General features: G+C 72.9%; 33 protein-coding genes and 1 tRNA gene. 6 read left to right on the top strand and 28 right to left on the bottom strand.

All coding sequences use genetic code 11. The annotated features are described in order from the left end of the window. Both AB0J08_RS32835 and AB0J08_RS32830 read right to left on the bottom strand, forming a co-directional pair. A partial coding sequence (locus tag AB0J08_RS32835) for an endo-1,4-beta-xylanase (protein WP_360641510.1) occupies window positions 1–437 on the bottom strand: 437 nt, incomplete at its 3' end. Between the two features lie 409 nt (window positions 438–846). Beyond that, on the bottom strand, window positions 847–2,394 hold the full coding sequence (locus tag AB0J08_RS32830) for a sigma-70 family RNA polymerase sigma factor (RefSeq protein WP_360641513.1): 1,548 nt from the start codon (window positions 2,392–2,394) through the stop codon (window positions 847–849). Window positions 2,395–2,710: 316 nt separating this feature from the next. Between AB0J08_RS32830 and AB0J08_RS32825 the strand changes: the two genes are divergently transcribed. Next, window positions 2,711–2,914, top strand: a complete 204-nt coding sequence (locus tag AB0J08_RS32825; protein WP_030918248.1) for a cold-shock protein — start codon at window positions 2,711–2,713, stop codon at window positions 2,912–2,914. Between the two features lie 142 nt (window positions 2,915–3,056). Here the strand turns inward: AB0J08_RS32825 and AB0J08_RS32820 are convergent, their stop codons facing one another. The 20 genes from AB0J08_RS32820 to AB0J08_RS32725 form a co-directional block, all read right to left on the bottom strand. Further along, window positions 3,057–3,338 (bottom strand): MerR family transcriptional regulator, encoded by a 282-nt coding sequence (locus AB0J08_RS32820; RefSeq protein ID WP_360641512.1) that lies wholly within the window; start codon window positions 3,336–3,338, stop codon window positions 3,057–3,059. Window positions 3,339–4,301: 963 nt separating this feature from the next. Next, window positions 4,302–6,212: an amidohydrolase gene (locus AB0J08_RS32815; protein WP_360641509.1), complete on the bottom strand. Its 1,911-nt coding sequence runs from the start codon at window positions 6,210–6,212 to the stop codon at window positions 4,302–4,304. A gap of 61 nt (window positions 6,213–6,273) precedes the next feature. Further along, window positions 6,274–7,107 carry an alpha/beta hydrolase gene (locus AB0J08_RS32810; protein WP_360641508.1) on the bottom strand — a complete coding sequence of 278 codons (834 nt, stop codon included), beginning with the start codon at window positions 7,105–7,107 and terminating at the stop codon, window positions 6,274–6,276. Between the two features lie 155 nt (window positions 7,108–7,262). Then, on the bottom strand, window positions 7,263–7,691 hold the full coding sequence (locus AB0J08_RS32805) for an SsgA family sporulation/cell division regulator (RefSeq protein ID WP_360641507.1): 429 nt from the start codon (window positions 7,689–7,691) through the stop codon (window positions 7,263–7,265). A 153-nt stretch (window positions 7,692–7,844) separates the two neighbouring features. Further along, entirely contained in the window at window positions 7,845–8,558 is a 714-nt protein-coding gene (locus AB0J08_RS32800) for an alpha/beta hydrolase (protein ID WP_360641506.1), read from the bottom strand. Window positions 8,559–8,577: 19 nt separating this feature from the next. Then, window positions 8,578–9,462 (bottom strand): AraC family transcriptional regulator, encoded by an 885-nt coding sequence (locus AB0J08_RS32795; RefSeq protein WP_360641505.1) that lies wholly within the window; start codon window positions 9,460–9,462, stop codon window positions 8,578–8,580. A gap of 71 nt (window positions 9,463–9,533) precedes the next feature. After that, window positions 9,534–10,385, bottom strand: coding sequence for an alpha/beta hydrolase (locus tag AB0J08_RS32790; protein ID WP_360641504.1), 852 nt, complete (start codon window positions 10,383–10,385; stop codon window positions 9,534–9,536). 151 nt (window positions 10,386–10,536) lie between these two features. Beyond that, the gene (locus AB0J08_RS32785) at window positions 10,537–11,793 is read right to left on the bottom strand and encodes a helix-turn-helix domain-containing protein (RefSeq protein ID WP_360641503.1); all 1,257 of its coding nucleotides are present in this window, start codon (window positions 11,791–11,793) and stop codon (window positions 10,537–10,539) included. A gap of 138 nt (window positions 11,794–11,931) precedes the next feature. After that, complete coding sequence (locus AB0J08_RS32780) at window positions 11,932–14,775, bottom strand: AAA family ATPase (protein WP_360641502.1); 2,844 nt, start codon at window positions 14,773–14,775, stop codon at window positions 11,932–11,934. 115 nt (window positions 14,776–14,890) lie between these two features. Next, window positions 14,891–15,505, bottom strand: a complete 615-nt coding sequence (locus AB0J08_RS32775) for an FMN reductase (RefSeq protein WP_360641501.1) — start codon at window positions 15,503–15,505, stop codon at window positions 14,891–14,893. After that, the gene (locus tag AB0J08_RS32770) at window positions 15,502–16,599 is read right to left on the bottom strand and encodes an LLM class flavin-dependent oxidoreductase (protein WP_360641500.1); all 1,098 of its coding nucleotides are present in this window, start codon (window positions 16,597–16,599) and stop codon (window positions 15,502–15,504) included. The genes AB0J08_RS32775 and AB0J08_RS32770 overlap by 4 nt, the downstream gene beginning before the upstream one ends. 168 nt (window positions 16,600–16,767) lie before the next feature. Beyond that, complete coding sequence (locus AB0J08_RS32765; RefSeq protein WP_360641499.1) at window positions 16,768–17,604, bottom strand: alpha/beta hydrolase; 837 nt, start codon at window positions 17,602–17,604, stop codon at window positions 16,768–16,770. A 90-nt stretch (window positions 17,605–17,694) separates the two neighbouring features. Continuing rightward, window positions 17,695–20,490 carry an AAA family ATPase gene (locus AB0J08_RS32760; protein ID WP_360641498.1) on the bottom strand — a complete coding sequence of 932 codons (2,796 nt, stop codon included), beginning with the start codon at window positions 20,488–20,490 and terminating at the stop codon, window positions 17,695–17,697. After that, window positions 20,487–21,374, bottom strand: coding sequence for a carbohydrate ABC transporter permease (locus AB0J08_RS32755; protein WP_360641497.1), 888 nt, complete (start codon window positions 21,372–21,374; stop codon window positions 20,487–20,489). Before AB0J08_RS32755 ends, AB0J08_RS32760 begins: the two co-directional genes overlap by 4 nt. Next, on the bottom strand, window positions 21,371–22,336 hold the full coding sequence (locus AB0J08_RS32750) for a sugar ABC transporter permease (protein WP_360641496.1): 966 nt from the start codon (window positions 22,334–22,336) through the stop codon (window positions 21,371–21,373). Before AB0J08_RS32750 ends, AB0J08_RS32755 begins: the two co-directional genes overlap by 4 nt. Then, window positions 22,336–23,664: an extracellular solute-binding protein gene (locus AB0J08_RS32745; protein ID WP_360641495.1), complete on the bottom strand. Its 1,329-nt coding sequence runs from the start codon at window positions 23,662–23,664 to the stop codon at window positions 22,336–22,338. The genes AB0J08_RS32750 and AB0J08_RS32745 overlap by 1 nt, the downstream gene beginning before the upstream one ends. 155 nt (window positions 23,665–23,819) lie before the next feature. Beyond that, a complete protein-coding gene (locus tag AB0J08_RS32740) occupies window positions 23,820–24,566 on the bottom strand; it encodes a GPR1/FUN34/YaaH family transporter (RefSeq protein WP_360641494.1) in 747 nt (248 codons plus the stop codon). A 38-nt stretch (window positions 24,567–24,604) separates the two neighbouring features. Beyond that, on the bottom strand, window positions 24,605–25,201 hold the full coding sequence (locus AB0J08_RS32735; RefSeq protein WP_360641493.1) for a DNA starvation/stationary phase protection protein: 597 nt from the start codon (window positions 25,199–25,201) through the stop codon (window positions 24,605–24,607). 88 nt (window positions 25,202–25,289) lie between these two features. Next, a complete protein-coding gene (locus AB0J08_RS32730; RefSeq protein ID WP_360641492.1) occupies window positions 25,290–25,811 on the bottom strand; it encodes a DoxX family protein in 522 nt (173 codons plus the stop codon). Window positions 25,812–25,816: 5 nt separating this feature from the next. After that, window positions 25,817–26,479 (bottom strand): hydrolase, encoded by a 663-nt coding sequence (locus AB0J08_RS32725; RefSeq protein WP_360641491.1) that lies wholly within the window; start codon window positions 26,477–26,479, stop codon window positions 25,817–25,819. A 309-nt stretch (window positions 26,480–26,788) separates the two neighbouring features. Between AB0J08_RS32725 and AB0J08_RS32720 the strand changes: the two genes are divergently transcribed. Next, complete coding sequence (locus tag AB0J08_RS32720; RefSeq protein ID WP_360641490.1) at window positions 26,789–27,166, top strand: hypothetical protein; 378 nt, start codon at window positions 26,789–26,791, stop codon at window positions 27,164–27,166. A 350-nt stretch (window positions 27,167–27,516) separates the two neighbouring features. Continuing rightward, on the top strand, window positions 27,517–32,052 hold the full coding sequence (locus AB0J08_RS32715; RefSeq protein ID WP_360641489.1) for a cation-translocating P-type ATPase: 4,536 nt from the start codon (window positions 27,517–27,519) through the stop codon (window positions 32,050–32,052). Between the two features lie 55 nt (window positions 32,053–32,107). Here the strand turns inward: AB0J08_RS32715 and AB0J08_RS32710 are convergent, their stop codons facing one another. The 3 genes from AB0J08_RS32710 to AB0J08_RS32700 all read right to left on the bottom strand — a co-directional run bounded on the left by AB0J08_RS32710 (window position 32,108) and on the right by AB0J08_RS32700 (window position 36,511). Beyond that, window positions 32,108–32,758, bottom strand: coding sequence for an endonuclease (locus AB0J08_RS32710; protein WP_360641488.1), 651 nt, complete (start codon window positions 32,756–32,758; stop codon window positions 32,108–32,110). An 81-nt stretch (window positions 32,759–32,839) separates the two neighbouring features. Further along, window positions 32,840–35,491 (bottom strand): SpoIIE family protein phosphatase, encoded by a 2,652-nt coding sequence (locus tag AB0J08_RS32705; protein WP_360641511.1) that lies wholly within the window; start codon window positions 35,489–35,491, stop codon window positions 32,840–32,842. 396 nt (window positions 35,492–35,887) lie between these two features. Further along, window positions 35,888–36,511 carry a TetR/AcrR family transcriptional regulator C-terminal domain-containing protein gene (locus AB0J08_RS32700; RefSeq protein ID WP_360641487.1) on the bottom strand — a complete coding sequence of 208 codons (624 nt, stop codon included), beginning with the start codon at window positions 36,509–36,511 and terminating at the stop codon, window positions 35,888–35,890. Between the two features lie 406 nt (window positions 36,512–36,917). On the opposite strand from AB0J08_RS32700, the gene AB0J08_RS32695 reads away from it, so the two are divergent. After that, the gene (locus AB0J08_RS32695) at window positions 36,918–37,553 is read left to right on the top strand and encodes an HAD family acid phosphatase (RefSeq protein ID WP_360641486.1); all 636 of its coding nucleotides are present in this window, start codon (window positions 36,918–36,920) and stop codon (window positions 37,551–37,553) included. 124 nt (window positions 37,554–37,677) lie between these two features. Here the strand turns inward: AB0J08_RS32695 and AB0J08_RS32690 are convergent. From AB0J08_RS32690 to AB0J08_RS32680, 3 genes are all read right to left on the bottom strand, one after another. After that, window positions 37,678–37,751: transfer RNA gene (locus AB0J08_RS32690), tRNA-Ile, on the bottom strand. A 125-nt stretch (window positions 37,752–37,876) separates the two neighbouring features. Beyond that, window positions 37,877–39,235, bottom strand: a complete 1,359-nt coding sequence (locus AB0J08_RS32685) for a carotenoid oxygenase family protein (protein WP_360641485.1) — start codon at window positions 39,233–39,235, stop codon at window positions 37,877–37,879. A gap of 16 nt (window positions 39,236–39,251) precedes the next feature. Further along, on the bottom strand, window positions 39,252–40,070 hold the full coding sequence (locus AB0J08_RS32680) for an SAM-dependent methyltransferase (protein ID WP_360641484.1): 819 nt from the start codon (window positions 40,068–40,070) through the stop codon (window positions 39,252–39,254). A gap of 203 nt (window positions 40,071–40,273) precedes the next feature. Here AB0J08_RS32680 and AB0J08_RS32675 point away from each other — a divergent pair, with 203 nt between their 5' ends. Continuing rightward, window positions 40,274–41,452: a histidine kinase gene (locus tag AB0J08_RS32675; protein ID WP_360641483.1), complete on the top strand. Its 1,179-nt coding sequence runs from the start codon at window positions 40,274–40,276 to the stop codon at window positions 41,450–41,452. 114 nt (window positions 41,453–41,566) lie between these two features. After that, a complete protein-coding gene (locus AB0J08_RS32670; protein WP_360641482.1) occupies window positions 41,567–42,973 on the top strand; it encodes an aldehyde dehydrogenase family protein in 1,407 nt (468 codons plus the stop codon). Window positions 42,974–43,014 lie beyond the last annotated feature (41 nt).

Genomic DNA, 43,014 nt, shown 5'->3' with positions numbered 1-43,014 from the left:
GTGATGTGGTTGTTCATCACCGAGCGCAGGGTGTTGGCGTCGCGGGTGTTCTTGACCCAGTCGGGCAGTTGGGAGTGCCAGACCAGGGTGTGGCCGCGCATCCGCTGGCCGTGCGCGGAGGCGTGGTTGACGATCTGGTCGGCGGGGCCGAAGTTGAAGTTGCCGCGGGACGGTTCGACGGCGTCCCACTTCATCTCGTTCTCCGGGGTGACCATGGTGAACTCCCGGTCCGCGATCGCGGCGTACGTGGAGTCACCGAGCCGGCCGGCGGCCACGGCGGTGCCGAAGTACCGGCCCGAGGGGGCCGCCTGCGTCCCCAGGGCGGCGGCTCCGGCGAAGTTGGGGAGGAGCGTCACGACACCGGCGACCACCGCCGTGGCCGACACTCCCACCACGACTGCTCGGCGACGCCGGCTGAGCCGGTGCAGGCCCTTCATGATTCTCCTCGGGGGCCGCGGGTCACTCCGGGTGCCGTGATCGTGCGCGCATCGGCCGGTACGGCCTGATCCGTCGCGGGTCGGGTGCGGCGCAGGACGTGGGCCCGTTCCTGCGTACCGGTCGCCCGGGAGGAGTGGGTGTGTCGCGTCATTGGAGAGCTTTCTTCAGGGGATACGTCAACGGGGAAGTCGGGGAGCCTGCCACGCCGGCCCGGCATGGTGAGCGGCGGGAAGAGCACCCCACTGAGTGGAGGCCGCCGAACTCGCGGTCCCGTAACGGAAAAGTGGCGCCGTCCGGGTGATTGCCCCGTGATGCATCTCGCAGGCGGAAAACGTTACGCCGGGCCCCGCGGCCCGGTCGTTCCGGGAAAACGGGCGTGACTCGGTCACGACGCTCGGGGAGCGGTGCTCAGGCCCAGGCCCCGCGGACGAGGAAGGAGGCCTGGCCGGCGAAGGCCGCCGTGCCGTCGGAACCGTCGAGCCGGATGCCGCCGTCGCGGTGGCGCAGGACCGATCCGGGATAGTTGTGCGCGTGCAGGGTCACCGACCCGGGGACCGCCCCGGGGCTCGGACAGAAGGTGGCGTCCGCACGGAACAGCTGGCTGCCGTCGTCGGCGCTCAGCCGTAGCCGCAGCTCACGATGGCGCAGGTAACGGCCGTCAGCGGCGCGGAAGGTGACGCACCGGGGGTCGGCCAGTCCGCCGATGACGGTGAAGGTGGCCCGCTGGCGTGCCTGCGCACTACTGGACGCGGAGACCGGGTCGAGCGTCGCGAAGTCGCCGGCATACGTCAGGGACAGGGCGGGGTCGTCCACGGACGTCAGCGACTGCGGGCCCAGCGGCACGGTGCCCGCGACGACGGACGGACTCGCCGGGGACGGTTCGGCCGACGCGCCGGTGCGCGACGGGACCGGCGTGGGATCGCCGACCGTGGGAGCGGCGACGACGCCGGGCCCCCGGTGCGCCGGTTCGGGCCAGGCCGCGTAGGTGGCGGTTCCCGTGATGAGCACCGCGCCGGTGGCGAGGCCCACCAGTGGCTGAGCGGTCACCGCGTAGAGCTTGCCGATCAGCGAGCTGTGCAGACCGCCTCCGGCCGTCGCCGTGCCGACGGCGGCGGCGACGGGGGCGGTGGCCAGCCCGGCGGCGGACGAGGCCGCGCCCGACAGCAGGCCCTTGGCGGCCAGCGCGGCGATGAGCCCCGCCGGGACCGCCAGTGGCGCGAGGTTGAGGAGCAGCAGTTCCGCCGGAACCCGTTCTGTCGTCGTCGCCCCGCAGACCGGGCACCCGCGGGTGTGCCGCGCGATCCGCTTGCGCCACACCGAGGTACGGAGACCGTCCCAGCCGGCGACGGTCTCGTCCAGTTGCGGACAGCGCGGGTCGGCCTCCAGCGCGACGACGATCGTCCGGCTCAGGTCCAACTGCTCGCGCATGCGCTGCAGGCGCACGCCGACGTGGGCGACGGTGAGCCCCGTCGCGGCGGCGATGTCGTCACGGCTCAGCGTGCCGGCGCCCTCCTGCCACCACAGGGACAGCAGCATCCGATGGTCCGGGTCGAGCCACCGGCCGGCTTCGACGACCTGACGGCGCTCGTCCGACACGTGCAGACGCAGGATCGTCATGTCCTCGGGTTCGGCGCCGGCGGCCGGTATCTGGGCTGCCTCCTCGATCACCGCCGTCCGGCCGGCGAAGACGCGTTGCCGCTGCCGGTGGGTACTGATCTGGCGGAGCGTGATCGACACCAGCCAGGACCGGAAGCTCTCCGGGGCACGCAGGGCGGGCAGGTCGCGCACCACGCGCAGCAGGGTTTCCTGGACGACGTCGTCGACGTCGGCATGTCCGCTCAGCGCTCGCCCGACGATGTTGTAGAGCAGCGGCAGGTAGGCGGCGATCAGCTCCTCGCGCGCCCGGTCGTCACCGGCCTGCGCCGCGACGACCAGCTCCGCGTGGTCCGCGTCCATGAGCACCGTTCCCACCTCCTCGGGCGATGGATCTGCCCAGTACGGCGCCACACCTTAGCGTCGGCGAAGGTGGGCGGCCAAAGCCTGGGCCCCGGGCCCCCGGGAACCGGAGACGACGTGGCCACCCGTAACGGGCCCGAGCCTGCTACAGTCGTTTTAGTTGCAGTAGTGGTTCCCATGAACTTTGTGTGCGCCTGCTGATGTATCGCAGGCGCATTTTTCGTTTCCCGGCTCTTCCCCGGGTGGGCGCTCATCGCGGCGACTCGAAGCGCGCAATTGCGGGCTTCGATACAGCCCCCTTGAAGGAGATTTCTTAATGGCTAATGGCACTGTGAAGTGGTTCAACGCGGAAAAGGGCTTCGGCTTCATCGAGCAGGAGGGTGGCGGCCCGGACGTCTTCGCCCACTACTCGAACATCAACGCCAACGGCTTCCGTGAGCTGCTCGAGGGCCAGAAGGTCGAGTTCGACGTCACGCAGGGCCAGAAGGGCCCGCAGGCGGAGAACATTCGCCCGCTGTAGTTCTTTTTCTGCCACGGCACCGCCTGGCAGCGAGGGGCCCGTACCGCGCACATGCGGTGCGGGCCCCTCGGCATGTGCGCCACGCGCATCCCCGGCCGTTCGGTCCCCGGCTCCGCCGTCGGCGGCCGTTCTCAGGGACGGGTCAGGTGTCGGCGCCGGGTTCCTGGCCGGGTCGGGAGCGGCGGAGCTGCTCGTTGATGCGCAGGGCTTCTTCGAGTTGGTCTTCGAGGATGATGATGCGGCAGGCGGCGTCGATGGCGGTGCCCTGGTCGACTAGGTCGCGGGCCCGCATGGCGATGCGCAGCTGGTAGCGCGAGTAGCGGCGGTGGCCGCCCTCGGAGCGCAGGGGGGTGATCAGACCCTGGTCGCCCAGGGAGCGCAGGAAGCCCGGGGTGGTGCCGGTCATCTCGGCGGCGCGGCCCATGGTGTAGGCGGGGTAGTCGTCGTCGTCGAGGCGGTCGGGGCTGTCGGGGGTATGCGGTCGGATGGTTGCCGTGGTCACTGCACCTCTTCTTGTTGTTGGGTCCGAGGACGCGCTGAGGGGCCCCGGGGCCATTGCGGCTCCCGGGGCCCCGAAGGGTTTTACACCATCTGCCGGCCTGTGGCCGGCTTCCTCATGTCCGCCTCGCCCCGGGGGAAGGGGCGTGCGGGGATCGCGTATGCGTGACCGGAAACCACCGTCCTTGCCTTGGGGTCTTCGGAGTCCGCCCGGGTGATTGCCTCACGGGCCGGGCGATCCTGATGGCGCTCTGTCCCCTCCGTTCATCCTCTGTACTGACCGATTGCCTGAACTGCGGGTACTTCCACTACCGGGTACTGCGACCTGCTCGGTACTGCGGTACTGCTGGTACTGCGAACTGCGTGGTAGTGCCAACTACCCGGTGTTGCCGTGGCGGTCCTGATGGTCCGCCGCTTCCGGCAGCCAGCCCCGTTGCCCGTCCTGCTCAACCGCTCGGCTTGGAACCCCACTGCCGGACTCCCAGCACGCGCGCCCGCAGTCTTGGGCGCCTTCACTGGGATACCGCGTACTGCGACTGCCGGTACTACTCCTACTGAACTGCGGTACCGCTGGGCGGCGGCCCCTGATACCTGCGGGCCACCCGGCCCGGCCACCGGCCCTGTCGCCTTACTGCACATCCCTGGCTTCAGGACCCTGCAACCGTGCCGACCTGCGAACTTCTCTCCTGCTGCCCGCCAGTTCGTGTCTGGCGGGTACCGCTTGACCTCGTCTACGAGAGAAACACTAGCCACGGTGTGCGGCAATGTCTACTCCGGCGAGCATAGATTTTTCCGTGTCGGCCGGAGAGGTAGTCTGCGCCCCGCACGGGACGGGACGGGCGTCTCGCGCCTCGTGGGGGTTGGGCCGGTCAGGCCGGCAGCGGGCGGCTCAGAGGAAGCAGGGGTCGTCGAGTGCGGGGCCGCCGCCCTGGCCGGGGACCCATCGGCCGCGGGCCGCGCGCCAGGCGCGCTGGTCGTCGGAGTCGGCCGCCGCCTCGGCCAGCCGCTCGGCCTGCCGGACACCGGACAGGCTCGGCGCCGGGGTGGCCTGGTAGCCGCCGAAACGTGCCACCGGGCTCCACGGCGGGACCACGGCCGGCAGTTCGGGGGCGAGGCCCTCGTGCTCCTGGGCGCCGTACACGATCCGGCCGCCGACCACGGTGAGCACCGACTCGATGTGCGGGATGTCCGCCTCGGGGACGGTGAGGTAGTCCGCGCTGAGCACCGTGAGGTCGGCGTAACAGCCCACCCGCAGGCGGCCCTTGACCTCCTCCTCGCCGGTGAGCCGGGCGCCGCCGAGGGTGTACAGCTCCAGCGCCTCCTCGCGGCTCAGCCGGTTGGCGGCCGGGCGCAGCGTGCGTCCGCTGACGGACCGTCCGGAAACCAGCCAGTGCAGGGCCACCCACGGGTTGTAGGAGGAGACCCGGGTGGCGTCGGTGCCGGCGGCCACCGTCAGGCCGCGCTCCAGCATCGCCCGCACCGGCGGGGCGTCGGCGGCCGCGGCCGCGCCGTAGCGCCGAACGAACGCCTCGCCCTGGAAGGACATCCGGTTCTGCACCGAGACGGCGCCGCCGAGCGCCGCGATCCGGTCCAGGCTCGCGGTGGAGACCGTCTCGGCGTGGTCGAAGAGCCAGCGGTTACCGCCGGGGAACAGGCCCTCGGCGGCCAGCCGCTCGAAGACCGCCAGATCGCGGCGGATCGTCTCGTCGTAGCTCGCGTGCAGCCGGAAGCCCCAGTCGTGCTCCATCAGCAGGCGCACCGCCTGCTCGAACCCGGCCTCGTAGGGGCCGAGTTCGGGGCGCGGCTCGGAGAAGTTCTCGAAGTCGGCGGCCGCCCAGGTGAGGTTCTCCCCGGCCCCGTTGAGCCGCAGCCATTCGTCCCCGTCGCCGGGTCGGACGGTCTCCACCCAGCGCCGCAGGTCGTCCAGCTCCTGCCCGGCGGTCTGCGGGAACAGGTGGTAGGCGATCCGGAGCGTCAGCTGGCCGTTCTTCGCCAGCTCCGTGACGGTGCCGTAGTTCTCCGGGAAGCTCTGGAAGCCGCCCGCCGCGTCGATGGCGGAGGTGAGCCCGAAGCGGTTGAGCTCGCGCAGGAAGTGCCGGGTGGAGGCGGCCTTGTCGGCCTCGTCCAGGGTCGGCGCCTTGGCCAGCGTGGAGTACAGCAGCAGGGCGCCCGGGGCGGCCAGCAGCATGCCGGTCGGCTCGCCGTCGTGACCGCGCACGATCTGCCCGCCGACGGGGTCGGGGGTGTCTCGGGTGAAGCCCGCGGCCCGCAGCGCCGCGCGGTTGAGCAGCGCCGACTGGTACAGGTGCAGCACGAACACCGGGGTGTCGGGGGCGGCGGCGTTGAGTTCGGCGAGGGTGGGCAGTCGGCGCTCGGCGAACTGGTCGGCGGACCAGCCGCCCACCACCCGGACCCACTGGCCCGGCGGGGTGCGCTCGGCCTGGGCGCGCAGCATGGCCAGCGCCTGGCGCAGCGTCGGAACGCCGTCCCAGCGCAGCTCCAGCACGTAGTTGAGGCCGCCCCGGATGACGTGCAGGTGTGAGTCGTTGAGGCCGGGGACGGCGCGCCGTCCGAGCGCGTCGACCACGCGGGTGTGCGGGCCGACCTGCGGCAGGACGTCGGCGTCGTCGCCGATGGCGGTGATCAGGCCGGCGCGGATCGCGACCGCGCCGGCCCGGGGGCGCAGCGGGTCGCCGGTGTAGACCTTGGCGTTGCGCACGACCAGGTCGGCGGGGTGCTCGGGGGAGTGGCCGGGGGTCGACGGGCCGGGACGGATCCCGGCGACGGGCATGCTCGACATGCGGTCTCGCTTTCGGGGAGCAGAGGGCAGGGGGCAGGGGGTGGAGCGGGGGAGCGGTCGATCACTCGCCGATGAAGGCGAGAAGTTCCTTGTTGACCTCGGCGGCGTGCGTCCAGATCAGACCGTGCGGGGCGCCTTCGAGCACCACCAGGCGGGCGTCCGCGATGGCCTGCGACAGCGGGACGGCGGTCGAGCGCAGCGGCAGGGTGCGGTCGGCGTCGCCGTGGATGATCAGGACGGGGACGTCGATCTTCGGCAGGTCCGCGCGGAAGTCGGTGAGCCAGGTCGGGACGCGGTCCGCAGTCGCCTCGGCGGAGGCCGAAACGCCGACGTTCCAGCTGTACTGGACGACCTGGTCGCTCACCCGGTCGCCGCCGAGCACGTCCACGTTGTAGAAGTCGGCGAGGAAGCCGGCGACGAAGGCGGGGCGGTCGGCGCGGATGGCGCCCCGGATCTCCTCGAAGACGATGCCGTCGACACCGTCCGGGTCGTCGTCGGTCTTCAGCAGGAACGGCGGGACCACGCCGAGCATCACGGCCTTGGAGACGCGCTCCGAGCCGTAGGTGCCGAGGTGGCGGGTGACCTCGCCGCTGCCCAGGGAGAAGCCGACGAGCACCACGTCGCGCAGGTCGAGCCGGGTGAGCACGGCGTCGAGGTCGGCGGCGAAAGTGTCGTAGTCGTAGCCGAAGGACGGCTTGTCGGAGGCGCCGAAGCCGCGGCGGTCATAGGTGATCACGCGGTGGCCGGCGGCCAGCAGTGCGGCCTCCTGCTTCTCCCAGGACGCGCCGTTGAGCGGCCAGCCGTGGATGAGCACGATGGGCCGGCCGGTGCCGTGGTCCTCGTAGTACAGGTTGATGACGCTTGAGTTCTCCTCGTCGACGGGGAGGAAAGGCATGGGTGCACTCCGGCAGGTGTGGTCCTGCCGACGTCGGAGGCCGGCACGATGGGACTCGGTACGGACGAATCTAGGGAATCCGGGGGCGGCGGCTTTCCTCTGCACGCACCGGGTCTGGCCCGTCCGGGCAGTTCTCCCGGGGCGGTCCGTGAAGCCTACGAATCCGCATTCCTGATACCGCTTGAAAGGATCTCCGCCAGTACCCTGTCGAGCTCGGACCGCGCCGTGTCGTTCCAGAGCTCCTCGGCCGACCGCGTCCTGGCCACCACGTCGCGCACATGGGCCGACGCCATCCTGACGACGCACCAGGACGGTCCCGAGATGAGTTCGACGTCCGTCTCGTCCTCGCCGTGGGGCCGGACGCGGACATCTCCCTCGCCCGTCGGCAGGATGAGTCCGGTGGCGAGCAGATCCCGGCCGAACACCCAGGTCGCGGCCGGCGGATCGTCCTCGGCCGCGAAGAGGTCCATCCGAACCGCCAGCGCGTCGTCGGGCGAATGCCGCACGCGCAAGGTCAGTTCATGCCATTCGTAATCCGCTGTCATCAGTCTCGCGCTGATCGTCTTTTCGAGGGGGAGCTGCATTCTGGTTCCTTTCGACTCCATGGGAAATTACCGGCGCTCCGAATAGCTTCGAGCCGCCCCACGCACGCGTTCTTGACCTCCGGCGCACGCGCTCCGGAAAGGACCGTGGCGCGGACGAACCGGGGTTCGTCCGCGCCACGCCGTGCGTTCCGGTCAGCTCGTCGCCAGCACCGCGTCCCTGATCAGATCGGCGACCTGCTTGGGCTCCGACAGGGCGACGGCGTGGGAGGCGTCCGGGAGCTCGACGACGACGGACCCGGCCCGCTCGGCGCCGAAGCGCTGGACCTCCGGGTTGATCGCGCGGTCGGCTCCGGCCACCAGGGCCCAGGACGGCTTGACCCGCCAGGCGGCCGCGGCGGCCGCCTCGGTGAAGGCCGCCGCGGCGAGCGGGCGTTGGGCCGCTGCCAGGACCCCGGCGACCTCCTCCGCCACGTCCGCGGCGAAGACGGCGGGGAAGGCCGCCTCGTCGATGGTGACCTCGACCGCGCAGTCGCCGTCGACGAGCGGGTAGGTCCACCTCTTCAAGTTGTCCGTCAGCGAGGAGTCGGGGAAGCGCCGCTCCAGATCGCCGAGGCTCTCGCCTTCGTGGAGCACGTACGCGGCGATGTAGACGAGTCCGACGACGTTCTCCGCGGCGCCGGCCACGGTGATCAGCGCCCCGCCGTAGGAGTGGCCGACGAGCAGCACGGGGCCGGAGATCTGGGAGACCACGGACGTGAGGTAGGCGGCGTCGGAGGCGAGGCCGCGCAGGGGGTTCGGCGGTGCGATCACCGGGATGGCGCGGCTGCGCAGTTCCGAGACGACGCCTATCCAGGCCGTCGCGTCGCCGAAGGCGCCGTGCACGAGTACGACGGTGGGGGTGGTCATGACGGTTCTCTTCTCGGTGTCAGGCCGCGTGCGGGGCGTCGGCGACGGCCGAAGCCGCCAGGGACTGCCATTCGCTCGGGGTCATGCCGTACGCGCCCCTGAAGGTGCGGCTGAAGTGCGAAGGGCTGCTGAAGCCCCAGCGGTGCGCCACCGCCGCCACGGTGAACCGTCGGTTGGACCGGCCCAGTTCGACCCGGCAGGACTCCAGTCGGCGTCGCCGCACCCACTGGCTCACCGTGACGCCCTCGCTCTGGAAGAGCTTGTGCAGGTACCGGACGGAGATGTGGTGGGCGCGTGCGATCGATTCCGGTGAGAGGTCCGGGTCCATGAGGTGCTCCTCGATGAAGCACCGGATCCTGGACAGCATCTCGCTGCCGACCGTCGGCGCCTCGGCCTCCTCGCCCGCCAGGCCGGTTTCGAGGAGCTCCATGAGCAGCACGGACAGGAGGTGGACGGCCGTACGGGCGAGTCGGTCTCCGGGCCGGGGCCGGCGGAGCTCGGCTTTGCCGGCGAGGGCGGACAGGAAGTCCGCCACCAGTGCCCCCAGCCCGTCGCCACCGCGCACGGGGACACCCACCACCTGGTTCAGTTCCGACTCCGTGACTCCCAGGTAGCCGCGGGGCACCCGGAAGAAGACCATCCGGCCGTCGTCGCCGAACTGCACGAGGTGGCGCCGGGCCGGGTCGCAGAAGACCAGGTCGCGCGGCTCCAGAACCGTTCTGACCCCTTCGCGGACGATGGTCGCCGACCCGCGGACGTGCATGCCGAGGTAGAGGAAGGTCCCGTTCCCCTCGCTCGGTATTCCGGAGCGGATCTCGACGAGCCGTTCGGAAGCGGCCGCCGGCCGGGCGCCGGCCGGACGCCGGACCTCTTCGGGCGCGCGTGACATCACTGACTGAGCCATGAGAATTCCAAGCCTTCGGTTCTTCGCGGGAGGGGAGCCGTTCGCACGGCCGCCGGCGTGGACACGGAGGACTAGGCCCTCGGGCCCGGTTCCTCGGCGAGGAACTTCTCCACCACCGCGTTGAACGCCGCGGGGTTCTCAAGGAACGGGAAGCGCGAACTCGCCACGTCGGAGGTGAAGACGTGGAGCCGGGCGTCGGGAATCTGCCGGGCGATGAAGCGCTGCGAGTCGGGGTTCACATGACTCCCCTCGCAGCCGATCACCAGGGTCGGCACATCGATCCGGGGCAGTACGTCGCGCCAGTCCTGAGCGCAGTGGTCGAACAGCAGAGGTACGCCGGCGTAGGCGGGCGTCGAGGTGATCTCCCGCGCGACGAAGGCGAGGATCTCCGGGTCCGGCTCACCCGAGAACATGCCGCGCACGAAGTCGGCGCGCACCTCGTCACCCCCGGGGGCCGCGAGCGCGGCACCCAGGTCGAGCAGCTGCGACACGTCGAAGATGGCGCCGGACTGCTGCTGCTCCCGCCCGGTCGTCCAGGGCACGGCGGCGACGGCCGCCGGCTGGTCGACGGCGACCAGGCGCCGGATCCGTCCGGTGCCGTACTGGTCGATGAAGCTCCACCACACCGAGACGCCCATCGACCACCCCAGCGCGTCGAACCGCACCAGCCCGAGGTGGTCGACGAGTTCGAGCACATCGCGGGAGAACCGGGCGATGCGGTAGCCGTGCCCCGGCTTGTCGGACAGCCCGTGGCCCCGGAAGTCGACGGTGACCACACGACGCCCGGGAGACAGGTCCTCGACCTGGTGGCGGAACATCGCCTGCGTCTGACCCCAGCCGTGAAGCATGACCAGGGGGATGCCCTCGCCACCGGTGTCCCGGTAGGCGAGGTGCGTCCCGTCGGTGGTGACCAGTTCCTGCATGACCTCTTCCTTCCCTGGTCACGGGCCTGTCGTCAGGCCCGCGCCGTCTCTGACATCTTCGGTGACGGCCCTTCGCCGCCACCACCGCGCGCTGTAGGAATCGGATCGGAGACCCTCATCGCTTTGTCGAAGGGGCGAGGGCCGGCGGGGATCAGCCGGCCCGGGCGGCCGTGCCGTCGCCCGTGGAGAGGAGTTCCTCGATCCTGAGCCCCAGGTGCAGCGTGAGCCGGTGGCCACCGTCGTCGAGGTCGAGTCCGGTGATCTCCCGGATCCGGCGCAGGCGGTAGTAGAGCGAGGTGCGGTGGAGGTGCAGCGCCTCGGCGGTCCGGGGGATCGACCCGGCGTGTTCGAGGAAGCAGCGCAGGGTGTCCCGGAGCCGGTCGTCGCCGTGGGCCTCGTTCAGGATGCGCAGCGGCTCGGGCACGAGGGAGGCGTTCAGTGCGTGCTCGGGGAGCTGGAGGAGGACGGCGAACTCCCCGAGCCGGCCCCAGTCGCCGATGCTTCGCAGCGAGGGGATCCGGCGTGCCGCGCGGGCCGCGACCAGGGACTGCTCGTACGAGCGCCAGGCGTGCTGCAGGCCCGCGTGACGCCCGCCGACACCGATGACCGGGGACGTCGACGGTTCCAGGAACGTGGCGAGTTCGTCGAGGATGCGGGCCGACTGGGCGGCGACCTCGGGCGGGGCGGGAGGCCGCTCACGCAGTTGCAGCAGGACCGCCCGGTCCTGGTCGACCGCGAGGACGCCGTGCGCCGAACGTGTCTGCCGGAAGCCCTCCAGAGCCCCCCACAGAGCCGCGTCGGGTTGCCGGACGGGCTCCGTGCCGCGGCCCAGCTGCACCAGGGTGACCAGGACGTGTTCGGCCGCCCCGAGCAGCCCGAGTTCCACGGCCCGCCGGCGCGCGGCGGTGCGGGTGACGACGTCGGTGTCGACGAGTTCCAGGACCAGGGTCTGCTCGTCGCTCTTCCGGCTGTCGGCGCCGAGCTGTTCGACGTACATCTGGGCCGCCATCAGGCCGGCCGCCCGCCCGATCGCTTCGGTCTCCCCGTCACCGAGCGTCATCTCGGGCGCCACCACCATGAGAAGCCCCAGGAGGTGCCCGCGCTCGCGCAGCGGCACGACGTAACGGGGCAGGAGCCCGAGGTCGTCACGGCCCTCGACGAAGCCGGGTCGGGGCCACCGGGTCACGCCTTGGGCGAGTACGTAGCGGATGGTGGCGTTGTCGGCACGGCCCTGGAGCAGCGTGCCGATGCGTACCGGGTCCTCGTCGCCGAAGTGGCGACTCGTGCAGACCATGCGGACCAGCGGATCATCGATCGCGACGGACCGGCCGAGCTGCTCCGCGAGTTCGTCGACGAGCGCCTGGAGCCCAGGGCTGCCAGGGCGGGCTCGCTGGAGCCGTGCGGTCATGCGCTGTTCCTCTCTCGACCAACTGTTCGCCGCGGAACCCTTCCTTTCCGCAGCTGTTGATCATTTTGAGGAGGCGACGACCTCGGCACATCGCATGAAAGGTCCATAGGTACGGCGTCGACGGGGGATGCGAAGCGGTCACTCTCCGTTGTCGCGTCTCTCCACCAGCCGGGCCAGCTCCGCACGGGAGCCGATGCCGAGCTTGGTGTAGGCGCGGCGCAGGTGCGAAGCCACCGTGTGGGGCGACAGCGAGAGCTTCTCGGCCACCTGCGGGTTCGTCAGCCCCCGGGCCACGAGCCGGGCCACCCGGAGCTCGGACGCCGTCAGCTCGGGCCATTCCTCGGCCGATCCGGCGGAGGAAGGGCGTCGGCGCACGCCGGCGGCCCGCAGGCGTCGACGGACCCGCGCGGCGTGCCGCTCGGCGCCTGACCGGGTGTAGAGGGCGAGCGCCTTGTCCAGGTACGGCACCGCCTCGGGCCTGCGGGTGGTCGCGAGCTTGCGTCCGACGTCCTCCAGCGCCGACGCCCGGGCGATCGGGCGTGAGCACCCCTCGTACAGCCGGACGGCGTGCAGGAGGTGCGCCAGATCGTTGTCGAGCAGCCCGCGGGCGTGCGCGGCACTGGCGGCGAGGATCGCGAAGTCCGGGTTGCGCGCGGCTCGGCGCTCGGCCACCTCGACGGCCGGGGCGACCCGCTCGGATGCGCCGGCGCGCAGGGCCGTGCGGACGAGGGCGGGAGTGTCCACCGGGTCGACCGGGCTCACCAGGGCCGGCCGTTCCTCGGCGAGCGCCGCCAGCACCTCGTCGAGTTCCGCCCGGGCGCGTTCGGGCCGGCCGTCGAAGTCCGCCAGCAGGACCAGCATCCAGGCACCGACGCTACGGGCGAGCGGTGCGCCCGTACCCCGCACGCGCCGCGCCTGCGCCGCGCACCGCTGGGCGGCTTCGCGGTCGTCGGTGTGGATCGCCACTCGCGTCAGCGTGTACAGGAGCATGAGTTCAGCGAGGTCCCCGCTGTCGAACGCACCCCTCAGTCCGGCGTCGGCTTCCGCGTCGGCCCGGGCTTCCGCCAGCCGCCCGGCGTCCAGGAGCGCCCGGGCGCGGTGCATGAGCCACAAGCGGGCGGCCGCCGCCTGGCCCTGGTGGCGGGTGTCGTGGACCCCGGCCCCGGCGAGCGCGAGCGCCTCCTCGGTGCGGCCGGCCACGGTCAGCAGCAGGCACTGCCACAGCGCCTCCGGGATCCAGACGGAAGGGGCGATGCCCAGGCCGGCCGCCAGGGCCGCCGCCCGGCTCGCCCGGCGGAGCGCCTCGTTCCAGTCCATCCGGTAGAAGCACAGGGCCGAGTCGACCACCATCATGGTGGCCTGGGCGATGCCGTCCCGGGCCGCATCGGTGGCCTCCCGGGCCTCGGCGGCGGTCTGCTCCGCGCCCCCGGGATCACCAGCCAGCGACAGGCCCAGGCACAACAGGGCGAGCAGCCGGGCCCGCAGTGCGGCCGGGATCCCGGGCAGTGCCGCCCCCGCACGGGCCTGGCGGACGGCCTCGGCGAAGTCGAAGTGACTGGCGAGGCGCGCCATGGCGAGGCGTATCCGCGCCTCGTCGTCGGGCCTGAGATCACCGGCGGCCAGGGCCGACGCCCCCAGGTCGTGTGCCCGGGCCGGCTGCCCCAGCTGCCAGAGCAGCGGGAGCGTCTCGGCGATGACCCTCGGCCGTTGCGACGGGTCCTCCATGGTGAGTTCCAGGGCTCTGAGGCTGAGCTCCGCCGCCGCTCCGGGCGCGGTGGCCGCGAGATCGGCCGCGGCGGCACGCAGCCGTTCTTCGGCCGTCCGGTCGCCGGTCCGCACGCCCACGGCCGGCGGCGCGGCGGGCCCGACCGGGGACGCCGCACGCGCCGACGGCACCTCGGCGGCATGGCTCCGCAGGGTTCGGCGCAGGGCGGGGGGAAGTGCGGCCTCCACCGCCTCACGGATCAGCTCGTGACGGAACTCCAGACGGTCCTCCCTTTCGACGAGCAGACCGGAGTCGAGGGATTCCTGGATCGCGGTGATCAGCGTCGCCGGTGGTCTGCCGAGCAGCTCGGCCAGCAGCTCCACGGTGACGGGGCGTCCCACCACGGCCGCCGTTTCGACGAGTTCGCGGGCCGCGGCGGGAAGCCGGGCCAGCCGGCGGGCGACGGACGGCAGTTGCGTGAGGGGGAGTTGCGTGAGGGGGAGTGATCCGGCCCGGAGCCGTGCCGTGCCGTGCTCGATCGTCACCAGACCCTCGTCCCGTACCGCGGCGAGCAGTTCCTCGATCAGCAGCGGCACCCCCTCGGCCCGGCGCGCGACACGGAGGACGTCCGGGTCGGGAACCGCTCCCAGGACGTCCTGCGTGATCCGGGCGACCGCCGGGTCGCCGAGCGCGCCCAGGGCCAGTTCGTGCGCCCCGGCCTGCCGAATCCGGTCGAGTGTCGTGCGGACCCGGGGAGGCACGCTCCCGTGGCGTACGGCCGCCAGCCACAGGATCGGCTGCGCCGCGAGTGCGGCCGCGAGGGTGTGGAGGGTGAGCAGCGTCAGCTCGTCGCACCACTGGAGGTCGTCGAGGACGATGAGCAGCGGCCCGCTCCGAGCGGCCTCCCGCAGGCGGTCCCCCAGTTCCTGGAGCAGCCAGAACCGCTGGCCGGGCGTCGCGGCGAGGTCCCGTAGCCGGTCGGCACCCGCGAGCGGTTCCTCCCCCGCGAACAGCCCGTCCAGCAGGGGGCCGAGCGGCACGAACTGTTCGTCGGGGTCGGCTCCGCCCTGGAACGTCCTCATCCCGCGCCGTTTCGCGGACGCCGACGCCTCCGCGAGCATCCTCGACCTGCCGATGCCCGCGGGGCCTTCGACGAGGACGATCCCGCCCGCCCCCCGGGCGAGGGCGTCGAGCCGCGCCTCGATGAACGCCAGTTCCCGCGCCCTGCCGCGGACCGGTGTCCCCCCGAGGAAGGGCCATGTCGTCAATCGGTCCACACTCACTCCGCCGGCCGGGGCCGCACGGGACGGGGTTCGTCCGACGGCGGTACGGCGGATCAGTATGCGGCACGGCGGCCGCGCCCGGGCAGGCGGTGACCCGGACCGACCGGTCTCAGTCGAAGCGCAGGTCTGCGAGCTGCCGTTCGAGGGCGGTGACGTCGTCCTCGGGTTCGGCCCGGGCCGGGCGGTCGGCCAGCAGCGCGGCCAGCTCGCCGCCCGCCCGGCGGATCCGGCCGGGCAGGCCGTCGGCGTACTCGTCCCCTCCGGATCCCCAGTCCGCGGACGCCGCGTACACCGCGGTGGGCACGACGGTGGCGCGCAGATACGCGAAGAGCGGTCGCATGGCGTGCTCCAGCACGAGGGAGTGCCGAGCGGTACCCCCGGTGGCCGCGACCAGGACCGGTGTGCCCGCGAGGGCGTCCGGGGCGATCACGTCGAAGAAGGACTTGAACAGGCCGCTGTAGGAGGCCGTGAACACCGGGGTGACGACGATCAGGCCGTCGGCTCCGGTCACCGCGTCGATCGCGGCGGCCAGGCGAGGTGCCGGAAAGCCGGTCACGAGGTGGTTGGCGACCTCGCCGGCCAGTTCGCGGAGCTCGACGACCTCGGTCGACACGACCCGGCCCCGGACGGCGAGTTCGTCGCGGACCGACTCGGCCAGCCGGTCCGCGAGCAGGCGGGTGGAGGAAGGGGTGCTCAACCCCGCGGAGACGGCGACCAGCTTCACGCGGCGCCCACCTCCTGCGCGGTGGCGGCGGCCGTGACCCGCGCCGCGTGCGTCGGGGCGTCCGGCACGTCGGCCGGGCGTCCGCTCGCGAACTCCCGGCGCAGAACGGGCACGACCTCCTCGCCGAGGATGTCGAGCTGCTCCAGGACCGTCCTGAGGGGCAGGCCCGCGTGATCCATCAGGAACAGCTGGCGCTGGTAGTCGCCCAGGGTCTCCCGGAAGGACAGGGTTCGGTCGATGACCTGCTGGGGCGAGCCCACGGTCAGCGGGGTCTGCTCGGTGAAGTCCTCCAGCGACGGACCGTGGCCGTAGACCGGCGCGTTGTCGAAGTACGGACGGAACTCCCGGATCGCGTCCTGCGAGTTCTTCCGCATGAACACCTGGCCGCCGAGCCCCACGATGGCGTCCTCCGGGCGGCCGTGGCCGTGGTGGGCGTACCGGCGCCGGTAGAGCTGCACCATGCGCCTGGTGTGATCGGCCGGCCAGAAGATGTTGTTGTGGAAGAAGCCGTCACCGTAGAACGCGGCCTGCTCCGCGATCTCCGGCGACCTGATGGATCCGTGCCAGACGAACGGCGCCACCCCGTCCAGCGGCCGGGGCGTCGAGGTGAAGGCCTGCAGGGGCGTGCGGAACCGGCCCTCCCAGTCGACGACGTCCTCACGCCACAACCGGCGCAGCAGCGCGTAGTTCTCCCTGGCGAGGTCGATGCCCTGGCGGATGTCCTGCCCGAACCAGGGATACACCGGTCCGGTGTTGCCGCGCCCCAGCATGAGGTCGACCCGGCCGTCGGCCAGGTGCTGGAGCATCGCGTAGTCCTCCGCGATCTTCACCGGGTCGTTGGTGGTGATCAGCGTCGTGGAGGTGGAGAGGATCAGTTTCTCGGTGCGGGCGGCGATGTGGCCGAGCAGGGTGGTCGGGGACGACGGGACGAACGGCGGGTTGTGGTGCTCGCCGGTCGCGAAGACGTCCAGGCCGACCTCCTCGGTCTTGAGTGCGATGGCGACCATCGCCTTGATGCGCTCGTGCTCCGTCGGAACACGGCCGTCGGTGGGGTCGGGTGTCACGTCCCCGACGGTGAAGATACCGAACTGCATGATGCTTCCGTTCTCCTGAACCTGTCTGGATGCTGTGATCGCGGGCCCCGACGCCGGTGGACGCCTGTCGTCCGGCGTCCGGCGTCGCGTTCGGCGCCGGCGGCAGCCGGGCCGGTCCTCCGGCTGCCGCCTGCGGGGGTCACTCCGGGTCGACCGGCGGGAGCGGCGTCACTTCGCCAGGAACGCGAGGAGCGCGGCGTTGACCTCTTCCGCGTGGGTCCACAGCAGCCCGTGCGGGGCGCCGTCGATCTCGACGTAGTCGGCGGACGGCAGGGCCGCGTGGAAGGGACGCGCGGTGCCTTCGGCGGGAAGGATGCGGTCGGCCGTGCCGTGCAGGATCAGGGCGGGGACGTCGATGGCCGGGATGTCGGCACGGAAGTCGGTGTACCAGGTCGACGGCGCCGCCGAGGCCGCGAAGGAGCCGCCGGCGGCCGCGGTGTTCCAGCTGTTGCGGACGGCCTCCTCGCTGATGCGGGTGCCCAGGTTCTCGTCGAGGTTGTAGAAGTCGTTGAAGAAGGCGGTGTAGTACGCGTAGCGGTCGGCCTTCACGGCGGCGACGACGCCGTCGAAGAACTCCCGCGGGGCGACGCCGTCCGGGTTGTCGTCGCTCTTCAGCAGGCAGGGCTCCAGCGAGGCGAGGAAGGCGACCTTGCCGACGCGGGCGGAGCCGTACGCGGAGACGTAGCGGGCGACCTCGCCGGTGCCCATGGAGAAGCCCACCAGGACGGCGTCGTTCAGGTCGAGGGTCTCCATCACGGTGTTCAGGTCGGCCGCGAAGGTGTCGTAGTCGTAGCCGGTCGTCGGCTGGGAGGACCGGCCGAAGCCGCGGCGGTCGTAGGTGATGACGCGGTGGCCGGCGTCCAGGAGCGCGGCGCTCTGGCGCTCCCAGGAGTGGCCGTCCAGGGGGAAGCCGTGGATGAGGACGACCGGCCGGCCGGTGCCGTGGTCCTCGTAGTAGAGCTCGACGGCGGTGGTGTTCTCCTGGCCCACGGTGATGTACGGCATGGCTGTGTTCCTCGCTTCGGATCGGCTGGTCCGCGCGTCGTCGCGGCGCGCGGTGCCGTCACGCTATGGCGGGGGAGGCGCCGCCGGTTGTCACGTGACGCCCGGGGCCTTGCCCGCGGGCGCAGAGACCTCGGACGCGGACGGGGACGCGGACGGGCCGGCCGACTCGGCGTCGGCCTGCGCCAGGACCAGCCGGGTCAGGTGGACCCTCGAATTCACCGAGAGCTTGCGGAAGATCGACGTCAGATGCGTGTTGACCGTGTGCGCGGACACGACGAGGGTGGCGGCGGCCGACCGGTTGGTGTGCCCCGCGGCGACGAGCCGGGCGACCTTGCGTTCCGAGGCGGTGAGCGCGTCCCACCCCTGGACGGGCCGGGGGCGGGACGGGCGTCGACCGGAGCCCGTCACGGCCCGGTCCAGTTCCGCCCGGACCCGGTCGGCCTCGGAGCCGGCCCCCGCCCGGGCGTACGCCTCGTACGCCTTCGTCAGCGCGGGTACGGCGGCGGTGTCTCCCGCGGTCGACAGCGCGCGGCCGAGGTCGGCGCGGGCCGCCGCCAGGGGCAGCGGCCGGGGTCCGTCGAGAAGGATCCGGACGGACCGCTCCAGGAGGCCGTGATCGGCGTTCACCAGCGCCGCCGCGTGGGCGGCGGTCCCCTTCGCCGTCGGTACGGAGGGGTTGTGGGAGGCGTAGTCGGCCGCCTGGGCCGCGAGGTCCACGGCCAGCGCCCGGTCGCCGGCGCGCAGGGCGATCCGCACGGCCTCGACGAACCGGGAGCGCAGGAGCCGCCACCGGACGAAGGGGTGGTCCCGCTGGGCGGACCGCACCCGTTCGGCCGCTGCCGCGTGGTCGCCGTCGGCGTCGGCGAGGAGGGCCTCCAGGTACTGGTGAGTGGCGTGGTTCCCCGTGTTCGGCCGACCGGTCACCGTCGCCCGGACGACCTCGGCGTGTTCCTCCGCGGCTTCCCGATCGCCGCGCAGCAGCGCCAGCCAGCCCCGGTTCACGCGAATGTTGACCTGGTTGCCGGGCACCTGGCAGTCCGCTTCCAGCCGCTCCGCGGTGACCAGGTCGGCCTCCGCGTCGTCGAGCCGTCCGAGCCCCAGGTTCAGGTTGGCCTGGGCCCACATCAGCATCGCGGGTCGCAGAGGGGTGTCGCCCGCCGTCCGCAGCAGGTGCCGGGCCGTGTCGAAGTCGTCCAGGTGGACGCGGGCGACGACCTCCTCGGGCAGGAACGCCGCGTCGAACGCGCTGAGCGCCGTGTGGTGGTCGACGGCGGACGCGCACGCCCCCGCGTTGAGGGCGATCTCGCCGAGGCCCCACAACGCGACGACGCGGGCCTCCCGGTCCTGCGCCCGCTCCGCCTCGGCGACCGCCCGCTCCCCGGTCCCGCGAGCGGTGTCGAGGTCGCGGCCGCGGGACTGCGCGAGCGCGAGCCGCGCGGTCAGCCGGGCGCGGACCGCCGGGTCGGTGACGACGCCCAGGGCCGCCGCCGAGCGGCGGGTCAGCTCATGGACGTCGTCGAGGTGCCACAGCGTGTCCCCGAGTACCGACTGCAGACGGGCGAAGACGTCCAACGGGGGCTGTCGGGCCAGGAGGACATCGCCGATCTCACGCGCCCGCGTGTACCGGCCCGCACGGGTGAGGGCGGTGATCGCCCGTTCGCCCACGCCGAACACCGCGGGATCGTGGGGCGCCACCAGTTCCAGCGCACGCACCGACAGATCGGCGGCGAGGTCGGGCATGACGGTGACCACGTCCGCGGCGGCCCGGCCGAGCAGTCGGATCGCCTCCTGGTCACCGGGTTCCGCGCTCTTGAGCAGGTGCGGGACGGCGTCGACCGAGGTCCGGCCCGACATGACCAGCCGGCTCGCCGCCTCCCGGTGCAGTGCTCGCCGCGCGGAGGGCGCGAGGTCGGCGTAGACCGCCTGACGGAGCAGATCGTGACGGAACGCGAGGCGTTCGCCGTCGTCCTCGATGAGCCCGGCGTCGATCGCCTCCCGCAGTTCACCGACGAGGTCCGTGGCGGGCCTGCCGCACAGGGCCGCGGCGTCGAAGAGGTGGAAGGCGCGCCCCAGGACCGAGCCGATCCGCAGGAACCGGAGGGTGCCCGGTCGGAGGGCCGACAGCCTGCCGCGGACCCCGAGCACCAGCCGCTCCGACGGCCCGGCCCCGTCCGCACCCGACGCCGCGATGCCCGCCAGCACCTCCGCCGCGAGGAACGGGTTGCCGCCGGCGCCGTCGAGCAACTCGGTGACGTCGTCCGGCGCGGTCCCGCCGAGTACGTCGCGCGCCAGCTCGGCGAGGGCGGCCCCGGACAGGGGCCGCAGTGGAAGCGTCGCCGTCCGGGCCACGTCCCCGCGCAGGTCGGGGTCCTCCCTGCCCGCGAGCAGCCAGAGAACCGGGGAGGCCTGCAGCCGTGCCGGCATGACGTCGAGCGCGAACCGGCTCAGCGGATCGGTCCACTGGACATCGTCGATCGCGATCAGCGTCGGCGCGCCCGTCGAGCGCTCCTCGATCAGCTGGGCCAGCCGTTCGACGAGCCAGATGCGCTGGTCGTGGTGGACCGCCAGGTGCGCGAAGTCCTGCGCGGCCAGCAGCGGCGGGTCGCCGTGCAGCAGTGCCGAGGCCAGCGAGGCCAGCGGTGCCAGCTCGTGCAGCTCCTCGGCGCGGCCCTGACCGACCACGAACCCGCGGGCCCGTGCGATCGAGACGGTCTCCTCCAGCAGGACGGTCTTCCCGATCCCCGGCTCACCCAGGAGCAGGGCCAGCCCGCCGCCCTCGCCGTCGCGCACCGCCTCGACCATGGCACGAAGCCGCTCCAGCTCGGCCTCCCGGCCGCGCAGACCCGGCCGGCTCAGCCGCGTGCCCGCGCTCTCCTGCGGCGTCATCCCTTGACGGACCCCGCGAGCAGGCCTCGGGCGAAGTGCCGCCGGAGGGAGAGGAACACCAGCAACGGGAGGAACGCCGACACGAACGCCCCCGCGGTGAGCCGCTGCCACTCGTTGCCGCGCGTCCCGGCCATGGCCGCCAGTCTGACCGTCACCGGAGCGGTCCCGGCCGTCCCGCCCGACAGCGTCAGCGCGACGAGCAGGTCGTTCCACACCCAGATGAACTGGATGACCGCGAACGTCACCAGGACCGGGCGGGCCAGCGGCAGGACGATCCGAAGCAGCACCGTCGCGTGTGACGCGCCGTCCAGCCGGGCCGCTTCGACCAGGTCACGGGGCAGCCCCGCCAGGAAGTTGTGGAGGAGGAACACCGCGAACGGCAACGCGAAGACCGTATGGGCGAACCAGACGTGGTCGAACCGGGCCGCTCCGGTGACGTGCCAGGCGGGCAGGAACAGCCATCCGCGGGAGAAGAGCCGGAGCAGGGGGACGAGCGCCATCTGGAGGGGCACGATCTGCAGCGCGAAGACGCCGACCAGAAGCGCGTCGCGACCCCTGAAGTCGATCCATGCCAGGGCGTACGCGGCGAGGAACGCCAGGACGAGCGGGAACAGCACCGAGGGCAGGGTGATGACGATCGAGTTGACGAGGTGGCCGGCGAGCTGACCCGACGCGTTACCGGTGCCGAACAGCACCTCGTGGTAGTTGTCGAGCGTGACGTGCGGCGAGCCGAACACCGTCCACCAGCCGGTCGTCTTGATCTCGTCCTCCGGACGGAACGAGGACAGGAACAGGCCGAGCGTCGGCGTGGTCCACAGGACCGCGATCAGCACGGCGGTCAGTGAGAGCACGCGGGAGGAGAGACGCTCCCGGACGCCCCTCACCTCGCCCTCCGCTGCGCACGGACCTGGTGGGCCACGACGGGGGCGACGAGGAGGAAGAGCAGCACCGCGAGAGCCGCGCCGTGGCCGGTCCGGCCGTAGCGGAAGGACTGGTTGACCATCTCGTGGGCGATGACCCCGGTGTCGAACTGCCCGGCGGTCATGGTCTTGACGATGTCGAACGCCTTGAAGGTGCCGATCACCTCGCTGAGGACGACGACCAGCAGCGTGGGCCTGATCGACGGTACGGTGACGCGCCAGAAGATCTGCCGCGACGACGCGCCGTCCAGCCGGGCCGCCTCGACGATCTCGCCGGGGACCGCCGCGATCGCGCCCGCCAGCAGGACGGCCGCGAAGCCCGCCTGGGTCCACACCATCGCCACGACGAGGAACAGGACGTTCCAGGGGGATTCCACGAGCCACTGCCTCGGCCCGCCGCCGAACGCCACGACGAGTTCGTTCAGGAGCCCGATCTGCTCCGCCCCCGCCGGCCGGTAGGCGTAGACGAACCTCCAGACCAGTCCGGCGCCGACGAACGAGATCGTCATCGGCAGCAGGACCAGGGACAGGGCGAGCGCCCGGAACCGCGACCGTATGACGGCCGCGGCGTAGAGCAGCCCGATCCCCGTCACCAGCAGCGGCACGAGCACCACCCACACCAGGGTGTTGCGGAGCGCGGTCAGCGCCTCGGGGTCGGTGAACATCCACACGTAGTTGTCGATCCCGACCCAGGCGTCCCCTTCGTCGTCCATGAACGACAGGCCCAGGGTGCGCAGGCCGGGCAACAGGAGACCGACGGTGAGCAGCGACAGCGCGGGGGCCAGCAGCAGGCAGGCCGCGCCCCGCCGCCGTACCGGCCCCCGGTGCAGGGCCAGCAGGATCAGGCCGACCACGGCCGAGAACGCGGCGACGCCCTGGAGGAGGTGGAGCAGTTTGGGTTGCTGAGCGACGACGTCGAACGACATCAGTGGCTCGGCCAGGACCGTTCGATGGCCGCCGCCACCGATTCGGTGTCCTTGCCGGTGATCCAGTCGACGGATCCCTTCCAGAAGGTGCCCGCACCGACTGCCGCGGGCATCAGGTCGGAACCGTCGAACCTGAACTGCGTCCGGGGATCCTGCAGCAGCTGGATCGAGAGCCTGTCGATCGGGCCGGCGGCGTTGGCCGGATCCACTCCCTTGTTCGCCGAGACGAAGGGGCCCTTCTTCATCCGCGCGTTGGCGAAGTCGGCGCTCGCCAGGTACTCCCGGAAGGCCCGGACCTCGGGCCGGTCGGCGAAGGCCGCGGTGAACACGCCTCCGCCCAGCACGGGTCGGCTGGACGGGTCCGTCCCCGGCAGCAGGAAGGCGAACACGTCCTCGTCCGGGCCGATCCGGGTGCCCTTCGGCCAGTGCTCGGCGTAGAACGACGCCTGGAGGTGCAGCGCGCAGTCGCCGGAGAGGATCGGCCTGCCGGCGTCCTGGTAGGCGATCGAGGCCATGGAGCGGGCCGGTCCGTAGCCGCCGTTGGCATAACGGTCGTTCTTGAGGACGGACCCCACCGTGTCCATGGCCCGGATCACTCGCGGGTCGTTGAACGGGATCCGATGGGAGACCCACTGGTCGTAGACGTCCGGCCCCTGCTGGCGGAGCAGGACGTCCTCGATCCAGTCCGTCACGGGCCAGCCGGTCGCCTCGCCGGATTCGAGGCCCGCACACCACGGCGTGACCCCCGATGCGGCGACCCTCTCGGTCAGCTCCATCAGCTCGGCCCAGGTGTGGGGGACGGTCAGTCCCCTGTCCCGGAAGAACGCCGGCGAGTACCAGACGAACGACTTCACGTTCGCGACCAGCGGAGTGCCGTAGAGGGTGCCGTCCACGGTCGCGTAGCCGTTCCAGTCCGCCGACCAGCCCTGTTCCGCCAGCGACACCAGCTCGGCACTCGCGGGTTCGAGCCTCCCCGCGCGCGCGAAACGCTCCAGGAGCCCGGGCTGAGCGAAGAACGCCACGTCGGGGGCGTGGCCGCCCTCGACCCGGAGCTGGATCTGGGCCTCGAACTCCCCGTCTCCCTCGTACTGGACGTCGATCCCCGTGCACGCGGCGAAGTCCGCCCAGGTCGCTTCGAACAGGTCCGCCTCCCGGTCCCGGTTGGAGGCGTAGACGGCGACGTGGGTTGCGGGGTGCCGGCCGTACCGCGCGTACGGCCCGCAGTCCCCGGCCTCGGCACGTGAAGAACCGTCGGAAGGGGCAACGCATGCGGTGGCCGTGACGACGATGGCGATGACGGCGAGCGCGAGCCTCGCGCCGAACCTCATGGTTGTGCTTCCTCCGTTCGCCCGCCGAATGTCCTCGGGGGCGAAGCGAAGCTATCAGCGTTCGAACAAAATCAGCCAATCGTTCGAGGTCAGGGGCTTGTGTGTGGGTGCCGAGCCCGCACCGGGGGGCGGGCTCGGCACGGGGCACCGGATGGTCAGAGCGTTCGGCGCACGCCGGCCTGACGCTCCAGATTGCGGAGCTGGACCGTCAGGCCGCCCTCGACGGCGGCGTGGGCCGGGCCGCTGCGGCCGATCGGCAGGACCTCCTCGCTGCGCATGTCCTCCAGCATCAGGGCGAAGGCCGTGTACATCGCGACGAGCGCCACCACGAGGCCGAGCGCGCCGGACGTGCGGGTGAGCCATTCGGCGCCGGTGAGACCTGCCAGCCCGGTGGTCGCCCAGCGGGGCAGCGAGACCAGCAGGACGAGCCACAGCGCGCGCTTGGGCCGGGTCACGGCGGTCATCAGCGCCCCGAAGCACAGGAGTGCGAGGTTGAAGACGCCCAGCACGCGCGGACCGTCGGGCGCGCCGCTGAACATGACGAGCCCGTAGGCCAGCCAACTGCCGGCGAAGACGGCCATCAGCGTCGCCGCGATCACGTCCCGGGCGCCGAACGCCAGGACGCTCACCAGGAACTGCAGCGCGAAGGCCGGCAGCACGCACAGGGCGACGGCGCCGCGGGCCTGGGTCTCGAAGACCCCGAGCTGCATGCACCCCGTCATCACGGAGGCGATCGCCACCGTGAAGAAGCCCAGCGGCATGGGTGAGGCGATGGGGCGGAGGTTGATCCGGGTCATCGACCGGAGGTCGGGTTCGAAGCGGCGTTCCGGGGGAGCGTCCGGCCGTCCGGCCGGTACGTCGTCGGCGCCGCCGGCGGCGGCGGAGGGGGAGGGAGTGCTCATGGTGGGGGGCTCTCTCGTTCGGTGCTCTGTGTCCGCCGTCAGCCCTGGACCAGAGGGGTGTCCACGAGGTGCTCGGCCAGGAACCACACCTGCGTCTCGCCGGTCCGGATGACCTCGGAGACGAGCAGGTCGGTGCTGCCCTCGTCGCCCTCCGCCGAGATCCGGGCAGCGGCGTCCCGGGCGTCGATCAGGATCCGCTCGTGCGCGTCGAGCAGCCTCGACAGCATGACGGGGACCTTCTCCACGCCGTTCGGCGGCCGCGGAACAGCCGTCAGTTCCGCGACGTGGCGCGGGTCCGCGACAGCGACTCCGCCGAGGCTCTGGATCCGCTCGGCCAGCGCGTCCACGATGGCCAGTTGGGCCTCCGCGTGCTTGTCCAGCATCAGGTGGAGCGAGTAGAACGTCGCCCCGCGCATGAGCCAGTGGTGCTTCTTGTAGAGGGAGTACAGGATCTGCGTGTCGGCGAGTACGCGGTTCAGCCGCTGGCAGGCGTACATGCGGGTGTCGTGGCCGAGGCCGATCGGCAGCTGCTTCAGCGTGCCGAACGCCTGGGTCTCGCCGCCCTTCTGGTGCAGCAGCGGCTGGCCGCCGCCGCGGGAGGGCGGGGTGGCGGATGCGGTGGTCGCGGTTTCCATCGGGTGACTCCTGGTGCGGAAGGTGGGAGGGCCCGGCCGCCCGTGCGGGGGTCGCGGGCGGCCGGACCCGGTCTGTCGCGGCTCGTGCTCAGTGGCCGCCGCGGACGGCGGCCGGTGCCGCCGCCGGGGCCTGGCGGTGCAGTACGAGCCGGGTGAGCAGCCCGCTGCCGAGGCCGGCCACGAGCGCGAGGCCGGCCCACCACAGCGGGTACGGGGTGAGGCCGAGGGCCGCGTCGAGGGACCATGCGCCGGGTCCGGTCGCGGCGAGGGCGGCGGCGGCGCCGATGAGGACGAGAGGGTACTCGTACCCGTCGTTCTGCACCCAGAGTCCGTTGTGCCACTTCACGGTGAGGGCGACCGTCATGACCCCGATGGCGCCGGTCGCGGCGAGCGGGGTCAGGGCGCCGGCCGCGAGCAGCAGGCCGGATCCGATCTGGCCGCCGCCCGCCGCCAGGGCGGTGAGCGCTCCGCCGCGAAAGCCGTCGGCACGGAACTCCGCCGTGCCGCCCGCGAGGCCTCGGCCGCCCAGGTGCGAGCTGATCTTCTGCACTCCGTGGCCGGCGACGAGCAGGCCCACCAGCAGGCGCAGGATCAGAATGCCGGTGTCCAAGGCGGTCAGCCCGCCGCGTGCGCGCCGATGACGCTCTGCGCGTACACGACCCCGAGGCCGTACGCGCCCGCGTGGGCCTTGACGATCTCCATGACCGCGCCGTACGTCTCCTGACGCGCCCAGTCACGCTGCAGCTCAAGGAGCACCTGCACCCAGGTCACCGGCACCGCGCCGGCGGCGATCATCCGCTGCAGCGCGTGCTCGTGGGCGGCCGGGCTGACGCCGCCGGAGGCGTCCGAGACGACGTACACCTCGTACCCCTGCTCCAGCGCGGACAGCGCGGGCAGCACCAGGCAGACCTCGGTCCACAGACCGGCGAGGATGATCTTCTTGCGCCCGGTCGCCTTGACGGCGGCCACCAGGGCCTCGTCCTCCCAGGCGTTCATGCTGGTCCGGTCGATGATCTCGTGCTCGGGGAACACCTCGGCGAGCTGGGGCAGCAGGGGCCCGGAGAACGACTCGGCGGCCACCGTGGTCAGGACGGCCGGAACATCGAAGGCCCGAGCCGCCTTGGCGAGCCCCACGGTGCTGTTGATGATCGCGGCACGGTCACCGCTGCCGGTGCCGAAGAACATCTGCGGCTGGTGGTCCACGAAGAGCATGACCGCGTTGTCGGGCGTGAGGAGGTCGGAGCTCGGGGCGGCCTGAACCTTGGTGATGTCGAACATGAGGGATCCTCTCGGAGCAATCGGTGGAGCGCCCACCGCCTTCGCGGCTTCGGCACACCTCGAAACTACGGTCGGATCGATCGGCCGGTTTTCCCCTTTGTGCCCAGGAGTTGGCACGCCAGCGCACTATCGGCCCTGCTCCGGCGGCCCTGCTCCGGCGGCCCTGTTCCGGCGCGGACTGCTGCTCGGGTACCGCGGGGCCGCCCGCACCGTCCGACCCGCCAACGCCCCCCGGGCGCGTCAGGTCCGGATCGGCGGGTAGACGCGGGGACGGCGAGTGGGGGAGTCGTTCACAGAAGGAGGCGCACCATGCTCTTGCTACTGGGTCTGCTGCTCCTGGGTGCGACCGGAGCCTTCATCGGGCTGCTGATCGCGGGCAACACCGGAGGCCCGGACTACCAGGTGATGGTCCTCGGCAACCAGATCGCCACCCTCGACAGCCTCGGGATCTTCCTCGCGGGCGTCGCCCTGACCCTGGTGGTCGGTGTCGCCTGCGTCATGATCAAGGTGGGCGCCGATCGGGCCCGGCAGCACAGGCACCTGATCCGAAGTGCGCGGGTGTCGGCCGAACAATCCGCCGGTGAACCGGGCGGTCCGGTCGAACCGATCGGCACGGGGGCCCCAGGGGACGAGGTCATGACCACCGCCCGGCGGCCGTCCCGTCACCGCTTCCACTTCGGTCATTGAGCAGCCACGGGCGGGCGGGAGTCGGGAGGCGCCTCCCCGTGTCGGGAGGCGCCTTCCGGTGCCCGGGGAGGCGCCTCCCGCCGGTGGGGGCGTCGGTTCGCGCCGCCTTCAGGGCCGCAGGTCGTCCCGGAGGCGGCGGCGGGCCGCGGTGGGGGAGCGACCGCGCGGGGCCGGTCCGCGCCACGGGTCCGTTCGAGGAGGTGGTCGGCGGCGGGGTCGAGGAGGCGGTCGGGAGATTGTTCCGGTTCGTCCGAGGAAGTCCGGGTATGCGAGGCCTGAGGACGACAGACCCGAGGACGAGAGGCCTGAGGACGATGAGCCGGGCTTTCGACGGCCGTGTGGGGTGAGAGATGGCTCTTCGGTTGCTGACCCGGCTGCCCGCAGCCGGGCTGGGTCTCGCGGTGGGCGTGCCCGTCCTGGCGGCCCGGCGAATCCTCCCGGCCGCCGGCGCCGCAGCCCGGCTGGCGTCCGACGCCGCCGGAGCGAGCGCCCAGACCGCCGCGCGCGGCGCGGCGGCGCTCTCGTCGACAGCGGTACGGGTCGGCAGGGTCGGCCTCAATGCGGCGACCCCCGGCCAGGGCTACTGGCGTGCCGGATCCCGGGTCCAGCTCCCGCTGCGGCCGAGCCGGGGGTCGGCCGTGCGCGGCGTGGAGACCCGCGCCAGGCGGGTGGCGACCGCCCTGGCCCGGCGCCCGGACGTGCTCGCCGCCTACTGGGACGGCGGCCTGGCCCGGCTGGTGGTGCAGATGACCCAGGACGCCGTCACCGACCGGGTCGTCGACCGGGCCACCGAACTGGCCGCCGGGCAGAAGCTGGAGCGCCCGGACGAGGACGTGCTGGAGCCGGTGCACCCCGGCCACACCGGCGGAATCCGCTCCGGGGCGCTCGCCCTGGCCTGCGACGCGGCAGGTGTCACCACCGCGGTCGCCGCGCGGGTGGTCCACCTCAGGAGCACGCCCCGCCTGGTCACCGCCGGAGTCACGCTGCTGCACGAGGACCCGCGGGTACGGACGGTGCTGCGGCGCCGGCTGGGCCGCTCGGCCACCGATCTGGTGCTGGCGGCGGCGAACGCGGCCGCCCACGGCATCGGGCAGTCGCCGACCGCGCTGGTGCTGGACGCCGCGCTGCGAACGAGCCGGCTGACGGAGGCCGTCGCCCGCGCCGCCGCCTTCGATGCCGCGCACGACACGGTCTGCGCGCCGCAGCGCCTCAGCCTGGCGGGCCGGGAGGTCGCCCGGCCGGCGATTCACCGATGTCCCGGCGAGGAGTACCGGGACCACGCGGTCACCGGCACCGTGCTGGGCGCGGCCGGGACGCTGCTGTTCACCCGTGACGTCCAGGAGGCGGCGGAGGCACTGCTGGCCGGGAACCCGAAGGCCGCCCGTTACGGTCCGGACGTCTTCACCGCTGCCTTCTGCGCCGAGCTGGCCCGCGAGGGGGTACTCGTCCGAAACCTCGACCGGCTGCGCCAGTTGGAACTCGTCGACACCGTCGTGCTGCATCCGGAGGCGCTGCGCAGCACCCGGCGTACGGTCCTGGACGTCCATCCGAACGTGGACGGCTGGGACCACGATCGGTTGTGGCAGGCCGCCACGACGGCGCTGGAGTCCGGCGAAGGGCTCGACCTGCGTCCGGTGCCCGACCAGGGCGAGTCCGAGACCGGACTGTCGGTGGCGGTGGAGCAGGGCAAGGAGATCGGCACCGTCCTGGTGGGCTGGGAGATCGACCCGCTCGCCGAGGCCGCGCTGGACGCGGCGCGCCGGGCCGGCCTGCACGTCGTGGTGCAGGATGACGGCTCGCTCGGTGACTTCGGTGCGCTGGCCGACGAACTCGTGGGCGCCGAAAGGCCGTTGGCCGAGGTGGTGCGGGATCTCCAGCGCGGCGGCCGGGTGGTCCTGACGGTGGCTCATGTCCCGTGCGGCCAGGCCACCGCGGAGCGGCAGCTGAGTCCTGGGAGCAGCGAGGTGCTGGCCGGTCTGCTGCGCAGCGACATCGCCGTCTCGCTCACCGACGACCGCAGCGCGGTGGTGTGGGGTGCGGACGTGCTGCTGCTGCGCGGGCTGGAAGGAGCATGGCGGCTGTTGGCGGCGATACCCGTCGCACGCACCGTCGGCGGGCACGCGAAGATCCTTGCCGAGGCGGGCGCGGCACTCGCCGGACTGCTGGTGGTGACCCGCGGCACCCGCTCGAAACGCCTCGCCTTCCCCCTCGGCTTCCGGCTCAGCCCGGTGAACGCGGCCGCTGCCGCTTCGCTCGTCTCCGGCTGGCGCGCCGCGCTGCGGATCGGCGCCGACCGTGCGCCGCATCCGCCGCCTCGGGTGCCCTGGCACGCCCTGCAGCCGCAGGAGGTGCTGGCCCGACTGCGGGACGGCGCGCGGGCCGCGGAGCCGGGCGTGCCGGCCCGCGCACGGCAGGCCGTGGGCAGGGCCGCGCGGCTCCCGGTCTTCGCCCCGGCACGCCTGACGGTCCGTCTGGGCGCCGCCGTGCGTGTCGAACTGAACGATCCGCTCACCCCGGTGCTGCTTGTCGGCGCGACCGCTTCCGCCCTGCTGGGCTCCCCCGTGGACGCCCTGATGGTGCTCGGCGCCATGGGCGTGAACGCCCTGGTCGGCGGAGTGCAGCGACTGCGGGCGGAGCGCGCCCTCTCCGGGCTGCAGCTGAGCCAGCGTCAACGAGCCCGCAAGGTCGTCGATGCGGACCGGGACGAGACGAGGGAGGTGGAGGCCGAACGGCTGCTGCCGGGAGAGGTGATCGAGCTCTACACCGGCGACGTGGTACCGGCCGATGCCCGGCTGCTGGTGGCCGACGACCTGGAGGTCGACGAGTCCTCGCTGACCGGCGAGTCGTTGCCGACCGGCAAGCAGGTGGACGCCACGCCGCAGGCGCCGGTGGCCGACCGTCGCTGCATGGTCTTCGAGGGCACCACCGTGGTCGCCGGCCACGGCCGGGCCGTGGTCGTGGGCACCGGCGACGAGACCGAGGCCGGCCGGGCCGCGCATCTCGCCTCGCGCACCCGCCCGGCGCCCGGCGTACAGGCCCGGCTGCACGAACTCACCAGCCGGATGCTGCCGTTCACGCTGCTCGGCGGCGCCGCCGTGACCGGCCTCTCCCTGCTGCGCGGCCGGCCGGTACGCGAGGCGGTCCGGGGTGGGCTGGCCGTCGCGGTGGCCGCCGTCCCGGAGGGCCTGCCGCTGGTCGCCACGGTCGCGCAGTCGGCCGCGACCCGTCGGCTCGGCCGGATCGGCATCCTGGTCCGCACCCCGCGCGCCCTGGAGGCGCTCGGCCGGATGGACACCGTCTGCTTCGACAAGACCGGCACCCTGACCGAGAACCGCCTGCACGTGGTGCGCGTCGCCACCGAGGACGGCACCGAACACCCGGCCAACACCGCCGAGGCGGCTCCGCTGCTCCAGGCCGCCGCGCTGACCGCCCGCACCCCCGACCGCGAGGCGGGCATCCACGCGCACTCCACCGACGAGGCGATCCTCGGGTCGACCCCGCCCGGATCACCGTGGACACCCGTCGAGGTGCAGCCCTTCGAGGCCAGCCGGGGGTACGCCGCCGCCGTCGGGACCGACCCGGAGGGCGCCGGGGTGCTGCTGGTCAAGGGCGCACCGGAGGTGGTCCTGCCCGCCTGCGCCGGCGACGCGGCCGACGACGCGGCCCGGTCGCTGGCCGACGACGGTTTGCGGGTGCTGGCGGTCGCGAGCCGTCGGCTCGCCGGCGGGGAGGAGCCCGCGGAGGCGCTGGGCGGGTCGCCGGAGGGCCTGGAACTGCTCGGATTCATCGGTCTGGCCGACACCCCGCGCCCGAGTTCGGGGCCGCTGGTGGCCGACCTCCGCGAGGCCGGCGTCCGACCCGTGATGCTCACCGGCGACCACCCGCAGACGGCCCGCGCGGTCGCCCTCCGACTCGGCTGGCCGCAGGACGTACAGATCGTCACCGGCGGCGAACTGGCCGCCCGGGACCGGGCAGGCCGGGCCCGCCTGCTGCGTGACTGCGGGGTGGTGGCCCGGGTCGCACCCGAACAGAAGCTGCACGTCATCGAGGCGCTCCAGGCGGACGGCCGGGTGGTGGCGATGGTCGGGGACGGTTCCAACGACGCGGCCGCCATCCGCGCCGCCGACATCGGGGTCGGCATCGCGGTACGAGGCTCGGCAGCGGCCCGCAACGCCGCCGATCTGGTGATCACCAGTGACGACCTGTCGATGCTGGTCGACGCGGTCGCCGAGGGGCGGGCGCTGTGGCGCAGCGTGGCAGACGCGATCAGCGTCCTGGTCGGCGGCAACGCCGGTGAGATCGGGTTCTCGGTGCTCGGTACGCTGCTGTCCGGTGGCTCGCCGCTGTCCACCCGCCAGATCCTGCTGGTCAACCTGCTGACCGACATGTTCCCGGCGATGGCGGTCTCGGTCACCCCGCGTGACGAGGCCGCGGAGGAAGGGCTGAACGGCGCGGCCGCCCTGGCCGACAGCGCACCGGTGGGCATCGCGGCACTCGGCGACCCGCTGACGCGGCAGATCACGAACCGCGGCATCGTCACCACGCTCGGCGCGAGCACGGCCTGGCTGATCGGTACGTTCACGCCCGGCTCGGCCCGGCGGACCAGCACGATGGCGCTGTGCGGGGTGGTCGGTGCCCAGCTCACCCAGACGGTGACGGGCCGGCGGCACAACCCCCTGGTGTTGCTGACCGTCCTCGGCTCTGCGGCGGTGCTGGTGGCGCTGATCGAGACGCCGCTGGTCAGCCAGTTCTTCGGCTGTACGCCGCTCGGCCCGGTGGCCTGGGCCGGGGTCGCCACCGCGATGGGCGTCGCCGCGCTGGGGCCCCGGCTGGTGCCGAGGATCGAGCAGCTCGCCCGGCGCGTCGGAGGGGCCCCGGAGCCCTGAGGGTCAGCCGGCCCCGATGGTCGGCTGACCGACGACGTTCAGCAGACCGGCGACGTCAGTCGGCCGCCGACGGCCCCTCGAGATCCTCGGCGGTCGTCCGGGAGAGTCCCGCCCGTACCAGGGCCGCTGCCAGCCGGGCGAGATCCTCCGGGGGCACCAGTTCCGCCAGCCCGCGCGGGGTGTGCGGCAGGCCGAGGGAGGTGGCGGCCCGGCGGGACCGTTCGTCGAAGTAGGGCCGGAGATCCGGCCAGACCGCCTGCACCTCCCGGCAGAAGATGTCGGCGCCCACCGGACCGATCCTGGGCACCTCCTGGAGCAGCTCCCGCAGCTTCCCCTGATCGCCGCCGGCCTCCTCGCGGAGCTTGCGCAGATCGCCGTGCCAGCGGTCGAGGACCAGCTCCGCACCGTCGCCCAGCGCGGTCGCGGTGCTCTCGTCGTACCGGACGTAGTGCGCGCGGCCCAGCGCGTCCACGCGGTCCTGCCAGCGCGAGTCCGCCATCGCCCGCGGTGTCCGCAGCCCCGCCCCGAACAGCTCCCGCCCGGCAGCGGTGGCGATGTCCGCCTTGATCCGGATCGAACAGAGGACGGTGAGGACCAGCAGCTGATAGAGCGGCGCGGGCTTGTCGCGCAGGGTGATGCCGGACTCGTCCGCGTAGGTCTGTCCGTACTCGCGCAGCAGCCGGTCGACCTTCTCGGCGGTGTCCACGGGGTGCCCCTTCCGGTCGGCGTTCGGGCTCTGCCGGGCGGCTGCCCACCAAGGCGGAGGCCAATCCGGGACGGGGCCGGACTACAGCAGCATCGCCTCGAACTGGACCGCGGGTGCGATCAGTGGTTGTTCGGACCAGATGACCTTGCCCCGGGCCGTGTACCTGGTGCCCCACCGTTCGGCCATCTGGGCGACCAGGAACAGGCCACGGCCTCCCTCGTCCGTGCTGGCGGCGTAGCGCAGGTGCGGGGCGGTGCTGCTGCCGTCGGAGACCTCGCAGACCAGGCTGGTGTCGCGCAGCATGCGGACCCGGACCGGCTGGGTGCCGTAGCGGACGGCGTTGGTGATCAGTTCGCTGAGGATCAGCTCGGTGGTGAAGGTGAGGTCCTCCAGACCCCATGCGGCCAGCTGGTCGGCGCACTCGGCGCGGGTGCGGGAGACGGCGGCGAAGTCGTCGGGCACGTCCCAGGTGGCGACCTGGTCGGGCTCGAACAGGCGGGTGCGGGCGACGAGGAGGGCGATGTCGTCGCTCGGGCGCGGCGGCACCAGCGCGTCGAACACCGCCCCGCAGGTCTCCTCGGCGGAGCGGTCGGCCCGGGGGCCGGTCAGTGCGGCGCGCAGGGCGGCGAGCCCGTGGTCCAGGTCGCGGTCCCGGGCCTCGACCAGCCCGTCGGTGTAGAGGACCAGTGTGGTGCCGGGGGCCAGCTGGAGTTCGGTGGTCTCGAAGGGCAGGCCGCCCACGCCGAGGGGTGGGCCGGCCGGCAGGTCGACGAGTTCCACGGTGCCGTCGGTGTGCACCAGTGCGGGCGGCGGGTGGCCGGCCCGTGCCATGGTGCAGTGTCCGGAGACCGGGTCGTAGATCGCGTACAGGCAGGTGGCGCCCGTGACAGCCGCTCCCTCGCCCCCGCTGTCGCCCCCGGTGTCGCCCTCTCCGGCGGCCTCGTCCTGGTCGAGGCGGGCGACCAGGTCGTCGAGGCGGGCGATCAGTTCGTCCGGGGGCAGGTCGAGGGCGGAGAAGTTGAGCACGGCGGTGCGCAGCCGGCCCATGGTGGCGGCGGCGTGCAGGCCGTGGCCGACGACGTCGCCGACGACGAGCGCCACCCGGAAGCCGGCCAGCGGGATGACGTCGAACCAGTCCCCGCCGACTCCCTGCCGCGCCGGCAGGTACCGGTAGGCGACGTCCAGGGCGCTCTGCTGGGGCAGGCCGCGGGGCAGCAGGCTGCGCTGGAGCGTCTCGGCCATCCGGTGCTCGCGGGTGTAGCGGCGGGCGTTGTCGACGGTGACCGCCGTGCGGGCGACCAGTTCCTCGGCGAAGGAGACGTCCTCCTGCCCGAACGGCTCGGACTCCCCGGCCCGCCAGAAGTTGACCATGCCCAGGATCAGGCCGCGTGCCCGCAGCGGCGCGGAGATCAGCGAGTGGATCCCGTACGCGAGCATCCGGTCGGCGGCCTCCGGGTCGCGCGCCCGCCAGTCGGGATCCTGGCTCAGGTCGACGGCGAGCGTGGCGTGCCCGCTCTCCAGGGCGGCCCCCTCCGGCGTGCCGGGGGGAAGGCTGATCTGCGCGCCCACGGGGTAGAGCGGCTGGTCGTCCCGGATGCCGCTGACGGCCGTGCGGCGGATCGGCGGGCCTGACGCGGTGCCGGCGCCGGGGAGCGGCTCGTCACCGCGCAGCACCGGGTCGGCCAGCTCGACCGTGGTGAAGTCCGCGAACCGGGGAACCGCCACGTCGGCCAGCTCCTGCGCGGTCCGCACGATGTCCAGGGTGGTGCCGACCCACAGCCCGGCGTCGTAGAGCAGTTGCAGCCGGGTCCGGTCCGCCTCGGCCTGCCCGGCCAGCGACTGCAGCTCGGTGGTGTCCCGGATGGTCGCGACGGTGCCGGGCCCCGCGCCGAACGGCGCGGTCGGACGGCTGTTGACGGCGAGCAGCCGGTCCCTGGCCCGGTGCACCTCGTCGGTGGCGGTCCGCCCGGACGCCAGCAGCTCGGCCAGGCCGGGGTTCAGCCCGAGCTCGGTGACCGGTCGCCCCTCCACCTCGGGCGGCAGTTCCAGCAACCGCCGGGCCTCGTCGTTCGCCAGCAGCACCCGGGCGTCCGCGTCGACGATCAGCACACCCTCGCGGACCGCGTGCAGCACCGCGTCGTGGTGCTCGTACATCCGGGTCATCTCGGACGGGCCCAGGCCGTGCGTCTGGCGCCGCAACCGCCGCCGGGCCAGCACCGCCCCGGCGGTGCCCGCGGCGAGCGCGGCGGCCGCCCCGCCGAGCAGGACCGGCAGCTGCCGGCTCACCGCGCTGCCCGTGTGCGCGACGGTGTAGCCCACCGACACCAGCCCGGCCACCGAACCGTCCGGCCGGTCGGCCGGCGCGGTGGTGTCCACCACCCGTCCGGCGGGGGTGGCGAAGCTGCTGGTGTACGGCCCCTGGAACGCCGCCCCGTACGCGCCCACGACATGGGTCCCGATCTCCCCGGGGTCGGGCGACGTGTAGGCGATCCCCTCGCGGCTGAAGATCACGACGTAGTCGAAGCCGCCGATCTTCCTGACGTCCTCGGCCAGCGGCTGCAGCACGGCCGACGGGTCGGCGCCGTCCAGGGCGGTCACCACCGTGGGGACCTGCGCCAGGGTGACCGCCGCGGCCCGCGTGCGCTGCGCGGCCGCACTCGTGCTGTTGCGCTGCGCCTGGAGGATGAGCGCCGTCAGCGCGGCGCCGATCAGCAGCACCACCACGATCAGCATCCACAGGAACACCTGCCCGGCGACGCTGCGCACCCTCAGCCAGGAGGGCAACCGACGCCATGGCGACCGGCTCTTCGCCGCTTCGCCCGTGGCCTCACCGCCGAGGGCCTGGCTGGTCTCTCGCCGCACTGGCTGGGCTCTCCCTGCGTCCGGGCCGTCCCGTACAACCGAGTCTTTCCTCACACGCTGCCACCTGGCCCGTGGAGGTGCACGTCCGAAGGCGCGCCGGTTCGGTCCCGGGCGTGCGCCCCACGCGCCGCGGTCGGACGGCGGCGGACCCGGTGTACGGCGGCGGACTCGGTGTACGGCGGCGGCTTCGACGTACGGCCTGGTGGGCGGCCAGGTCCTCGCGGCCGCAGGTCCGGTCGCCGGTCCGGCCGGGCCGCGGGCGGGACGTCAGCCGGTGCGGGCGGCCAGCAGGCTGTCGAGGGTTTCCTCGAAGCTGCGGATCAGTGCGGCGAGGCCGGTCTCGAAGGCCCGCTCGCGGAAGTCGTCCGGGGCGTCGAGCAGGGGTTCGAGCCCCGACGGGAGGGTCTCGGCCGTCCAGCCCGCATCCGCCGGGCGGCCGAGGTGGAGGGCCGAGCCGATCAGGAGGTACTCGAGGGACTGGACGACCGGGAGTACGCGGTCCTCCGGCCAGCCGGCCGCCCGCAGGACGGCGAACGCGCACGCGTACCCCCGCAGGGCGGCGGCGGACCGGGTCGGCCGGGAGGCCAGGAGCGGGACCGTGTGCGGATGGCGGGCGAGGGCGGCGCGGTACGAGCGGGCCCAGGCGTCCAGGGCGGCGGTCCACGGTCGGACGGCCGGGTCGAGATCCATCTCGGCGACGATGAGGTCGCTGATGCCGGCGACGATCTCGTCGCGGCTGGAGACGTAGTTGTAGAGCGACGGTCCCTTGACACCGAGCCGGGCCGCGATGCGGGTGGTCGAGAGCGCGTCGGCGCCCTCCTCGTCGACCAGGGCGAGGGCGGCCCGCATGATCCCGTCCCGGGTCAGCAGCGGCCGCGGCGGCCTGCCCATTGCTGTTCGTCCTCTCGCCGGCTGCTCGTTACCCCCGGGTATTGGCTCGCGCCGTTGACTAGTGTACGTTCTCGCCCAGGTAAAACTACTGGCTCTAGTTTTAGGGGGCGTCCGGTGGATGCGCGCCTGACACCCCTGCGGGCGCCGGGCCCGACCGGCGGGGCGCCCGCCCTCCGCGGTTACCGACCGGACGCCGCCCGGGCTCCTCCCACGGGGTCCGTGCCGGCCTTCGGTCTGGCATGCCCTTGACACTCTGGGGCTGGCCTGCGGGAGAAGGCCTGCCGTTCCCGCGGCGCCGCCGTCGGAGCCCCGCCGCCGGGCACGGCCCGTCGTCGCGACGCGTGCCGCCGATCGCCCCCACCGCCACACCGACCGACGACCCCCAGCGAAAGGCCACGTTCCCGATATGAGCATCAAGGCACGGCTCGTTGCCGCAGCGGCCCTGACGGCCGCGATCACCGCCGGTCTCGCCACCCCCGCGGTCGCGGCCCCGACGGCCCCGACGGCCCCGGCCGCTCCGGTGCAGGCCCCGGCCGCCGCCGCGAGCAGCGGCACGGTGACCGAGGCCCAGTGGCTGGCCGACGTGAGCGCCGCGATCGCGCCGGCCCGCGCGTACGTCGAGCAGCGCACGGCCGAGCCGGCGAACGAGAGGCCCGCGATCGTGTTCGACATCGACAACACGACGCTCGCGACGCACTTCCACCCGTTCACGATGTCGGGCATCGCGCCGGTGGTGGAGCTGGCGCAGTACGCCCACGCGCGGGGCGTCGCGATCATCTTCGTCACCGCGAGGGTGGACTTCATCGACGCGATCACCCGGCACAGCCTGACCGGGGCCGGCTACACCGTGGACGAGCTGCACGGGCGTGACCTGTGCGATCTGTTCAAGTCGGTCCAGCGGTACAAGACGGACGAGCGGATCGAGGTCGAGAACGAGGGCTACACGATCATCGCCAGTGTCGGCAACAACTGGACCGACCTGGCCGGCGGCCACGCCGAGCGGACCTTCAAGCTGCCGGACTACGACGGTCTGCTCTCCTGACCCACCCCACCGGGGCGGCCCGGCCGAGCCGGCACGGGCGGCACAGGTGGCCCGGGCACAGCAGGCACGGACAGGCCGACACAGACAAGTGAACCCCCGGACCGGGGTCCGGGGGTTCCATCGGTGGGCCTAACAGGACTTGAACCTGTGGCCTCTTCCTTATCAGGGAAGCGCTCTAACCGTCTGAGCTATAGGCCCGCGTCGATGTTGCCCGCCAACATTACCACCGCCGGCGCCGCGCCCGCGCCGACCGGCGGCCGGACCCCCGCGTACCCGGCCGGGAGCCCCGGTCGGGTACGCCGGGGCGTCCCCGCGGCCCGGCCTCACCTGCCCGGGTCGGGCAGCCAGTTGCCGTGGAATCCGTACGGGACGCGCTGCGGCAGATGGACGGTCGCCACCGGCGGGGCGCTCAGGTCCGAGGCGTCGATGATCACCAGGTCGCTGGTGGCGGTCGCGGCGTTGAAGACGTACGCCATCAGCCAGCCGTGGCCGCCCGGCCGGTCGTCGGACGGGGCGAAGGCCGCCTCGCTCGGGATGCGGCCAGGGCCGAAGGTGTGGCGGGCGACGGCTCCGGTGCGCAGGTCGTACCGGAGCAGGCCACCGGGCAGGTCCGCGTGGCGCGGGTGCGACGGGGCGATGACGGTGTGCGCGAAGCGCGCGTCCAGGGTCGCGAGCCGGTCGTCGATCCGGGGGAACTCCGTGATCTGGTCGTCGAGTTGTTCCTCGTGCACCGTGCCGGAGGCCAGGTCGACGGTCCACCGCCACAGCGTGGCGGACGGGTAGGCCTCGGAGCTGTCGGTGCGCCACAGCTCCGGGTAGCGGACGACGGTCAGGACGATCCGCCCCTCCGTCTCGCCCGGTCCGGGCTCGACGTCGTGGGCGTTGGAGACGTGGAACACGTAGCACGGATCGATCGTGAACCAGCGGATCGTGCCGTGCGGGTCGTCCCGGCGGAGCACGCCGAGCCGGGCGCCGTAGGCCTCGTCCCACTTGTAGGGCACCGCGTCGCCGGCGGCGATCCGGTCCAGGTCGAAGGCGACGGGCAGGTCCATGAACACGACGTGCCGGGAGGTGAGGCCGAAGTCGTGCATCATGGTCGGCCCCACGTCCTCGATGCCCCGGCTGACGACGAGGTTCCCGGCCGCGTCGGCCCGGTGGTAGGTGAGGTGGGGGGAGGAGAGCACCTCCGTCCCGAAGAAGTGCAGTTCACCGGTGGTCGGGCAGGTCTTGGGGTGCGCGGTCATCGCGGTGGTCAGCTTGCCGTCGAAGTCGTGCACGCCGACCGTGTTGAGGTCCGGGGTGAGCTGGTAGGGGAGCGCGGCCTCGGCCAGGGCCAGCAGCCGCCCGGCGTGCCGGACGACGTGGGTGTTGGCCACTCCGGCCGTCAGGTCGCGGCGGCCGGAGCTGTCGTAGAGCGGGGCGTCGTCGGTGAGCACGGAGGTGCGGACCCAGCGGTTGCGGAAGGCGGTGGCCCGACCGCCCTCCAGCCGGACGCCGTGCACCATGCCGTCGCCGAGGTACCAGTGGGCGGACTCCGCCTCGCACGGATTGGGCCCGTTGCGCAGGTACCAGCCGGTGAGTTCGGGCGGGATGGCACCGGTGACCGGCAGGTCGTGCCGGGTGAGCTCACGGGTGACCGGCGCGTAGTTGCCGGCGAGATGGGGCAACGAGGTGGTGGTCATCGGGGCGGCTGCCGGCTCAGCCGCGCCTGGTGGCGAAGAAGAAGAAGTTCCGGGGCATGCCCATGACCTCGCGCGGGATGGCCGGTCCCGGCCAGCGACCGAAGGAGGCTCCCGGGTGGCCGAGGACGAGGACCTCGGTCGGCTCCCAGCCGCCGGTGCTCAGGTACTCCTCCGGGTCGTCGGTGCCGAACAGCCAGGGGCTGCCGTCCTCCTCCAGGAGGACCAGGTTCCGCTTGGCCGCCTCGGCCTCGCTGACCAGGGTCTGGTAGCTGACCAGGTCGCCGGAGAGCACGTCGCCGGGGACGGCCACCTCGGCGATCCGGGCGAGCAGTGCCCGGGCGCCGTCCTCGGGCAGGTAGTAGAACAGGCCCTCGGCGATCCAGAGGGTCGGGGTGCCCGGGTCCCAGCCGGCCGCCTCCAGCGCCTTCGGCCAGTCCTCGCGCAGGTCGATGCCGACGGTGTGGCGCTCCACGGCGTGCCGGGCACCGAGCTCGGCCAGCCGCTGCTCCTTCCACGCGACCAGATCGGCGTGGTCGACCTCGTACAGCGTGGTCCCGGGAGCCCACGTCAGCCGGATCGATCGGGTGTCCAGCCCGGCCGCGAGGAAGACGACCTGACGGAACGACGGGTGACGGGCGATCACCTCGTCCAGGTAGCGGGTGCGCTCCGCGATGCAGGCCCGGACACCGACGTTGTCGTACCGGTCGCGCAGGGCGAAGCCCCTCTCGCCGGCGAGTCCGGCGGCGAGGTCGTCCACGAACAGGGCGTCCTCGAGCAGGGACTCGTCGGCCCGCACGGCGGCGGTCCACAGTGCGGTGTCGGAAACGGCTTCCATAACGGGCATGCTCCTTCGGCGGGGCAATGACAGATGTGCGCAGGTCAGGCCACGGGGCGATCCCCGGTCCGCGCCTTCAGTATTTGCCGAGCCGAGCGCGCGAGGTAACCCCTAACGGCCCCTATGTGCCATCCCCAGCCGATCGCGCCCGGGGCCCGGTCCGGCACCCGGCCGGACCGGGCGGGCGCGGTAGTCTGCCGGGCGTGGTGAGCGCAGAGTTGAACGGATCCGACCTCTGGCAGTGGCCCCTCGACCGGCCGCGCGACGAACCGCGGCAGTCGTGGACGGCCCGCCTGCGCGGCTGGATCGTGGTGATCGCCCTCGGAGTCCTGCTCGTCCAGCCCGCGACCCGGATGGGCCCGGACGCCTCCGGGCCGCGGATGGCGCTGCTGATCGCCGATCTCGCCGCCTACCTGGTCAGCTTCGTGCTGGTCTCGCGGATCGGGCCGCGCAGCTCTCGACCGGCCCGGGTCCTGATGATCGTCTGGCTGCTGCTGCTCGGCCTGGCGCTGCCGTTCCTGACCGGCGAGGGCGACTCCCTGGTCTACCTGGCCTTCGCGATCGTGGCCGCCGTGATGCTGCTGCCCGTCCAGGTGAGCCGGCTGGTCGGCCTGGGCAGTGCGCTGGCCCAGGTGGTGCTGACCCGGGTGCTGGACGGCGAGGTGCACTGGACGGGCACGACGCTGCTGGTGCTGCTCACCCTGTCGGTGTCGCTGATCTTCCTGCTGACCCGGGCGGTGGCTCAGCTCAAGGCCGCCCGGGAGGCGCTGGTGCATCAGGTGGTGGCGGACGAGCGGGCCCGGGTCGCCCGTGACCTGCACGACGTGCTCGGGCACTCGGTCGCGGTGATCACGGTCAAGAGCGGGCTGGCCCGGCGGATGCTGGAGACGGGTGCCGAGCCCGCCGCCGTGGCGGCGGAGGTCCGCGACATCGAGGAGCTCTCCCGGACGGCGCTCGGCGACATCCGCAGCACCGTGCTGGACACGCGCTCCTCCTCGCTGGACGACGAGCTGGCCAGTGCCCGGATGGCACTGCGCGCGGCCGGGATCGCGGAAACCCTGCCGGACAGCGGCGACGAGGTCCGGGCCGACCTGCGGGACGTCTTCGGCTACGTGCTGCGCGAGGGCGTCACCAACGTGATCAAGCACAGCGGCGCGCGCAGCTGCACGGTGCGCATCGGGCCGAACTGGCTGGAGATCCAGGACGACGGCCGGGGCGGACGGTTCGCGGTGGCCGGCAGCGGGTACGGGCTGCTGAGCCTCGGGGAACGGCTGCGGGCGGTGGGCGCGACGCTGGAGAGCAGCCGGGCGCGCGGCGGTTTCCGGCTCCGGGCCGAGGCGCCGGCCGAACCGGTGATCCCCCGGGCCGCCGCCGGGCACTGAGCCCGGGCGGCGCGGACCCGCGGTCCGGTACCCGTGACAAATGTCGTGGCGCGTACCGGCCGGGCCGGTGACGCTGGTCCGACCTGCGATTCGACGACCTCGGGAGACAGAGCGATGACCTCGTACACGATGACCATCGACGGGCGGAGTGCACCCGCCGCGGCTTCCTTCGGGGTGATCAACCCGGCCACCGGCGAGGTGTTCGCCCGGGCACCCGACTGTTCGGTGGAGCAGCTGAACGCCGCGTTCGTCGCCGCCGAGCGGGCCCAGCGCGGCTGGGGCAAGGACGAGGAGGCGCGCCGCAAGGCGCTGCACGCGGCCGGCGACCTGCTGTTCGCCAAGGCCCAGGAACTCGCCCAGGTGCTGACGGCGGAACAGGGCAAGCCGATCCAGGACGCGCTGTTCGAGATAGCCGGCGCCGGCATCTGGTTCAAGCACTTCGCCGACCTGCCGGTCCCGCGCGAGCTGATCCGCGACGACGACGCGGCCCGGGTCGAGGTGATCCGCCGCCCGATGGGCGTGGTCGCCGCCATCACACCGTGGAACTTTCCCCTGGTGCTGGCCACCTGGAAGCTGGCGCCGGCACTGCTGGGCGGCAACACGGTGGTCCTCAAGCCGTCCCCGTACACCCCGCTCACCACGCTGGCCGTCGGCGAGCTGCTGAGCGAGGTCCTCCCGCCCGGGGTGCTGAACGTGGTCAGCGGGCTCGACCCGCTGGGCGCCGCGATGACGGCGCACTCCGTCCCGCGCAAGATCAGTTTCACCGGGAGCATCGCCACCGGCAAGAAGGTCGCGGCCGCCGCGGCCGCCGACCTCAAGCGGATCACCCTGGAACTGGGCGGCAACGACCCGGCGATCGTGCTGGACGACGCCGACCCGGCCGTGGTCGCGCCGAAGCTGTTCAGCCGGGCGTTCCAGAACAACGGCCAGGTCTGCTCGGCGATCAAGCGCGTCTACGTCCCCGATCACCTGCACGACGATCTGGTCGAGGCGCTGGCCGCGACGGCGCGGGCGGCCAAGGTGGGCGACGGCACCCTGGACGGCGTCCAGCTCGGACCGATCAACAACCGGCCGCAGCTGGAGCGGGTCGGCGAGTTGGTCGCGGACGCCCTGGCCCGCGGCGGCCGGGCCGCCGCGGGCGGTGGCCCGATCGACGGGCCGGGCTACTTCTACCGCCCCACCGTGCTGACCGACGTCGAGGACGGCTTCCGGATCGTGGACGAGGAGCAGTTCGGCCCGGTGCTCCCCGTCGTCCGGTACCGGTCGGTGGACGAGGCCGTCGAGCGGGCCAACGGCACCCACTTCGGCCTGTGCGGCTCGGTCTGGGGCGCCGACGCCGACCGGGCGACCGAGGTCGCCGGCCGGCTGGAGTGCGGCACCGCGTGGATCAACACCCACCTGGACCTGCACCCGGGTCAGCCGTTCGGCGGGTTCAAGTGGAGCGGGGTGGGTGTCGAGAACGGCCCGTGGGGGTTGGAGAGCTTCACCGAGGTGCAGGTCGTGCATCGGGCGAAGGTCTGATGGTGTGGCGCCTCGGGCCTGGGGGGTGGGGTCCGGGGCGT

This window comes from Kitasatospora sp. NPDC050463, assembly GCF_040655255.1.
Taxonomy (GTDB): domain Bacteria; phylum Actinomycetota; class Actinomycetes; order Streptomycetales; family Streptomycetaceae; genus Kitasatospora.
The sequence above is the reverse complement of the archived record's forward strand: the minus strand, read 5'-3'. Positions and strand labels throughout refer to the sequence as shown.

What these genes read in the sequence shown, in the direction of transcription:
- AB0J08_RS32830 (WP_360641513.1), bottom strand. Translation starts at nt 2,394, where the DNA reads ATGGACGCGGACCACGCGGAGCTGGTCGTCGCGGCGCAGGCCGGTGAC.
- AB0J08_RS32750 (WP_360641496.1), bottom strand. Translation starts at nt 22,336, where the DNA reads ATGTCGTTCGACGTCGTCGCTCAGCAACCCAAACTGCTCCACCTCCTC.
- AB0J08_RS32770 (WP_360641500.1), bottom strand. Translation starts at nt 16,599, where the DNA reads ATGCAGTTCGGTATCTTCACCGTCGGGGACGTGACACCCGACCCCACC.
- AB0J08_RS32670 (WP_360641482.1), top strand. Translation starts at nt 41,567, where the DNA reads ATGACCTCGTACACGATGACCATCGACGGGCGGAGTGCACCCGCCGCG.
- AB0J08_RS32790 (WP_360641504.1), bottom strand. Translation starts at nt 10,385, where the DNA reads ATGCAGGAACTGGTCACCACCGACGGGACGCACCTCGCCTACCGGGAC.
- AB0J08_RS32815 (WP_360641509.1), bottom strand. Translation starts at nt 6,212, where the DNA reads ATGTCGAGCATGCCCGTCGCCGGGATCCGTCCCGGCCCGTCGACCCCC.
- AB0J08_RS32715 (WP_360641489.1), top strand. Translation starts at nt 27,517, where the DNA reads ATGGCTCTTCGGTTGCTGACCCGGCTGCCCGCAGCCGGGCTGGGTCTC.
- AB0J08_RS32695 (WP_360641486.1), top strand. Translation starts at nt 36,918, where the DNA reads ATGAGCATCAAGGCACGGCTCGTTGCCGCAGCGGCCCTGACGGCCGCG.
- AB0J08_RS32800 (WP_360641506.1), bottom strand. Translation starts at nt 8,558, where the DNA reads ATGACCACCCCCACCGTCGTACTCGTGCACGGCGCCTTCGGCGACGCG.
- AB0J08_RS32810 (WP_360641508.1), bottom strand. Translation starts at nt 7,107, where the DNA reads ATGCCTTTCCTCCCCGTCGACGAGGAGAACTCAAGCGTCATCAACCTG.
- AB0J08_RS32820 (WP_360641512.1), bottom strand. Translation starts at nt 3,338, where the DNA reads ATGGGCCGCGCCGCCGAGATGACCGGCACCACCCCGGGCTTCCTGCGC.
- AB0J08_RS32765 (WP_360641499.1), bottom strand. Translation starts at nt 17,604, where the DNA reads ATGCCGTACATCACCGTGGGCCAGGAGAACACCACCGCCGTCGAGCTC.
- AB0J08_RS32720 (WP_360641490.1), top strand. Translation starts at nt 26,789, where the DNA reads ATGCTCTTGCTACTGGGTCTGCTGCTCCTGGGTGCGACCGGAGCCTTC.
- AB0J08_RS32795 (WP_360641505.1), bottom strand. Translation starts at nt 9,462, where the DNA reads ATGGCTCAGTCAGTGATGTCACGCGCGCCCGAAGAGGTCCGGCGTCCG.
- AB0J08_RS32760 (WP_360641498.1), bottom strand. Translation starts at nt 20,490, where the DNA reads ATGACGCCGCAGGAGAGCGCGGGCACGCGGCTGAGCCGGCCGGGTCTG.
- AB0J08_RS32680 (WP_360641484.1), bottom strand. Translation starts at nt 40,070, where the DNA reads ATGGAAGCCGTTTCCGACACCGCACTGTGGACCGCCGCCGTGCGGGCC.
- AB0J08_RS32685 (WP_360641485.1), bottom strand. Translation starts at nt 39,235, where the DNA reads ATGACCACCACCTCGTTGCCCCATCTCGCCGGCAACTACGCGCCGGTC.
- AB0J08_RS32700 (WP_360641487.1), bottom strand. Translation starts at nt 36,511, where the DNA reads ATGGGCAGGCCGCCGCGGCCGCTGCTGACCCGGGACGGGATCATGCGG.
- AB0J08_RS32785 (WP_360641503.1), bottom strand. Translation starts at nt 11,793, where the DNA reads ATGACCGCACGGCTCCAGCGAGCCCGCCCTGGCAGCCCTGGGCTCCAG.
- AB0J08_RS32725 (WP_360641491.1), bottom strand. Translation starts at nt 26,479, where the DNA reads ATGTTCGACATCACCAAGGTTCAGGCCGCCCCGAGCTCCGACCTCCTC.
- AB0J08_RS32740 (WP_360641494.1), bottom strand. Translation starts at nt 24,566, where the DNA reads ATGAGCACTCCCTCCCCCTCCGCCGCCGCCGGCGGCGCCGACGACGTA.
- AB0J08_RS32825 (WP_030918248.1), top strand. Translation starts at nt 2,711, where the DNA reads ATGGCTAATGGCACTGTGAAGTGGTTCAACGCGGAAAAGGGCTTCGGC.
- AB0J08_RS32805 (WP_360641507.1), bottom strand. Translation starts at nt 7,691, where the DNA reads ATGCAGCTCCCCCTCGAAAAGACGATCAGCGCGAGACTGATGACAGCG.
- AB0J08_RS32735 (WP_360641493.1), bottom strand. Translation starts at nt 25,201, where the DNA reads ATGGAAACCGCGACCACCGCATCCGCCACCCCGCCCTCCCGCGGCGGC.
- AB0J08_RS32705 (WP_360641511.1), bottom strand. Translation starts at nt 35,491, where the DNA reads ATGCTGATCGTGGTGGTGCTGCTGATCGGCGCCGCGCTGACGGCGCTC.
- AB0J08_RS32745 (WP_360641495.1), bottom strand. Translation starts at nt 23,664, where the DNA reads ATGAGGTTCGGCGCGAGGCTCGCGCTCGCCGTCATCGCCATCGTCGTC.